Annotated in this window: 54 protein-coding genes and 1 tRNA gene (1 of these 55 running past the window's edge); 34 read left to right on the plus strand and 21 right to left on the minus strand. The window is 62.6% G+C overall.

Going from position 1 to position 49218, the window contains the following annotated elements:
• Positions 1 to 593 carry the 5' portion of a porphobilinogen synthase gene (hemB, locus tag NKH99_RS08190; RefSeq protein ID WP_352766906.1) on the minus strand. The gene continues 439 nt to the left of window position 1, outside the view, so only the first 593 of its 1032 coding nucleotides appear in the window; it begins with the start codon at positions 591 to 593; its stop codon lies beyond the left edge, outside the window.
• A gap of 86 nt (positions 594 to 679) precedes the next feature.
• Complete coding sequence (locus NKH99_RS08195) at positions 680 to 1504, minus strand: DUF8605 domain-containing protein (protein ID WP_352472018.1); 825 nt, start codon at positions 1502 to 1504, stop codon at positions 680 to 682.
• Between the two features lie 145 nt (positions 1505 to 1649).
• Here NKH99_RS08195 and NKH99_RS08200 point away from each other — a divergent pair, with 145 nt between their 5' ends.
• From NKH99_RS08200 to NKH99_RS08280, 17 genes are all read left to right on the plus strand, one after another.
• On the plus strand, positions 1650 to 2693 hold the full coding sequence (locus tag NKH99_RS08200; RefSeq protein ID WP_353013517.1) for an enoyl-CoA hydratase/isomerase family protein: 1044 nt from the start codon (positions 1650 to 1652) through the stop codon (positions 2691 to 2693).
• Positions 2690 to 3112, plus strand: coding sequence for a DUF6163 family protein (locus tag NKH99_RS08205; RefSeq protein ID WP_023674485.1), 423 nt, complete (start codon positions 2690 to 2692; stop codon positions 3110 to 3112). The genes NKH99_RS08200 and NKH99_RS08205 overlap by 4 nt, the downstream gene beginning before the upstream one ends.
• A gap of 202 nt (positions 3113 to 3314) precedes the next feature.
• On the plus strand, positions 3315 to 3830 hold the full coding sequence (gene ldtR / locus NKH99_RS08210) for a transcriptional regulator LdtR (RefSeq protein ID WP_023674486.1): 516 nt from the start codon (positions 3315 to 3317) through the stop codon (positions 3828 to 3830).
• A gap of 338 nt (positions 3831 to 4168) precedes the next feature.
• Positions 4169 to 5422, plus strand: coding sequence for a L,D-transpeptidase family protein (locus NKH99_RS08215; RefSeq protein ID WP_023674488.1), 1254 nt, complete (start codon positions 4169 to 4171; stop codon positions 5420 to 5422).
• A 125-nt stretch (positions 5423 to 5547) separates the two neighbouring features.
• Complete coding sequence (locus NKH99_RS08220) at positions 5548 to 7194, plus strand: Na+/H+ antiporter (protein WP_352766903.1); 1647 nt, start codon at positions 5548 to 5550, stop codon at positions 7192 to 7194.
• Positions 7195 to 7310: 116 nt separating this feature from the next.
• Positions 7311 to 8624 carry a serine hydroxymethyltransferase gene (gene glyA / locus NKH99_RS08225; protein ID WP_352766901.1) on the plus strand — a complete coding sequence of 438 codons (1314 nt, stop codon included), beginning with the start codon at positions 7311 to 7313 and terminating at the stop codon, positions 8622 to 8624.
• Between the two features lie 69 nt (positions 8625 to 8693).
• Positions 8694 to 9278 carry an invasion associated locus B family protein gene (locus NKH99_RS08230; RefSeq protein ID WP_352472055.1) on the plus strand — a complete coding sequence of 195 codons (585 nt, stop codon included), beginning with the start codon at positions 8694 to 8696 and terminating at the stop codon, positions 9276 to 9278.
• A 153-nt stretch (positions 9279 to 9431) separates the two neighbouring features.
• Positions 9432 to 9941, plus strand: a complete 510-nt coding sequence (gene nrdR, locus NKH99_RS08235; protein WP_023674492.1) for a transcriptional regulator NrdR — start codon at positions 9432 to 9434, stop codon at positions 9939 to 9941.
• A 2-nt stretch (positions 9942 to 9943) separates the two neighbouring features.
• Complete coding sequence (ribD, locus tag NKH99_RS08240) at positions 9944 to 11074, plus strand: bifunctional diaminohydroxyphosphoribosylaminopyrimidine deaminase/5-amino-6-(5-phosphoribosylamino)uracil reductase RibD (RefSeq protein WP_352766899.1); 1131 nt, start codon at positions 9944 to 9946, stop codon at positions 11072 to 11074.
• A gap of 30 nt (positions 11075 to 11104) precedes the next feature.
• The gene (locus NKH99_RS08245; RefSeq protein ID WP_352766897.1) at positions 11105 to 11722 is read left to right on the plus strand and encodes a riboflavin synthase; all 618 of its coding nucleotides are present in this window, start codon (positions 11105 to 11107) and stop codon (positions 11720 to 11722) included.
• Positions 11723 to 11852: 130 nt separating this feature from the next.
• On the plus strand, positions 11853 to 12347 hold the full coding sequence (gene ribH / locus NKH99_RS08250; RefSeq protein ID WP_023674495.1) for a 6,7-dimethyl-8-ribityllumazine synthase: 495 nt from the start codon (positions 11853 to 11855) through the stop codon (positions 12345 to 12347).
• On the plus strand, positions 12344 to 12844 hold the full coding sequence (gene nusB / locus NKH99_RS08255; RefSeq protein ID WP_023674496.1) for a transcription antitermination factor NusB: 501 nt from the start codon (positions 12344 to 12346) through the stop codon (positions 12842 to 12844). The genes ribH and nusB overlap by 4 nt, the downstream gene beginning before the upstream one ends.
• Entirely contained in the window at positions 12841 to 14058 is a 1218-nt protein-coding gene (locus tag NKH99_RS08260; RefSeq protein ID WP_353013519.1) for an MFS transporter, read from the plus strand. The genes nusB and NKH99_RS08260 overlap by 4 nt, the downstream gene beginning before the upstream one ends.
• A gap of 159 nt (positions 14059 to 14217) precedes the next feature.
• Entirely contained in the window at positions 14218 to 15129 is a 912-nt protein-coding gene (osmF, locus tag NKH99_RS08265) for a glycine betaine ABC transporter substrate-binding protein OsmF (RefSeq protein WP_352542407.1), read from the plus strand.
• Between the two features lie 43 nt (positions 15130 to 15172).
• The gene (locus tag NKH99_RS08270; protein ID WP_352472008.1) at positions 15173 to 16348 is read left to right on the plus strand and encodes an ABC transporter permease; all 1176 of its coding nucleotides are present in this window, start codon (positions 15173 to 15175) and stop codon (positions 16346 to 16348) included.
• Positions 16345 to 17283, plus strand: a complete 939-nt coding sequence (locus NKH99_RS08275) for an ABC transporter ATP-binding protein (RefSeq protein ID WP_352542408.1) — start codon at positions 16345 to 16347, stop codon at positions 17281 to 17283. The genes NKH99_RS08270 and NKH99_RS08275 overlap by 4 nt, the downstream gene beginning before the upstream one ends.
• Positions 17280 to 18029 carry an ABC transporter permease gene (locus tag NKH99_RS08280; protein WP_352542409.1) on the plus strand — a complete coding sequence of 250 codons (750 nt, stop codon included), beginning with the start codon at positions 17280 to 17282 and terminating at the stop codon, positions 18027 to 18029. The genes NKH99_RS08275 and NKH99_RS08280 overlap by 4 nt, the downstream gene beginning before the upstream one ends.
• Before the next feature lie 27 nt (positions 18030 to 18056).
• On the opposite strand, the gene NKH99_RS08285 is transcribed toward NKH99_RS08280, so the two are convergent.
• The gene (locus NKH99_RS08285) at positions 18057 to 18290 is read right to left on the minus strand and encodes a hypothetical protein (RefSeq protein ID WP_352542410.1); all 234 of its coding nucleotides are present in this window, start codon (positions 18288 to 18290) and stop codon (positions 18057 to 18059) included.
• Positions 18291 to 18369: 79 nt separating this feature from the next.
• Between NKH99_RS08285 and NKH99_RS08290 the strand changes: the two genes are divergently transcribed.
• On the plus strand, positions 18370 to 18870 hold the full coding sequence (locus NKH99_RS08290; protein ID WP_352472005.1) for a DUF2165 family protein: 501 nt from the start codon (positions 18370 to 18372) through the stop codon (positions 18868 to 18870).
• A gap of 251 nt (positions 18871 to 19121) precedes the next feature.
• Positions 19122 to 21263 carry a sodium-translocating pyrophosphatase gene (locus tag NKH99_RS08295; protein ID WP_352501522.1) on the plus strand — a complete coding sequence of 714 codons (2142 nt, stop codon included), beginning with the start codon at positions 19122 to 19124 and terminating at the stop codon, positions 21261 to 21263.
• 123 nt (positions 21264 to 21386) lie between these two features.
• Here NKH99_RS08295 and NKH99_RS08300 read toward each other — a convergent pair whose 3' ends face one another.
• On the minus strand, positions 21387 to 21920 hold the full coding sequence (locus NKH99_RS08300; RefSeq protein WP_352472003.1) for an outer membrane protein assembly factor BamE: 534 nt from the start codon (positions 21918 to 21920) through the stop codon (positions 21387 to 21389).
• Positions 21921 to 22034: 114 nt separating this feature from the next.
• On the opposite strand from NKH99_RS08300, the gene NKH99_RS08305 reads away from it, so the two are divergent.
• From NKH99_RS08305 to NKH99_RS08335, 7 genes are all read left to right on the plus strand, one after another.
• Positions 22035 to 22574: a ubiquinol-cytochrome C chaperone family protein gene (locus NKH99_RS08305; protein ID WP_353013523.1), complete on the plus strand. Its 540-nt coding sequence runs from the start codon at positions 22035 to 22037 to the stop codon at positions 22572 to 22574.
• A 40-nt stretch (positions 22575 to 22614) separates the two neighbouring features.
• Positions 22615 to 23163, plus strand: a complete 549-nt coding sequence (locus NKH99_RS08310) for a YceD family protein (RefSeq protein WP_352501524.1) — start codon at positions 22615 to 22617, stop codon at positions 23161 to 23163.
• 123 nt (positions 23164 to 23286) lie between these two features.
• Positions 23287 to 24357, plus strand: coding sequence for a phosphate acyltransferase PlsX (gene plsX / locus NKH99_RS08315; protein WP_352472001.1), 1071 nt, complete (start codon positions 23287 to 23289; stop codon positions 24355 to 24357).
• Between the two features lie 9 nt (positions 24358 to 24366).
• A complete protein-coding gene (locus tag NKH99_RS08320; RefSeq protein WP_023674509.1) occupies positions 24367 to 25338 on the plus strand; it encodes a beta-ketoacyl-ACP synthase III in 972 nt (323 codons plus the stop codon).
• 104 nt (positions 25339 to 25442) lie between these two features.
• The gene (locus NKH99_RS08325) at positions 25443 to 25766 is read left to right on the plus strand and encodes an integration host factor subunit alpha (protein WP_023717292.1); all 324 of its coding nucleotides are present in this window, start codon (positions 25443 to 25445) and stop codon (positions 25764 to 25766) included.
• Between the two features lie 244 nt (positions 25767 to 26010).
• Positions 26011 to 26553 (plus strand): MerR family transcriptional regulator, encoded by a 543-nt coding sequence (locus NKH99_RS08330; protein WP_352682035.1) that lies wholly within the window; start codon positions 26011 to 26013, stop codon positions 26551 to 26553.
• Positions 26554 to 26627: 74 nt separating this feature from the next.
• Positions 26628 to 26969, plus strand: a complete 342-nt coding sequence (locus tag NKH99_RS08335) for a hypothetical protein (RefSeq protein WP_352501526.1) — start codon at positions 26628 to 26630, stop codon at positions 26967 to 26969.
• A 126-nt stretch (positions 26970 to 27095) separates the two neighbouring features.
• Here the strand turns inward: NKH99_RS08335 and NKH99_RS08340 are convergent, their stop codons facing one another.
• Entirely contained in the window at positions 27096 to 27287 is a 192-nt protein-coding gene (locus tag NKH99_RS08340) for a hypothetical protein (RefSeq protein WP_352977926.1), read from the minus strand.
• 317 nt (positions 27288 to 27604) lie between these two features.
• Here NKH99_RS08340 and NKH99_RS08345 point away from each other — a divergent pair, with 317 nt between their 5' ends.
• Positions 27605 to 27883 carry a helix-turn-helix domain-containing protein gene (locus NKH99_RS08345; RefSeq protein WP_352471998.1) on the plus strand — a complete coding sequence of 93 codons (279 nt, stop codon included), beginning with the start codon at positions 27605 to 27607 and terminating at the stop codon, positions 27881 to 27883.
• 119 nt (positions 27884 to 28002) lie between these two features.
• Positions 28003 to 28461 (plus strand): YbaK/EbsC family protein, encoded by a 459-nt coding sequence (locus NKH99_RS08350; protein WP_352471997.1) that lies wholly within the window; start codon positions 28003 to 28005, stop codon positions 28459 to 28461.
• A gap of 38 nt (positions 28462 to 28499) precedes the next feature.
• Here the strand turns inward: NKH99_RS08350 and NKH99_RS08355 are convergent, their stop codons facing one another.
• The 7 genes from NKH99_RS08355 to NKH99_RS08385 form a co-directional block, all read right to left on the minus strand.
• Positions 28500 to 28694 (minus strand): hypothetical protein, encoded by a 195-nt coding sequence (locus NKH99_RS08355; protein WP_023674517.1) that lies wholly within the window; start codon positions 28692 to 28694, stop codon positions 28500 to 28502.
• A 147-nt stretch (positions 28695 to 28841) separates the two neighbouring features.
• On the minus strand, positions 28842 to 29075 hold the full coding sequence (locus NKH99_RS08360; RefSeq protein ID WP_352471996.1) for a hypothetical protein: 234 nt from the start codon (positions 29073 to 29075) through the stop codon (positions 28842 to 28844).
• Positions 29076 to 29843: 768 nt separating this feature from the next.
• Positions 29844 to 29920, minus strand: a tRNA-Pro gene (locus NKH99_RS08365).
• Positions 29921 to 29956: 36 nt separating this feature from the next.
• Positions 29957 to 31246 (minus strand): O-antigen ligase family protein, encoded by a 1290-nt coding sequence (locus NKH99_RS08370; protein ID WP_353013525.1) that lies wholly within the window; start codon positions 31244 to 31246, stop codon positions 29957 to 29959.
• A complete protein-coding gene (locus tag NKH99_RS08375) occupies positions 31243 to 32778 on the minus strand; it encodes an undecaprenyl-phosphate glucose phosphotransferase (protein ID WP_353013527.1) in 1536 nt (511 codons plus the stop codon). The genes NKH99_RS08370 and NKH99_RS08375 overlap by 4 nt, the downstream gene beginning before the upstream one ends.
• 116 nt (positions 32779 to 32894) lie before the next feature.
• Entirely contained in the window at positions 32895 to 34019 is a 1125-nt protein-coding gene (locus NKH99_RS08380; protein ID WP_352491881.1) for a glycosyltransferase family 4 protein, read from the minus strand.
• Between the two features lie 12 nt (positions 34020 to 34031).
• Positions 34032 to 34595, minus strand: a complete 564-nt coding sequence (locus NKH99_RS08385) for a polysaccharide biosynthesis/export family protein (RefSeq protein ID WP_023674625.1) — start codon at positions 34593 to 34595, stop codon at positions 34032 to 34034.
• A gap of 255 nt (positions 34596 to 34850) precedes the next feature.
• On the opposite strand from NKH99_RS08385, the gene NKH99_RS08390 reads away from it, so the two are divergent.
• The gene (locus NKH99_RS08390; protein WP_353013530.1) at positions 34851 to 37100 is read left to right on the plus strand and encodes a GumC family protein; all 2250 of its coding nucleotides are present in this window, start codon (positions 34851 to 34853) and stop codon (positions 37098 to 37100) included.
• Positions 37101 to 37123: 23 nt separating this feature from the next.
• Here NKH99_RS08390 and NKH99_RS08395 read toward each other — a convergent pair whose 3' ends face one another.
• Positions 37124 to 38353 (minus strand): GNAT family N-acetyltransferase, encoded by a 1230-nt coding sequence (locus NKH99_RS08395; RefSeq protein ID WP_353013532.1) that lies wholly within the window; start codon positions 38351 to 38353, stop codon positions 37124 to 37126.
• An 89-nt stretch (positions 38354 to 38442) separates the two neighbouring features.
• Here NKH99_RS08395 and NKH99_RS08400 point away from each other — a divergent pair, with 89 nt between their 5' ends.
• Complete coding sequence (locus NKH99_RS08400; RefSeq protein ID WP_353013534.1) at positions 38443 to 39147, plus strand: polysaccharide deacetylase family protein; 705 nt, start codon at positions 38443 to 38445, stop codon at positions 39145 to 39147.
• Entirely contained in the window at positions 39086 to 39502 is a 417-nt protein-coding gene (locus tag NKH99_RS08405; protein WP_353013536.1) for a polysaccharide deacetylase family protein, read from the plus strand. The genes NKH99_RS08400 and NKH99_RS08405 overlap by 62 nt, the downstream gene beginning before the upstream one ends.
• On the opposite strand, the gene NKH99_RS08410 is transcribed toward NKH99_RS08405, so the two are convergent.
• Positions 39499 to 39726, minus strand: coding sequence for a DUF2842 domain-containing protein (locus NKH99_RS08410; protein ID WP_023674629.1), 228 nt, complete (start codon positions 39724 to 39726; stop codon positions 39499 to 39501). The genes NKH99_RS08405 and NKH99_RS08410 overlap by 4 nt on opposite strands.
• 151 nt (positions 39727 to 39877) lie before the next feature.
• Between NKH99_RS08410 and NKH99_RS08415 the strand changes: the two genes are divergently transcribed.
• Positions 39878 to 40972: a COX15/CtaA family protein gene (locus NKH99_RS08415; protein WP_353013537.1), complete on the plus strand. Its 1095-nt coding sequence runs from the start codon at positions 39878 to 39880 to the stop codon at positions 40970 to 40972.
• On the opposite strand, the gene NKH99_RS08420 is transcribed toward NKH99_RS08415, so the two are convergent.
• The 3 genes from NKH99_RS08420 to speB are packed head-to-tail and all read right to left on the minus strand — an operon-like array spanning position 40962 to position 43765.
• Positions 40962 to 41801: an aminoglycoside phosphotransferase family protein gene (locus NKH99_RS08420; protein ID WP_353013539.1), complete on the minus strand. Its 840-nt coding sequence runs from the start codon at positions 41799 to 41801 to the stop codon at positions 40962 to 40964. The genes NKH99_RS08415 and NKH99_RS08420 overlap by 11 nt on opposite strands.
• Entirely contained in the window at positions 41802 to 42728 is a 927-nt protein-coding gene (gene argC / locus NKH99_RS08425) for an N-acetyl-gamma-glutamyl-phosphate reductase (RefSeq protein ID WP_353013541.1), read from the minus strand. It abuts the gene before it with no gap.
• A 29-nt stretch (positions 42729 to 42757) separates the two neighbouring features.
• Complete coding sequence (gene speB / locus NKH99_RS08430; protein WP_352471982.1) at positions 42758 to 43765, minus strand: agmatinase; 1008 nt, start codon at positions 43763 to 43765, stop codon at positions 42758 to 42760.
• A gap of 305 nt (positions 43766 to 44070) precedes the next feature.
• Here speB and NKH99_RS08435 point away from each other — a divergent pair, with 305 nt between their 5' ends.
• Positions 44071 to 45129 (plus strand): glycerophosphodiester phosphodiesterase family protein, encoded by a 1059-nt coding sequence (locus NKH99_RS08435; protein WP_353013543.1) that lies wholly within the window; start codon positions 44071 to 44073, stop codon positions 45127 to 45129.
• Positions 45130 to 45482: 353 nt separating this feature from the next.
• Here the strand turns inward: NKH99_RS08435 and NKH99_RS08440 are convergent, their stop codons facing one another.
• Positions 45483 to 46361, minus strand: a complete 879-nt coding sequence (locus tag NKH99_RS08440; protein ID WP_353013545.1) for an aldo/keto reductase family oxidoreductase — start codon at positions 46359 to 46361, stop codon at positions 45483 to 45485.
• A 94-nt stretch (positions 46362 to 46455) separates the two neighbouring features.
• Between NKH99_RS08440 and NKH99_RS08445 the strand changes: the two genes are divergently transcribed.
• Positions 46456 to 47358: a LysR family transcriptional regulator gene (locus tag NKH99_RS08445; protein WP_352682017.1), complete on the plus strand. Its 903-nt coding sequence runs from the start codon at positions 46456 to 46458 to the stop codon at positions 47356 to 47358.
• Between the two features lie 111 nt (positions 47359 to 47469).
• Here NKH99_RS08445 and rpsI read toward each other — a convergent pair whose 3' ends face one another.
• The 3 genes from rpsI to NKH99_RS08460 all read right to left on the minus strand — a co-directional run bounded on the left by rpsI (position 47470) and on the right by NKH99_RS08460 (position 49097).
• Positions 47470 to 47952, minus strand: coding sequence for a 30S ribosomal protein S9 (gene rpsI / locus NKH99_RS08450; protein ID WP_023674644.1), 483 nt, complete (start codon positions 47950 to 47952; stop codon positions 47470 to 47472).
• A gap of 1 nt (position 47953) precedes the next feature.
• On the minus strand, positions 47954 to 48418 hold the full coding sequence (rplM, locus tag NKH99_RS08455; protein ID WP_023674645.1) for a 50S ribosomal protein L13: 465 nt from the start codon (positions 48416 to 48418) through the stop codon (positions 47954 to 47956).
• A gap of 214 nt (positions 48419 to 48632) precedes the next feature.
• Positions 48633 to 49097 carry a PaaI family thioesterase gene (locus tag NKH99_RS08460; protein ID WP_353013547.1) on the minus strand — a complete coding sequence of 155 codons (465 nt, stop codon included), beginning with the start codon at positions 49095 to 49097 and terminating at the stop codon, positions 48633 to 48635.
• Between the last annotated feature and the right edge of the window lie 121 nt (positions 49098 to 49218).

Below are 49218 nucleotides of genomic sequence, written 5' to 3' on the forward strand. Positions count from 1 at the left end.
TCGAGCGCATCGCGGATGGCACCGATCCGGCCGTCCATCATGTCCGAGGGGGCAATGATGTCGGCCCCCGCCGCCGCCTGGATGACGGCCGCCGCCGTCACTTGCTCCACCGTTTCATCATTGACGATAATGCCCTCGCGCAAGATGCCGTCATGGCCATGCGAGGTGAACGGGTCAAGCGCCGCGTCGGTGATGATGCCGATCTCCGGCACCGCCCGCTTGATGGCGCGGGTGGCGCGGTTGATGATGTTTTCCGGATCGAGGATGTGCGAACCGGTCTGATCGCGCAGGCCGAGCTCCACATTGGGGAAAGTGGCGATCGCCGGAATGCCAAGCTTGGCCGCGCGCTCAGCCTCCTTGACGGCGAGGTCGAGCGACAGGCGGAACACGCCGGGCATGGCGGCGATCGGTTCGCGCACTTGTCTGCCGTCGACGACGAAGATCGGCCATATCAGATCGTCGACCGACAGCCGGTTCTCCTGGACAAGGCGGCGCGACCAGTCGGCCTTGCGCATGCGCCGCAGCCGCCGGCTGCCGGTGATCTCGTCGACGCTGCGCGCGCCGGCAGGCTTTGCAGGGGTGAATCTGTTCATCGCAAAAACTCCGGATCGGGCGGCTTTTACCACGAGCCTCCGCTGCTGACCAATGCGACACGATTGTGCCAGGGTCCTGTCGGGCGCTATTCTGGTTGGCCATTGCCCGACAGGATCTGCGCAGCACCCCGCATGGCGACGCGGAATGCCTCGTCGAAGCTGACGCCGCGCACTTGCCAATTGTAGCTCTTGCCATTCAAGGCAAGCCGCCAGTCGGCTATCCAGCCCAGTTCCTTGTCGCTCCAGACGATACTGCCGGCGAGCGCCTGGTCGGCTCCGGCCTTCCTGGCAAGCTGGTCCAGCGTCGTGATATCGGCATGGCGCAGGGCCTGGTCGTCAAGCTTCGAGGCCGACAGCAGTGACGCTTCGGGAAACACAATCGGCATGACCAGCGGACCGGTGGCATTGACGAAGGATTCGCGCATCGCCGCCCCGCGCTCATCGTCGGCGGTCAGCACGAACTGCCTTGTGCCTTGCTCCGCCGCCAGGAAAATTGCCAGGCGTGGCCGCTCGCCAAGCCATGGTTTGCTGCCAAGCGCGGCAAGCACCGGATCGATAACGTCAGGCCTGTACAGACAAGTGAGATCATGCGGCCGGTCATGGGTGCCTTGTTCGTCATGGATTGGAATGCCTTCGAGACGGTCGCGATAGCGGAATTCGGCAACGAAGCTGCCGGCCTTGTCGCGCAGCGCCGCCATCTCAGTTCTCTTCGGCAGCCGCTGATCGCCGGACACACGAACCAGCACCGCATCGAGGCAGGCCTTGAAGCCGATCTGCCTGTTGACCTCGCCCTGGCCGGTGACGATGGTCTGCGATTGATAGAGCTCGTCGACGGTTTCGGCCGATACGGGAGGAGTGTTCGCAGCGATCAGGCCGACCACCATAACAGCAAGGCGCGGCAACCAAGGCATGGTTCAACCTTCCGGTTCAAAGCGCCAGCATTAGCACTGGGTGACGCCGACGACCATGCAGCGGATTGGCCGCCGCCATTGACGCGGCCATGCGCCACGCTTTAGCACTTCACTCCCGGCGGGCGCGGGGAGGGATTCTCTGGCGATGGATTTTGGCGGAGGCGACGAGATTCGCTTCGAAAGATTGGGCAGGGCTGGCGTCGTCACGCTGACGCGGCCGCAGGCGCTCAATGCCGTAACCCACCGCATGGTCAAGGCGCTGGACAAGGCGCTGCGCAGTTGGGAGCGCGACGACGTCGTCGACGTTGTCGTCGTCAAGGCCGAGGGCAGGGCATTTTCGGCGGGCGGCGACATCCTCCACATCTACGAAGCCGGCCGCGCAGGAAGGCCTCCGGTCGATTTCTTCGCCGATGAATACCGGCTGAACGCCCGCATCGCCCGCTTCAAGAAACCCTATGTCGCGGTGATCGACGGCATCGTCATGGGCGGCGGCGTAGGTATCTCCTTCCATGGTTCGCAGCGAGTGCTGACCGAAAACGCCCAGTTTGCCATGCCCGAGGTCGGCATCGGCTTTTTCCCGGATGTCGGCGCCAGCCATCTGTTGCCGGATCTCGGCGGCAGCTTCGGCATGTATCTGGCGCTGACCGGCAACCGCATCCGCTATGGCGATGCTTTGTGCTCGGGCCTCGCCACCCATACGATCAAGGCGGAGGACCAGGCCGGCTTCCTCGACCGTCTGGCGGAAAGCGGCGACCCGGAATCGGTGCTGCGCGGCTGCTTCGTCCCGGCCAGGCGCGAGACCGACAGGCCGACGCTGGAAGCCATCGCCCGGCATTTCGCGCAGCCGTCGCTGGCCGATATCGTCGCCAGTCTGGAGCGGGCAGCCGCTGCCGACGAGTTCGCGGCAAAGACGCTGGCCACCATCCGCACACGTTCACCGACCAGCCTGCATGTTGCATGGCGCCAGATTAGCGCCGGGCAGACGTTGTCGATGGACGAGTGCATGAAAATGGAGTTCCGTATCCTCAACCGCATGCTTGCCGGGCACGACTTCTATGAAGGTATCCGCGCCGCCATCATCGATAAAGGCTCGACGCCGCAATGGCGGCCGGCAGGTATCGATGACGTCAGCGCCGCCAACGTCGACGCCTATTTCGCATCGCTCGGCGAACGGGAACTGAAGCTGTGAGCGAGGTCGCCTCGAGACGCGTGGTGCTGCAGCCCTCGACGATCGAGGTCATCTTCGCCTGGTTCCAGCGCGTCATCGCCGGCTACTGTCTGCTGTTCGGCATCTTGTACTGGATCCGGCTGATCGGCTTTTACCCCGGCCCGTTGTGGCGCTTCGACCTGATGCCGGTACACTGGCAGGTGGCGGCGGTGGTGCTGGCGGTGTTTTTTCCGTTCGCTGCCGCCGGCCTGTGGATGCTGGCGTCCTGGGGGCCGGTGATCTGGTTCATCTGCGCGGTGACCGAGTGCGTCATGTATGCTGGCTTCCCCGAGTTGTTCGGCCACCGGCCGCTGATCGTCGCCTCGCACCTTGCGGTGGCGCTGCTCTACATTGTGTTCCGCGTGGTGATCTGGATCCAGAAGCGGCAACCCCGGCGATAGCAATTCCGGCCAGGATCGTTGGCTAAATCTTTAGGTTAATTATCCTTGCTCGGGTGACCGTCCGTTAAGCCTCTTTCGAAACCCCTTACCGGTAAGCTCTTGTTAGCCTTGGCGTTTAAGTCGAATTTTATGAGTATTCGATAGTGTCGCGGTCAAGGTGAAGAACAAAAAATCACCGGGCGACAAACGAGAGGCAAAGACAATGATCAATTCGCGTCCGGCGGCGAAGACCGCCAACGTATCCGATGACCGCCGCGAGGCGATCCGTTCGCTGTACATGGAATCGCTGCAGCTGGTCGAGCGGCTGCATCGCCGTCTGCTTGATGTGATCAAGGACGAATTCGACCGCAACGGTCGCTCCGACATCAACGCCATCCAGGCGCTGCTCCTGTTCAACATCGGCAATTCGGAGCTGACCGCCGGCGAACTGCGCTCGCGTGGCTACTATCTCGGCTCGAACGTCTCCTACAATCTGAAGAAGCTGGTCGATCTCGGCTTCATCAACCACCAGCGCTCGCGCATCGACCGCCGTTCGGTGCGGGTTTCGCTGACGCCGAAGGGCAATGAGGTGGCGGAAGTCGTCGCCGGCCTCTACGAGCGCCATGTCGGTTCGATCGAGCAGGTTGGCGGCATCAACACGGAGGAGTTCAAGCAGATGAACCGCGCCCTGCAGCGCCTGGATCGGTTCTGGAACGATACCATCGCCTACCGGATGTAATCGCATCCGCCGCATCTAGATTTGAAGCTGGACTACGGAAGTGCTGCCGCGGAGTGGACCAAAGGCCGGTGCCGAAAAGCACCGGTCTTGCCGTTTCGTCAGGCCGGCCGATCCAAATTCGAGCAACAGCCACGTTGCCGCCATATTCCAATGGAACCGAAGATGCGGGTGATGCTGGGGCCAAAGCCGTGCATTTGTCCTGTGCTCAAGTCACTTCCCATGTGGTTTTACACCGAAGTGATGCGGGCCATGGTTGGCTAATTGTTAAGAAGCCAACTCTAGAGTGCGGGCGAGACCGCCCGGTGGGTTGAATTGTAGCAAGAATGTCTGGAACGTCCATGAGAACCAGCCGCCGTTTCTTCCTTTCAGGAGCCTCCGCGCTCGCAGCCGCAATGGTCGCCGGCCGCGCCAGTGCACAGGATGTGATCGGGGATATCCTGAAATCCTCGGCGCGCGGCAATTGGGACGACCAATTCGATGCGCGTGCCAGCGAAGGCGGCAAGGTTGCCTCGACGCTGCCGATCTTCAGCCTGCAGACGGTGTCCTTCACCGAGCAGGCGATCATGCAGTATCAGAATATCGTCGCGCAAGGCGGCTGGGAACAGGTTCCAGACACCAAGAAGCTGCAGCTTGGCGTCGAGGATCCCGATGTGGTGCCGCTGCGCAGGCGCTTGATGATATCGGGCGATCTGGCGCAGAGCGCCGGGCTCTCGGAAGCGTTCGATTCGTACGTCGACTCGGCGCTCAAGCGCTTCCAGTTGCGTCACGGCTTGCCGGCCGACGGAACCACGGGCAAATATACTTTCGCGGCAATGAACGTGTCGGCGCCGGTTCGGCTTGGTCAGCTCCAGACCAATCTGCAACGGCTGCGTGAGCGGGCCGGCACGCTTGGCAACCGCTATGTTCTGGTCGACATCCCGGCGGCGCAGATCGAGGCTGTCGAGAACGACCGCGTTGTGCTGCGCCACACCGCAATCGTCGGCAAGATCGATCGCCAGACGCCGATCGTCAATTCCAAGATCAACGAAATCATCGTCAATCCGTACTGGAACGCGCCGGTCTCGATCGTGCGCAAGGATATCATTCCGCTGATGCGGAAGGACCCCAACTATCTCAAGGACAGCCATATCCGCCTGTTTGCGCCGGACGGCAGCGAGGTCGACCCAATGACGGTCGACTGGTCGACCGATGATGCCGCCAAATACCGCTTCCGCCAGGATCCCGGTTCCGGCAACGCGATGGCCTCAGTCAAGATCAATTTTCCCAGCCCGGACGGCGTCTACATGCACGACACGCCGCAGCAGAGCCTGTTCGGCAAGCTGATGCGCTTCGATTCCTCTGGCTGCGTGCGGGTTCAGAACGTGCGCGACCTCGTCACCTGGATTCTGCGCGACACACCGGGCTGGGATCGCCAGCATTTCGAGGCGGCGATCAAGACCGGGGAGAACACGCCGGTGCAGGTCACCAATCCGGTGCCGGTTTATTTTCTCTACGTCTCGGCCTGGTCGACAGGGCCGGGCGTGGTCCAGTTCCGTGACGACATTTACGGCCTCGACGGAGCCAACGAGCTGCAGATCACATCCGCGCTCTAAGCAGCTGAGTTCATTTGCAAAAGGCCGCCGGAAGGCGGCCTTTTTCGTTGCCGAGTCTTTCGCGGAAAGCTTTGCTGGGCCGATTGCCGGAAAAAGGACGCGGCGCTGTAGTCGGAAATCGCATCATGCATGTCGCAATGTTCATTCTGGTCGTGCTCATCTTCGTCGCCGTTTCGGGCGCGCTGGTCCGGCTGGTGCGGGTGCCGCTGCCGGTACTGCAGATCGCCATCGGTGCAGCGCTCGCCTGGCCGGTGCGCGGCATGCATGTCGAGATCGATCCCGAGCTGTTCCTGCTAACGTTCATCCCACCGCTGCTGTTCAGCGACGCCTATGGTGCGCCCAAGCGCGAACTGATCGCGCTGCGCGGGCCGATCCTCGACCTCGCCATCGGGCTGGTCTTCTTCACCATTGTCGGCTTCGGCTACGCTTTGCACTGGCTTGTCCCGAGCATCCCGCTCGTCGTCGCTTTCGCACTTGCTGCGGTGCTGTCGCCCACCGATGCGGTGGCCGTCTCCTCGATCGTCGACAAGAGCCTGGTCCCGGCCCGGCTGATGCACATCCTGGAGGGCGAGGCGCTGCTCAACGATGCGTCGGGCCTCGTGATGTTCCGCTTTGCGGTGGCAGCTGCCTTGACCGGCAGCTTCTCCTTCGTCGCGGCGTCCGTGACTTTCCTCTATGCCGTCGCTGCCGGCATCCTGGCCGGCGTGGCTGCCTTGTTCGTCGCCGCCAAGGTGCTGCAATTGCTGAACCGTATCGGCGGCGTGCCGGCCGAGGCGCAGGTGCTGGTCATGGTCCTGCTGCCGTTCATCGCCTATCTCGGCGCCGAGAATGTCGGCGCCTCGGGCATTCTGGGGGCGGTCACGGCCGGAGTGCTCACCGGCGGCTCCGGGATTTTCCGCTTTCTCGGCGTCTCGGCGCGCATACAGACCGTATCGCTGTGGACGACGCTATCCTTCGTCTTCAACGGCGCGCTGTTCATCCTGCTCGGGTTGCAGCTTCCCGAAATCATCGGCAACGTGCCGCCTGAGCTCGGCAGCCGCTATCCGGTCATCCAGCCAATCGCCACGGTGGTCGCGCTGACACTATGCCTGATCGGGCTGCGCTTCCTGTGGATCTGGGTCGGCGACATCGCGACGCGCGTCTCAGCGCGATTACGCGAGCAGAAGGCCGAGCCGTTCGGGCTGCGCGTCCGGATCGCCGGCTCTGTTGCCGGCGTGCGCGGCGCCATCACGCTGGCCGGCATCCTGTCGCTGCCGCTCACCATGCCGAATGGTTCGCCCTTTCCGGCGCGCGACGTGGTGATCTTCCTCGCCGCAGGCGTCATCATCTGCTCATTGCTCATAGCCAGCCTTGCCTTGCCCAAGGTGGCACGGGGGCTGGTCGAGCCGGGCGAGGATCCTGGCGCTGCCGAGGAGCGTCTTGCGCGCGTGGGCGCGGCCAAGGCCGCCATCGTCCGCATCGAGAGCATGGCCGGCGCGACCGACGGCGATGAAGGGGAAATACCCGGCGCCCGGCTTGCCGCCGCCGACAGCATCGTCGCCGGTTACCGTCGCCGCATCGCTGCCTCCGACGAGGCCGACGAGGCGCGCGCCGAGGCCCGCGAGGCCGGACGGCTGGAGCTCGAATTGAGGCTGGCGGGCATTGAGGCCGAACGCGCAGCGGTTCGCGCAATGTTTCGCAGCGGCCAGATTAACGACCATACGATGCAGGCGCTGTTCACCGAGATCACACTCACCGAGGCCCTGCTGAAGGGCCGGCAGGCAAGGAAATAGAGGCTGCCAGTCTCTCTGGCGCAATCCGGCCAGCAAATTTCGCGCTGCAAACGTGGCGGGCCGAAAGCAACTGTGTTAATGGCGCGACAGACCCCGAACCTTGAGGATTTCAGCCCATGGCAACAGCAGCGGCAGTGTCGAACAAATTCGAATCCTTTTTCGAAACCACGCTTGCCGATGCCGACCCCGAGATTTTCGGCGCAATCCGCAACGAACTCGGCCGCCAGCGCCACGAAATCGAGCTGATTGCCTCGGAAAATATCGTCTCGCGTGCCGTGCTCGAGGCACAGGGGTCGATCATGACCAACAAATATGCCGAGGGCTATCCGGGCAAGCGCTACTATGGCGGCTGCCAATTCGTCGATGTCGCCGAGGAACTGGCCATCGAACGCGCGAAAAAGCTGTTCGGCTGCAGCTTCGCCAACGTCCAGCCGAATTCCGGTAGCCAGATGAACCAGGCGGTGTTCCTGGCGTTGCTGCAGCCCGGCGACACCTTCATGGGCCTCGACCTCAATTCCGGCGGACACCTGACACATGGCTCGCCGGTCAATATGAGCGGCAAATGGTTCAAGGTCGTCTCCTATGGCGTACGCCGGGACGATCATCTGCTCGACATGGATGCGATCGAGAAGACCGCCCATGAGACCAGGCCGAAATTGATCCTGGCCGGCGGCACAGCCTATTCACGTGTCTGGGACTGGAAGCGTTTTCGCGAGATCGCCGATTCGATCGGTGCCTATCTGATGGTCGACATGGCCCACATCGCCGGCCTGGTCGCCGGCGGCATGCATCCGTCGCCGCTGCCGCATGCCCATGTGGTCACCACCACGACGCACAAATCGCTGCGCGGGCCGCGCGGCGGCATGATCCTTTGCAACGACGAGGATATTGCCAAGAAGATGAATTCGGCCGTCTTCCCCGGCCTGCAGGGTGGACCGCTGATGCATGTGATCGCCGCCAAGGCGGTGGCTCTGGGCGAGGCGCTGAAGCCGAGCTTCAAGATCTATGCGGAGAGCGTCGTCGCCAATGCCAAGGCGCTGGCCTCCAGTCTGCAGGAAACCGGTCTCGACATCGTCTCCGGCGGCACCGACAACCATCTGATGTTGGTCGACCTGCGTCCCAAGAACGCAACCGGCAAGCGCGCCGAGGCTGCCCTTGGCCGCGCCAACATCACCTGCAACAAGAACGGCATCCCCTTCGATCCGGAAAAGCCTTTCGTGACATCGGGCGTTCGGCTCGGCACGCCGGCCGGCACCACGCGCGGCTTCGGTCAGGCCGAGTTCCGCGAGATCGGCAAGCTGATCGCCGAAGTGCTGGATGGACTGAAGGTCGCCAATTCCGACGAAGGCAACGCGGCCGTCGAGGCAACCGTGAAGGCCAAGGTGGCGGCATTGACGGATCGTTTTCCGCTTTACCCGTATCTTGGTTGACGCAGGGCGTCAGCCCCCAACTGTGACGGCGCCGATCAACTGGCCACGGCTGCATCTCGGAGACGTTTGATGATGATGCGAATTTTCCGTTTCACCAGTGTTGGCGCTGCCTTGCTCACCTTAGCGACCTCTCAGCTACTCGGCGCGGCCTTGGCGCAGACCGAGCCGACGCCGGCAGCACCCAAGACAGAGACTTTTGGCAGGTGGTCCACCACGGTGGACGAGGTCAACACCGGTGAGGACGTGCGCAAGACCTGCGCCGCCTCGACGGTCTTTTTCGACGCTAACGGCACCAGTGGCACCCTCACGCTGGCCATCTCGAATGGCGACGTACTGCCACCCGAGGGCTATCCGAGCCTCATCATCGCCGTGAGAAACAGTGACTTGCCCAAGGGGGACAACATCCCGGCGGTGTTCCGCGACGTCAACGACAAGATCAAGGCTGGCTTTCATATTATCGCCGACGGACAGTGGATGATGGACAACAAACCCGAGACCACGGTTGCCATACTGCGTGCCATGCGCCGTACCAGCGCCCTCGATGTCAGCTTCGCCGACAAGCCGGTCGCGACGATATCGATGGACGGCTTCACCAAGGCCTATCGCTATCTCGGCACGTCCTGCGGCTTCCCGACCGGCGACGTCGCTCCCTGATTGGCGTATTGCCGTCCAACTAATTGCCGCTCTCGCAATTTTCCTCGTGCCTCGCTATCTCTGAGACGCGATCGGTCATCGGCCATACTTTGCCATCGTGGCAAAAACCTCTAAGCCGTTCGCACTACGAGAATCGCGAACCGAAGGCTCTCCATGCGCTGTCCCTACTGTCAGTCCGAAGATACGCAGGTGAAGGATTCGCGCCCTGCCGAAGACGGTGCAGCGATCCGCAGGCGGCGCGTCTGCCCGGATTGCGGCGGCCGCTTCACCACTTTCGAGCGCGTCCAATTGCGCGATCTCGTCGTGGTGAAGAAGTCTGGACGCAAGGTGCCGTTCGACCGCGACAAGTTGCTGCGCTCTGTCGAGATCGCGGTACGCAAGCGCAATGTCGACCCGGAACGTATCGACCGGGCGGTGACCGGCATCGTGCGCCAGCTCGAAAGCTCGGGCGAGACCGAGGTGGCCTCGGGGGAAGTCGGCCGGCTGGTCATGGAGGCGCTTAAGTCGCTCGATGATGTCGCCTATGTGCGCTTTGCCTCCGTCTACCGCAATTTCCGCGAGGCCAAGGATTTCCACGACGTGTTGGGCGAACTCAAAGGCGACGAGCTCAAAACCGACGAGCCCAGGGGCGAAGAGCTGAAGAGCGAAGAGGACGCCAGCTGAGCATGGCAGGGTCCGAACGCAGCACGGCTGAGCAAGAGGTCCTCGATCGCCGCTATATGGCGGCAGCCCTCAGGCTGTCGCGCAAGAATGCCGGGCGGACCTCGACCAACCCTTCCGTCGGCACGCTGATCGTGCGCGATGACGGCGACGGGCCGATGATCGTCGGCAGTGGCGTCACCGCCGTCGGCGGCCGGCCGCATGCCGAGACCGAGGCTTTGGCAGAGGCCGGCGAACTGGCGCGCGGCGCCACCGCCTATGCAACGCTGGAGCCCTGCGCCCATCACGGCCGCACGCCGCCTTGCGCCAATGCGCTGGTCAGTGCCGGCGTGGCGCGTGTGGTCGGCGCTGCCAGCGATCCTGACCCGCGTGTTTCCGGCAAGGGCTATGCAATCTTGCGTGCCGCCGGCGTCGAAGTGGTGGAAAAAGTGTTGGCGGCCGAGGCTGCGGAGCAGATGGCCGGCTATTTAATTCGATCTCTGAAAAAACGCCCGGAAGTGATCCTGAAACTTGCGCTTTCGAGCGACAACAAGATCGGCGTGAAAGGCGAGGGACAGGTCTCCATCACCGGCGATATCGCCCGACGCGAAGTCTATCTGATGCGCGCCGAAGCCGATGGCATATTGATCGGCATCGGCACGGCACTGGAGGACGATCCGGCGCTGACGGTTCGGCTTCCGGGACTGGAGAGCCGTTCGCCAGCGCGCATCGTACTCGACCGTCAGATCAGGTTACCCGAGACTTCGAAACTGGTCGCCGGCGTCGACCGTGTGCCGCTCTATGTCGCTGCCTGCGCCGAGGCCGATCCGCACCGGCGCGCCACGCTCGAACGCGCCGGCGTGCGCTTCATCGGCACTGAGACGTATGAAGGCGATATTGCGCTGCCGGAACTGCTCGAGGATCTGGCGGCACTCGGCATGGCCAGCGTGCTGATCGAGGGCGGCGCCAAGATCGCCAAGGCCTTCCTCGCCGAACAAGTGGTCGATCGTATCGTGCTGTTTCAGGGGCCGGACGCGATCGGCGAGGGCGGCATTGTATCGCCGATCGATGCCAACAATATCCCGCCGGGATTTCGCAAATTGCGCAACATGCGTTTCGGCGAAGATACATATGCGGAATGGATAAGAGACATCTAGGACCGAACTGATGTTCACAGGGCCAAACTAATGTTCACTGGAATCGTCACCGATGTCGGCACCGTCGCTGCCGTGAAGCCGCTCAGGGAAGGCGTCGGTTTGCGTATCGACACCGCTTACGATCCGCAGACCATTGCCATCGGCGCCTCGATTTCCTGCGGCGGCGTCTGCCTGACGGTGACGGGATTGCCGGAAGACGGCGCCAACGCACGCTGGTTCGAGGTCGAGGCCTGGGAAGAAGCACTCAGGCTGACGACCGCGATGGGCTGGAAATCCGGCACGCGCATCAACCTGGAGCGGGCGCTGAAGATCGGCGACGAGCTTGGCGGCCATCTAGTGTCCGGCCATGTCGACGACATGGCCGAGATCGTGGCGCGCAAGGAGGAGGGCGACGCCGTTCGCTTCACCCTGGAAGCACCGCGCGACCTGGCAAAATTCATCGCCCCCAAGGGCTCCGTCGCGCTCGACGGCACTTCGCTGACCGTCAACAAGGTCGAAGGCAGCCGCTTCGACGTGCTGTTGATCCACCACTCACTGACGGTCACCACCTGGGGCGAACGCCAGGTCGGCGATCGCGTCAATCTCGAGATCGACACCATGGCCCGCTATGCGGCGCGACTGGTGGAGGCGGCTAAAGAGGGGCTTTGAGGCGCTCGTCCATAAAGCCCATTCCCTGGTGCGACCGCCGCCGAGTTGGCCTTGAAAGTTCCTTCGGCAATCTTCCGCTTGCGATCAAACCGGCTTCGGCCTAAGTCACCGGCGATCCCCGGAGACATCTATGGCAGGCACATCCCAACACGGCAAAGCGTTCATCCGTCCGAAGAAGAAGGCCCACCTTCTTGTCATCGAGGCGCGCTTTCACGACGACCTTGCCGACGCGTTGCTCGAAGGCGCGACAAAGGCCCTCGAGGAAGCGGGCGCGACATACGATGTCGTCACCGTTCCGGGCTCGCTCGAAATCCCGGCGGTGATTTCCTTCGCGCTCGACGGTGCCTCCGAAGGCGGGACGAACTATGACGGCTTCGTCGCCCTCGGCACGGTGGTCCGCGGCGACACCTATCATTTCGATATCGTCGCCAATGAATCCAGCCGTGCCCTGATGGACCTGTCCGTGCAGGATGCGGTCTGCATCGGCAACGGCATCCTGACCACCGAAAACGACGAACAGGCCTGGACACGCGCCAGGCGTTCGGAAGGCGACAAGGGCGGCTTTGCGGCGCGTGCGGCGCTGACCATGATCGCTCTAAAGGAACAGCTGGGAGCGCCCTCGTGAGCGAACCCGCTTCGCCCGGCCAGCCCACGGTGCGCCACGCCAACAAGCGCGGTGCTGCCCGTCTGGCCGCTGTGCAGGCGCTCTACCAGATGGATGTCGCCGGCAGCGGCGTCTTCGAGATCACCGCCGAGTACGAGGCGTTCAGGCTCGGCAAGGAGGTCGATGGCGCGCTCTATCGCGAAGCCGATGCGCAATGGTTTCGCGCCATTCTTGCCGGCGTTGTCGAGCACCAGAAGACCATCGATCCAGTCATCCGACAGGCGCTGACCGAGGACTGGCCTCTGTCCAGGCTCGATTCCACATTGCGCGCCATATTGCGCGCCGGCGTCTACGAGCTGATGCAGCGCGAGGACGTGCCGGTGGCGGTTATCGTCTCCGAATATGTCGACATCGCCAAGGCATTTTACGAGGAAGACGAGCCGAAACTGGTCAATGCGGTGCTTGATCGCGTGTCGCGCCGGGTGCGTGGCGAGGGCCGCGGCAAGGACGCCTCATGACTGCTATCGTCGCCGTTGGGGCGGGCAAGGAAGCGCGTCGCACCGCCTTCATCCTCGCAGCCTCGCAGGCGATCATCGGCTCGGCCGCACCCATCGCCATTTCCATGGGCGGATTGGTGGGGCAGTACCTGCTCGATGCTGACAAGTCGCTGGCAACCGCGCCGATCACCGGTTTCAATGTCGGCGTGGCGCTCGGTTCCTTGCCGGCCGCGGCGATCATCCGCCGGCTCGGCCAGCGCGACGGCTTCATGACCGGCACAGCGGTCACGGCGCTTGGCGGGCTGGTCGCCACGCTGGCGCTGTTTCATGCCAGCTTCTGGCTATTCGCTTTCGGCTTGGCCGTGATCGGCATCGGGGGCGCCTTCGTCCAGCAGTTCCGGTTTGCCGCCGCCGACAATGCGCCGCCTGAATTCAAGGCGCGCGCCATCTCCTTTGTGCTGGCCGGCGGCATCGTCACCGCCATCCTTGGACCGCAGATCGTCATCTTCACCGGCGACCTGTTCTCGCCGGTGAAGTTTGCCGGCTCGTTTGCGTCCATCCTGGTGCTGGCGGCGGTCGGCGCCGCCATTCTCTCTTTGTTGCGCATCCCGGCCAAGGCAACCGACAAGGTGGAAATCGCCGACAGCGACGCCCGGCCGCTCTCGCAAATCGTCACCAGGCCGCGCTTCGTCGCAGCGCTGTTTTGCGCCGTCGGCAGCTACGCGCTGATGAGCTTCGTCATGACGGGCGCGCCGCTGGCCATGGTCGGCTGCGGCCTTTCGACCGACGACGCCACGCTAGGCATTTCCTGGCATGTGATGGCGATGTTCGCGCCGAGCTTCTTCACGGGGTCGCTGATCTATCGCTTCGGCGCTGAGCGGATCCTGGCCATCGGCCTGGTGCTGCTGATTGGCTGCGCCATAGTGGCGCTGTCAGGGTTGGCACTGTGGCAGTTCTGGACGGCGCTGATCCTGCTCGGCCTTGGCTGGAACTTCAGCTTCATCGGTGCCACCGCCATGGTGGCCGACAGCTACCAGTCATCCGAAAAAGGCAAGGTCCAGGGGTTTCACGATTTCGTCCTGTTCGGCTCCGTCGCCTTCGCCTCGCTGATGTCGGGGGCGGTCTACAATGCCTGGGGCTGGGAGATGTTGAACTGGATGATTTTCCCGGTCGTCGTGCTGTGCTTCGTGGCACTGGGCGTGTTGAAGATGACGGGCTTGCGCGCGGCCAGCTGACGTCACGCTGTCGGGACGAGGCAACGGCGGAGTCACTCGCATCCGAACAAAATTATTGCGCCCATCCCCTTTCTTATGAAACCGTGTACCCCGACGGGGCATCGAAGCCATGCTCATATGCGGCAGCCGTATTCCGGTTCACAGCAAGGGATTTGTGAGATGTTTTCAATCAAGGTTCTGGCCGGCGCTGTACTGGCGCTCGGAGTTGCGTTGGCCTCGGCGAGTGCCCAGGTGGTGGTGTCGTCGAAGATCGACACCGAGGGCGGCGTGCTCGGCAATATCATCCAACTGGTGCTGAACGCCAACAATATCCAGACCACCGACCGCATCCAACTCGGCGGCACACCTGTGGTGCGCAAGGCGATTACAGCCGGCGAGATAGACATCTATCCGGAATACACCGGCAACGCCGCCTTCTTCTTCGAGAAGGCCGACGATCCGGTGTGGAAAGACGCCGCCAAGGCCTACGAGACTGCCAAGAAGCTCGACTACGACGCCAACAAGATCGTCTGGCTGTCACCGTCACCGGCGAACAATACTTGGGCGATCGCCCTGCGCAAGGAGGTCGCCGATACCAATAAGCTCGTCACCCTTTCCGACTTCGGCAAGTATGTCTCGGGCGGCGGCAAGGTGGTGCTGGCGGCCTCCGCCGAGTTCGTCAATTCGGCGGCCGCGCTGCCCGCTTTCCAGAAGACCTATGGCTTCACGCTGAAGCCGGACCAGTTGATCACGCTGTCGGGCGGCGACACGGCGGCGACAATTGCCGCCGCAGCCAACCAGACCAACGGCGCCAACGCCGCCATGGTCTATGGCACCGACGGCGGTATCGCGCCCTCCGGCCTCGTCGTGCTTGAGGACGACAAGGGTGTGCAGCCGGTCTACCAGCCGGCGCCGATCATCCGCGAGGCGGTGCTGAAGGAGCATCCCGAAATCGAGACGCTGCTGAAGCCGGTGTTCGCCAAGCTCGATCTCGTCACGTTGCAGGAGTTGAATGGTCGCGTGCAGGTTGGCGGCGAGCCGGTCAAGGGCGTCGCCGAGGACTTTTTGAAAAAGAACGGCTTCCTGAAGTAAGGCGATTCCGGCGCTCCGCTTTCCAGGTGCGCCGGATCGGCCGATGGGGGAGGGCGTGCGCATCCGGTTCGACAAGCTCGGCGTGGTCATCGCGGCGATATCGGCCTATGCGGCTTTTGCGGCGCCATTCGCCACCTTCCGCGCCAATCGCATCGTACCCGGCGAGGCGCGCTCGATCCTCGAATCTTTGCCTGCGACGGTCGGTCCGCTGTTGATGGCGATTGTCGTCGCAGCGGCGCTCATTGCGCTGCTGAAAACGCCGCTTGCTCTGCGCCTCGCCGCCAGTGTGGTTGCGCTTGCAGCGCTGGCGCTGCTGATCGGCGTCGCCGGCAGTTTCCTGACACCCGCCGGCAACACCTTCGCCCGTATCTCGCCGGCTTCGGGCTTTTGGCTGCTTATCTTCGCCTTCACGCTTCTGCTCGCCGACGTGCTTACGCGGCTGAACCTGTCGCCGCAGGCACGCATCGGCGTGCTTGTTGTCGCCGCCGCGGCGATCGGGCTGCTGCTCGTCTCGGGAAGCTGGAACAGCCTGTCGATCCTCAAGGAATATTTCAATCGCGCCGAGAGTTTTTGGGCGGAAGGCTCCAAGCACGTGACGCTGGCGCTGGGTTCGCTGGCGGCTGCGGTAATTATCGGCCTGCCGCTCGGCATCCTCTGCCATCGCGTCGAGAAATTGCGGGCCGGCGTGCTCAACGTGCTGAACATCATCCAGACCATTCCTTCGATCGCGCTGTTCGGCCTCTTGATCGCACCACTCGGCTGGGTCGCTTCGCATGTTCCGGGTGCTGCCGCGCTCGGCATTCGCGGCATCGGTACAGCGCCGGCTTTCGTCGCTTTGTTCCTCTATTCACTGCTGCCGGTAGTGGCCAACACCGTGGTCGGCCTTGCCGGTGTGCCGCGTGCCGCCAACGACGCAGCGCGCGGCATGGGCATGACCGACCGCCAGCGGCTGTTCGGCGTCGAGTTTCCGCTGGCCTTCCCGGTGATCCTCACCGGCATCCGCATCGTGCTGGTGCAGAATATCGGCCTCGCCACGATTGCCGCGTTGATCGGCGGCGGCGGCTTTGGCGTGTTCGTATTCCAAGGGGTCGGCCAGACGGCGATGGACCTGGTGCTGCTCGGTGCTGTTCCGACGGTGGTGCTGGCCTTCGCCGCTGCCATCATCCTCGATGCAGTGATCGAAATGAGCGCCAGCAAGCGCAGGGTTGAAACGGCATGATCGAGATCGAAGGCGTCACCAAGCGCTTCGGCGAGACGACAGTCGTCGACGACGTGTCGATAGTAATCGAGCCGCGCAGCATCGCCGTCATCGTCGGCACCTCCGGCTCCGGCAAGACGACGCTGCTTCGCATGATAAACCGGCTGGTCGAGCCGACATCGGGCGTGATCAAGCTCGACGGCGTCGACAACCGCTCGGTCCCGGATTATGAGCTGCGCCGCAGCATCGGCTATGCCATCCAGGGCCACGGGCTGTTTCCGCATCGCACGGTGGCGCAGAACATCGCCACTGTGCCGGTATTGCTCGGCTGGGACGCCAACCGCATCAAGGCCCGCGTCGACGAGCTGATGACGCTATACCAGCTCGACCCGCAAGCCTACGGGCCACGCTATCCGCATGAGCTTTCCGGCGGTCAGCAGCAGCGCGTCGGCGTCGCCCGGGCGCTTGCCGCGGAACCCAACGTGCTGTTGATGGATGAGCCGTTCGGCGCGCTCGATCCGATCATCCGCAACAAGGCGCAGGAGGATCTGCTGGCGATCCAGAAACGCTTCGGCACCACCATCATCCTCGTCACCCATGACATGGAAGAGGCCGTTCACATGGGCGACAAGATCGCGGTGATGGATGGCGGCAAAGTAGTGCAATATGCCGCGCCGGCCGAGATACTGGCGAAACCGGCCAGCGCGTTTGTCGAGACCCTGGTTGGCGCCAGTGAAAAACCGTTCCGGCTGTTGTCGCTTGGCCGGGTGCGCGACGCGGTGGAAAAAGGCACGGCCGAAGGCGAGGCGATCCCCGGTGACGCCAGCCAACGCGACGCGCTCGCCGAACTCCTGTGGTCGGGCCGCCCGGCACTTCCGGTGAAAGATACCGACGGCAAGCCACTTGGCCGCGTCACTGTGGACGGGCTGGTTAAGCGAGCGGCGAGGCCGGCATGAAAGCCTGGCTTCCCTTGCTGCTCAGGCTTGCCCTGGTGGTGGTGCTTATTGCCTTCGTCACCAATCCCGGCTGGTTCGAACCGCTGCTGAAGCCGCTGACAGAGAACAACGCGCCGGTAATCTACAATCAGGGCAGCCTTTTGACGTTGACGCTGCTGCATCTGCGGACCGTGCTGATCGCGACCGTTGCCGCGACGGTCGTTGCGGTCGCGCTGGCCATTCTGGTCACCAGGCCAGCCGGCGCCGAATTCCTGCCGCTGTCGCGCAGCCTGGTCAATATCGGCCAGACCTTTCCGCCGGTGGCGGTGCTGGCGCTTGCCGTGCCGGCCGTCGGCTTCGGCGAAAAGCCGACGCTGATTGCGCTGTTTCTCTACGGACTGCTGCCGATCTTCGAGAATGCGCTGACCGGCCTGACGACGCTGCCGGCCAACGTAGTCGAGGCGGCGCGTGGCGCCGGCATGACCGGCTGGCAAAGACTGGTCAAGGTCGAGCTGCCGCTCAGCGCGCCGATCATTCTCGGTGGTATCCGGCTGTCGGTGGTGATCAGCCTCGCCACCGCGACCATCGGCTCGACGGTAGCGGCGAGGACACTGGGCGAGGTGATCATCGCAGGCCTGCTGTCGAACAACCTCGCCTTCATCCTGCAGGGTGGCCTGATCGTCGCCGCCCTTGCCGTGCTGATCTATGACGGGCTGTCGGCGGTCGAGCGCTACACCGCCCGGCGCACGGGACGCGAGCCCGAGTAGCGTCTCGGGGCGAAGTTCGCTCTTTTTTCAGTGGCCGGTCGACCGCGTCGGATGATCGAGCGTCAGTTCCAGCGTTGTGCCCGTCTCGCCGGTGATCCAGCGGCGGCGGATGATGGCGAAATCGTGCTGTGTGTCGGCTCTAACCACAGAGACCAAGTCGCCCACCGCGCAATCACTGTCGAGATCGAGGGCTTCGACAGTCTCGGCAATGTCTTGCTTGCCGACATAATGTCTCGCAATGGCTGTGAGCACGATGATCACTGGCCCACCCGTTGCGCGATCTTCGGGACTCGGCGATTGATGAGTGCGATGCCCCGATCTTTCAGCAGGAGTTCTTGCCATGACCGCGCGTTTCTCCAAGATCGTCATGTGTTTGTGTCTGGCGGCTTTCGCCTTCCTCGTCGCCTTCGGCAACATCACCGATTACGGCTCAAACTTCGCCTTTGTCCAGCATGTGCTGAGCATGGATACGACCTTTCCCGGCAATGCACTGATGTACCGCTCGATCACCAACCCGTCGCTGTGGACGGCTGGCTACTGGCTGATCATCATTGGCGAGGCGCTGACCTGCCTGCTTTACCTAATCGCCGCCTGGCAACTCTGGCAGGCGCGCAACGCCAGCGGACAGGCTTTCAACGATGCCAAGAAGTTCGCCATCATTGCCGCCACAATGGGCTTCCTCGTTTGGTATTTCGGCTTCATGGTCGTTGGCGGCGAGTGGTTCGCCATGTGGCAGTCTTCGACTTGGAATGGTCAGGAGGCGGCGTTCAAATTCTACATCACCATGCTGCTGGTGCTGGTCTTCGTCGTCCAGCCGGACGGCGACCCGCGTAAAGCCTGACCACTGTTCGCCGATTTCAACCGATCTAACCGGATGGCAGTGTCGACAGGCGCTGCCGTCCAGCCTTTTGGGCGAAACCCGGGATCTTTTGGGCGAAAGCCGGACAGGAACGGAACAATATCTTGACGTTCCGAGCCCTGTTTCGCATAAGCCGCTGCGAAGGGACGGATTCCGGTTGCGGAAAATTCGTCCCCTGTCTCAACGGCCCGGGGAGGGGTTCTTTTGGGCCACCAATCGAGGAAAATTCGGCAATGACCATAATTTCAGCTGTCATCGCCTGCGGTCTGCTTTCAGTCCTTTACGCCATCTGGGCGACACGTTCGGTCCTCGCGGCCGATCAGGGCAATGCACGCATGCAGGAAATTTCCGCGGCCATCCGCGAAGGCGCTCAGGCTTATCTGGCGCGCCAGTACACCACCATCGCCATCGTCGGCGTCGTGGTCCTGCTGCTTGCCTGGTGGCTGCTTTCGATCACCGCCGCCATCGGCTTCCTGATCGGCGCCGTTCTATCGGGTGCCGCTGGCTTCATCGGCATGCACGTCTCGGTGCGCGCTAATGTGCGTACCGCGCAGGCGGCTTCCAACAGCCTCGCTGCCGGCCTCGAGATCGCCTTCAAGTCGGGCGCCATCACTGGCATGCTGGTTGCTGGCCTGGCCCTGCTCGGCGTCTCGATCTACTACCTGATCCTGACCCAGTTCATGGGTCTGCAGCCAAACGATCGCGTCGTCATCGACTCGCTTGTTTCGCTCGGCTTCGGCGCCTCGCTGATCTCGATCTTCGCCCGTCTCGGCGGCGGCATCTTCACAAAAGGCGCCGACGTCGGCGGCGATCTTGTCGGCAAGGTTGAAGCCGGCATTCCCGAGGACGATCCACGCAATCCGGCCACCATTGCCGACAACGTCGGCGACAATGTCGGCGATTGCGCCGGCATGGCCGCCGACCTGTTCGAGACCTATGCGGTGACCGTGGTCGCCACCATGGTCCTCGCCGCCATCTTCTTCGGTGGCACCGACGTTCTCGGCGCGGCCATGCTCTATCCGCTGGCCATCTGCGGCGCCTGCATTCTCACCTCGATCGTCGGCACTTTCTTCGTCAAGCTCGGTTCCAGCGGCTCGATCATGGGCGCGCTCTACAAGGGCCTGATCGTCACCGGCCTGCTGTCAATTGTCGGCCTTGCCGTGGCCACCTCGGCATGCATCGGCTGGGGTGAGATCGGCACCGTCGCCGGCATGACCATCACCGGCACGAACCTGTTCATCTGCGGCCTTGTCGGCCTTGCGGTGACCGGCCTCATCGTGGTGATCACCGAATATTATACCGGCACCAACAAGCGTCCGGTGAACTCCATCGCCCAGGCCTCGGTCACCGGTCACGGCACCAATGTCATCCAGGGCCTCGCGGTCTCGCTGGAAGCGACGGCGTTGCCGGCGATCGTCATCGTCGGCGGCATCATCTCGACATACCAGCTCGCCGGCCTCTACGGCACGGCGATCGCGGTGACGACGATGCTTGGCCTCGCCGGCATGATCGTCGCGCTCGATGCCTTCGGCCCGGTCACCGACAATGCCGGCGGCATTGCCGAAATGGCCGGCCTACCCAAGGAAGTGCGCCAGTCAACCGACGCGCTCGACGCTGTCGGCAACACCACCAAGGCGGTAACCAAGGGCTACGCCATCGGTTCGGCCGGCCTCGGCGCGCTGGTGCTGTTCGCGGCCTACTCTAACGACCTGAAGTTCTTTGCCGCCAATGGCGACAAATACCCCTACTTCCAGGGTATGGGCGACGTCTCCTTCGACCTCTCCAATCCTTACGTCGTCGCCGGCCTGATCTTCGGTGGCCTGATCCCGTATCTGTTCGGCGGCATCGCCATGACCGCCGTCGGCCGCGCCGCGGGTGCTATCGTCCAGGAGGTGCGCAAGCAGTTCCGGGAGGATCCGGGCATCATGGCAGGCACCTCGAAGCCGAACTATGCGCGCGCCGTCGACCTTCTGACCAAGGCAGCGATCCGGGAGATGATCGTTCCGTCATTGCTGCCGGTGCTGGCGCCGCTGGTGGTCTATTTCGGCGTCCTCCTGATCTCCGGTTCGAAGGCATCCGCCTTTGCCGCGCTTGGCGCCTCGCTGCTCGGCGTCATCGTCAACGGCCTGTTCGTCGCCATCTCGATGACCTCCGGCGGCGGCGCCTGGGACAACGCCAAGAAGTCGTTCGAAGATGGTTTCGTCGACAAGGACGGCCTCAAGCACATCAAGGGCTCCGAAGCGCACAAGGCTTCGGTGACCGGCGACACGGTCGGCGATCCCTACAAGGATACTGCCGGCCCAGCGGTCAACCCGGCGATCAAGATCACCAACATCGTCGCGCTGCTGTTGCTGGCCGTTCTCGCGCACGGCTAAGCTCGGTCGCTATGGCCTTAAAACAAAACCCGCGGGATCGCTCCCGCGGGTTCTTCATTGCCTGAGATATGCCGCTTACAGGGAAGCGAAAGGAACGGAAGGAAGCCGACACCCTCGGGTGGATCAGCTGCCGCCGAGCGTGCTGCCGCCGCTGGCGCCGGGAATACCAGGCGCCAGCTTGCTGGCGCCACTGATGATCTGGCTGAGGAAGTTCTGGTCCTTGCCGCCGGTCGGCGTGGTGCGCGAGATGAAGTCGAACACCTTGCCGTCTTTCAAGCCGTAATTGGCGATCTGGGTGACGCGCCCGTCATCGCCAAAATAGACCGCCAGCACATGCTGGTCGACCAGCCGCGGCTTGTCGAAGGCGACATAGCGCTTGCGCGTCTGCGAAATGTAATAAAAGGCCTCGTTATCGAAGGTCGCCTTCGTCGAGGGAGTGCCGAGCGCCAGCAGCACCTGTTCGCGGCTTGAGCCGACCGGCACCAGGTCGATCGCCTGCTGGTCTATGACGTAGCCTTGCGTCAGCGTCTCGCTCGGATTGAGATCGCCGATCATCTTGGACGAATTGCAGGCGGAAAGTGCCGCAGCGATCACCAGCAGCGAAACCGCACCGCCGGGCTTGGGCAGGAAAGTCGACTTGAATTTCAGCGCGCGCAACTACAACTCCATAAGCTGGCCGCAACTTGCGCTGGGCCGCAAAACCGGTAAACCAGCTTGCTTGCCGATGCAACAAGGCCACTTCAACAAACGGTCCCGGGAGACCACCCTCAAATGTTCCAGCGCCTCTTTGGCCGCGAACGACATGCCAACCGCGCCATCACCGAGGCGCTTTACGCACAAATCGTGGCGGCGGCGCGGCAAACGGTGTTTTATTCCGCCTGGAACGTACCGGACACGCCGCTCGGCCGCTTCGAGATGCTGTCGTTGCACATGTTCCTGTTCCAGCACCGGTTGCGAGGCGAGGGCGGTGCTGCGGCAGAGGTTGCGCAGGTGCTGATCGACGAGTTCTTCATGGATGTCGAACATTCGTTGCGTGAATTGGGCATTGGCGACGTCGGCGTGCCGAAGCGAATGCGGAAACTGGCGAAAATGTTCTATGGCCGTACCGCCGCCTATGATGATGCGCTGCAAAGAAATGACCATGATGCACTCGCCGTCGCCCTTGCCCGAAATGTCAGGCCGGATGCCGGCGCCTGGCCGCAAGCGTCGCAACTGGCACTCTATGCCGCCGATGCATCAAGGCAACTCGCGGAACAGCCGTCCGAATCGATCGTTTCCGGAACGGTGTCATTTCCCGTGGCCAACGCTTGAGCGACGGCAGGCCGATGAAGGTGGCGAAGTGGAGGCGAAGATGAAATACCCTGATACCCACAGCCCAGTGTCATTCCTGGCAAATGTCGCCCGGCTGCCGCAAAAGGGGCTGCCGGTGGTGATCGATGCCGACGCTGGCCAGCGCGCCCTGCTGGCCGTCGAGCACGAGCTGCTTTCGGTCGAGAACTATCGCGCCGAACTCCTGGTCGAGCCCTGGAAACGCAACGGGGTGAAAGTCAGCGGCCATGTTGAGGCCGATATAACGCAGGCCTGCATCGTCACCCTCGACCCGGTCGAGGCGCATATCGACGAGCCGGTCGAAGCGCTGTTCCTGCCGGAGCAATCCAAGCTCGGGCGGCAAGGTTTCGACGGCGGCGGTGAGATCCTGCTCGACGCCGAAGGCCCGGACAGCCCGGAAACCTTTTCCGGCGATGCGATCGACGTCGGGGCGCTTGCCGAGCAGTTCTTTGGCTTGGCGATCGATCCATATCCGCGCAAGCCGGGTGTATCGCTGGAGGCCGCCGGCGATGCCGAGCCTGTGGAGAATGAATTCCAGCAAAAGCTCAGATCACTGTTGGGAAAATCCTGATGGCTGACCCAATTTGAGAAAAGTTGGTTGTGCGGCAGCCCAAAACCGTTATTTTCGCCGAACCTTCGCGAGCCCCGCACCTTGGCAAGCCCGCTGGCCAATCAACCGTGAGATGAACACCGCGTGATCAGGATTTCCATCGATGCCATGGGCGGCGATCACGGGCCAAGCGTGGTGATCCCGGCGCTCATGACTGTCGCCACCCGCCGTCCGGATATACGCTTCGTCATTTATGGGCGCGAAGAAGTGGTACGGCCCGAACTCGCCAAATTCCCTAAGCTGGCGGAAGTGAGTGAGTTCGTGCACTGCGAGATCGCAGTGCGGATGGACGACAAGCCGAGCCAGGCGCTGCGCCATGGCCGCTGGAAGTCATCGATGTGGAAGGCCGTCGAGGCGGTCAAGGCAGGCACTGCCGACGCCTGCATCTCGGCCGGCAATACCGGCGCGCTGATGGCAATGTCCAGATTCTGCCTTCGCACCATGGCGACCATCGATCGCCCGGCAATCGCGGCGCTCTGGCCGACATTGCGCGGCGAGAGCGTGGTGCTGGACGTCGGCGCCACCATTGGCGCGGATGCGCATCAACTGGTTGACTTTGCCATTCTGGGCACCGGCATGGCGCGCTCGGTTTTCGGCATCGAACGGCCGAGCGTCGGGCTGCTCAATGTCGGCGTCGAGGAGATCAAGGGTCAGGAAGAGGTCAAGGAGGCGGGTCGTATGTTGCGCGAGGCCAACATGGCCTCGATGAACTACCATGGCTTTGTCGAGGGTGACGACATCGGCAAGGGCAGTGTCGACGTCGTCGTTACCGAGGGATTTGCCGGCAACATCGCGCTGAAGACGGCGGAAGGCACCGTTAGGCAGATCGCCGGCTATCTGCGCGCGGCGATGAACCGGACGCTGATGGCCAGGATCGGCTATATCTTCGCCAAGACCGCCTTCGATCGCCTGCGCGAGAAGATGGATGTCGGCCGCTCCAATGGCGGCGTCTTCCTCGGATTGAACGGCATCGTGGTGAAGAGCCATGGCGGGGCTGATTCGGATGGCTTCGCGGCGGCGATCGAGCTTGGCTACGACATGGTGCGCAACAATCTGCTTGACCGCATCGAAGCCGATCTCGACCTGTTCCATGCCCGCAATCCGAATGCCCAGACAATCCGGAAATCCGACGTCGTCATCGACGCAAAGGAATAGGAAAGAGCATTGATCAGATCCGTCGTGCGCGGCACGGGCGCCGCGCTGCCCCGCCGCATTATGAAGAATGCCGATTTCGAAGGCATGGTCGAGACGTCGGACGAGTGGATCGTCCAGCGCACCGGCATTCGCCAGCGCCACATTGCGGCCGACGACGAGACGACGGCCTCGCTGGGCGAGGCGGCAGCGCGCGCGGCCCTCGACAGCGCCGGCCTGACGGCTGACGATATCGACCTGATCGTGCTGGCGACCTCGACGCCCAACAACACCTTTCCCGCGACCGCGGTCGAGATCCAGAACCGGCTCGGCATGCACCACGGTTTTGCCTTCGACCTGCAGGCGGTCTGTTCCGGCTTCGTCTATGCAGTGACGACCGCCGACCTCTATATCCGCGGCGGCTTGGCCAGACGGGTACTGGTGATCGGCTCGGAAACATTTTCGCGTATTCTCGACTGGAACGACCGCTCGACCTGCGTTTTGTTCGGCGACGGCGCCGGCGCGATGGTGCTGGAAGCAGGCACGGGGGCAGGCGGCATCGCCGACCGAGGCGTTCTGGCGGCCAGCCTGCGCTCCGACGGCATCCACAAGGACAAGCTTTTTGTCGACGGTGGGCCGTCGACCACCGGAACGGTCGGGCACCTCAGGATGGAAGGCCGCGAAGTGTTCAAGCATGCGGTCGGCATGATCACCGACGTCATCGAGGCGACGTTCGCACAGGCCGGCATCGGCGCCGCCGATCTCGACTGGTTCGTGCCGCATCAAGCCAATAAACGAATTATTGACGCTTCGGCCAAAAAGCTCGGGATAGAGGAGCGGAAGGTGGTGGTGACCGTCGATTTGCACGGTAATACCTCGGCGGCTTCCGTGCCGCTGGCACTGTCCGCAGCCGTCGCCGACGGTCGCATCAAAAAGGGTGACCTGGTACTGCTCGAGGCGATGGGCGGCGGCTTCACCTGGGGTGCCGTCCTGCTCCGCTGGTAAGTGCCGAACTATCGGGTTCGGGTCCTTGACCTTGACGGATCAATTACTTAGGTTCTGCCGTTGCTTGTATCGATTTATGTTTTTGAGCTGATGGGACGGTTCGTATGGGGGGAAAGACACTTACGCGCGCCGACCTCGCCGAAGCCGTTTACCGCAAGGTTGGGCTGTCACGTACTGAATCGGCCGAGCTTGTCGAGGCGGTGCTGAATGAGATCTGCGAGGCGATCGTTCGCGGCGAGACGGTGAAGCTGTCGTCCTTCGCGACCTTCCACGTCCGCTCCAAGAACGAGCGCATCGGGCGCAATCCCAAGACCGGTGAGGAAGTGCCGATCCTGCCGCGCCGGGTGATGACCTTCAAGTCGTCGAACGTACTGAAGAACCGTATCCTGCGCTCCCATCAAAACAGCAAAGCCAAGGGTAGCAAGTAGCCGCCCAATCCCCCTTTGCCAAGAATCATGCTCCAGGCTTCGGTTGAAAAATGAACCCGGCTTTTGCGCCGGGCTTGAATATTGTTTCATAAACCGCTGAAATAAGATGCGATTCGGTAGGCCGGATCGGTATTGGGTGTGATCCGTTCCGCCGGGACGGAAAGCTGCTCTCTTTGTTAAGCGTGATGTCGCCCGAACCCGGTTCCCGCCTTTCGCGATCATGCTCTAGCGTGAGGTTTCGTCCATGGACAAGAGCCCTGATGCTTTCCGCACCATCAGCGAGGTCGCGGAGGATCTGGATTTGCCGCAGCACGTGCTGCGTTTCTGGGAGACGCGTTTCAACCAGATCAAGCCGATGAAGCGCGGCGGCGGCCGCCGCTACTACCGTCCGCAGGACGTCGAACTGATCAAGGGTATTCGTCATATGCTCTACGACCAGGGCTATACGATCAAGGGCGTGCAGAAGCTGTTGCGCGAGAACGGCAACCAGTTTCTGATCGCCGTCGGCAGTGGCGACATGGCGGCGGTCGAGGCGATCTCGCAGCGCCGACAGGCCGACACGGTACCGCTGACGCAAGCGGCGCAGCCGCGCGGCCCGGACGACGAAATGCTGGTTGGCCAGCCGAGGGTGAAACCCAGCCGTCGTTTTTTCGGTATGGGCAAGACCGACGAGGAAGGTCCGGTTCCGCCGGACACGTCAAAACTTTCCCGTGACAATCGCGCGTTGCTGCAGGAGGCGCTGTTCGACCTCCTGGAATGCAAGCGCCTGCTCGATCAGGTTCGCTAGAGCCCGCCGGGTTGACCGGAACGGTCTTGAGGGTCATGCGTTAGGCTTCCTTCTGCAGATGAAGGAAGCACGTCATGGCATCGCTTTCGAGCATCTCCGACACCGATCTCAACAAGCAGGTCGCGGCCTTGGCCAGGGAACTGGCCACCTTGAAGAAAGCCGTGTTGAAGCAGGGCGGCGCCTTTTACGAAGACGGGCGCGATACCGCGTCGGATTACTATTCGGATATCACTGAGCGGCTCGGCAACGCCTTGCCGGCAATCAGAAGGCAAGGCCGGGCGATCGAGAAGACCGCCCGAGATCACCCGGCGACGGCGGCCGCTGTCGGGCTGGTTCTGGTCGGGCTCGTCGCCAGTCTGTTCCTCGGCGGCCGACAGCAAAACGCGCCGCGAGCGCGTTCAAGGTCGGCACGTTAAGAAAAGCAAATGGCGGTGGTCAGCGGACCGCCGCCATTTTTCGCCGACACGGCAAACCCGGCAAGCGCGCCGCCCTTGATCCAGGACCAGAACGGCTGACTGCGGGTTGTTCGCCCGAGGGTGTTTTCAGTACTTCTTCGCGACAACCTTCTTGTGATGGTGGCGGTAGTGGTGGACGCGGTGATGGTAGTGATGGCGGTGATGCTTCTTGACGATGGTGTGCATCGTCGTCGCATTCGCGCTGCTTGCGCCGATGATCGGCATCGAGAGGGCAAGTGCGATTGCAAGTCCAAGAGCGGAGAGAAGAGGCTTCTTCATGACATCGTTTCCTTTTTGCGCAGGCGGAATTTGAGCGTCACTGATTCAGGTCGGTGACTCGAGCGCTGCGGTTGGGACTATCGCCTTGGAGTTTTTCGGCAGTTTCTCCGGCCTGTAGAATTTTGTTTCCGAACTGTGTCTGCTGAGGATCCGGCCAGATGTCAGCTCGCCGGCATCCGCCATCCATTCCGGCGTCGGTTCACGATGCCGTGACGCTATCTTTGATGCTTGGCAAATCACCGGCGAGCGGGCATTCTCCCGATCGTCTCAGGCAACAACATGATTTGATCTAACTCTTTCATCCCACGGAGTTGCCAATGCCCCAAATAGCAAAACGCGAACCTTATTCCGAACTGGCGGCGAGCGCGGTTACGCCTGAACGCAGTGCCGTCCGAACCGCCCGGGAAGCCCGTGGATACAGCATCGAAGAGCTGTCCCTGGCGTGCGGGCTGGCAGCCTATGAGATTGCCGACGTTGAAAGCGGCAAGGATGCCGATCCCTCGAAACGTCGGCGTATTGCCTCCGCGCTTCAACTTCCGGAAAGCGCTCTGTTTGACGAAGCCGTGTTGCCTGCCAAAAGGCGATCCGTGTCGTAGCGACGTGTCATGCTTTTATTCCACGAGCTCGCCATGGGTCGCCCTGGCGGGCTTCGTTTTTTCGGCCACGTAGTGGACTTGCCGGCCGCCACGGCGACGCCAGACGGAAATTGCTGGAGATGAGCCTCGAATCCGTTCGCGCCTTCTTCGCCGCACACGCGGCCGACATTGACGTCATCGTCACGGAGGCAAGCTCGGCGACGGTGGCTCTGGCCGCCGAAGCGCATGGCGTAGCGCCGGCGCAGATTGCCAAGACGATCTGCTTGCGCGCCGGCGACCAGACGATGCTGATCGTGGCCAGCGGGATCTCCAGGCTGGACAATCGCAAATTCAAGGACCGGTTTGGTGGCAAGGCGCGAATGCTGGACGCCGACCAGGTGCTCGCCGCGACCAACCATCCCGTCGGTGGGGTGTGCCCGTTCGGCCTACCGGCGCCGCTCCCGGTCTACTGCGACATCTCGCTGCGCGCCTTTGACGAGGTCGTCCCGGCGGCAGGCGCGACGAATGCCGCCGTGCGGCTCAGCCCGCAACGCCTGGCCGAACTCGTCGACGCCGAGTGGGTGGATGTGTGCCAGTAGCGATTTATCCGGGTCGTGGAATCCGCTGAGCGTAACCGCTACTCGGTCTTCTGTGGCTCTTCTTTCTTGATCGTCTGAGCGTCCGTGACAGTCGACATATCGGCCTTCTCGACGCTTGCTGTCTTCGTCTGCGTGTCGACCGATGCCTGAACCTTGGAATGCGCGGGGCAATCCGCAGAGGCAGCTGATATGGACATGGTCAGTGCCGCGGCTATTGCGAGGAATGTCTTCATGATCATTCTCCTCTTTCGTTCGATGGGTAAAGTTAGCCCGTCTGGCACCGACCGCAAAATCACATTTGTTCACACGCGCTCCTGCGCACACGGAAGCCGACGCTGGGCCAGTGATTCAAATGGCTGCGCCGATAGCCGCTTGCCGTATCAAGGCCCACTGGCTCCGGCCGGAGGATTTTTGGCGTTAAAGATCTCGCCGCTCAGAGCCAGTCTCAAATCTTCGGCGCTGAGCTGACCACTTTCAAATAAATCCATCACTCTGCGGCCGAGCACTTCTCTGCCTGGATCTCCATCAGCGAGGCCTAGTTCACGGCATCGGGCATCAAGTGCCTTGGTCAACATGGTCAGCTCGGCAGGACAGGCAACTCCTTGAAGCGACATTGCATCTCTCCCGAAAAGGGCGAAAGCGCGTGGCATCTTCGTAGCGTCCGCTCGCCCTTACAACTGCGGACGACGGCAATTCAACTAGAGCCAACCTTTTTCGAACTCAACATTCAAACGTACCAAAACGCCGCGCGCTCCAATGCGAGGATCCTGCTACAATACGGTATGGCCGTCCGAATAGCGGTTGTCCTCGCGCTTCTTTTCGCCTTCGCCTACGGTTTCGCAAAACTCGCGGAACATTATCGCAGCGTTGGCGACAGGCCCTCTCCGTGTGAAGAATTGCCCTATCCTGATTGTCCTGACCAAAAAGCTGCTCCCCGGGAAGAAACTGAGCCTTGAGCGCGCGCCTGTTCAGGCCAGGCCAGCCGTCGGGATTGAATTAGTTCTTTCCAACCGACGGTTGGTGGACGCATTGCAGCTGATGCGCCTAGGGTTCAGTACGATCCGCGCGCACCGGGCATGCCCAACCCCCGAGTCACCCCTGCCTGATGCAAGGCGCCTGATCGAGTCCCGCCGTTCTGGCATGTGCGGCGGGACCTTTTCTCACGATAAAGGTTGGCGTACGCAGCAAAGCTTACCTAGCCATTACCGCGCGGTTTCTCGGTGGGCTTCTGGCTAGACGCCAGCCTCCGTGCCTCGCGCACGAGTGATGCGTGATCGATTCCTCGATGAGATCACGCGCCTGCGTATGTTGCGCTGGCTGCAGTGCGGCTATTGTCGGTACAGCCAGTTTGGGGGAAAACTGGCTAAGCCTTTGGATTTTAATGGTCGGAGTGGCCGGATTCGAACCGACGACCCCTTGACCCCCAGTCAAGTGCGCTACCGGGCTGCGCTACACTCCGGACCGGTCGCGATGTATCGTGATAGACCGGGTCCGGTCAACCGAATTCGGTTGCTGTCCTGCCTGAGGCAACCGCGACGGGGATTGCCGGTCGCTGCGTCGCCCGCAACTGCCACTGGTGACGGTATTCGAGCGCGATGGCACCCCAGATCAAGCCGAGCAGCAGGTAGACGTGGCGCCAGTGGTCGATGTCGATGAAGGTGCCGAGCCCGATATTGCCGATGAAGGCGACGTAGGCGCATAGAAGATAAGGCTGCCACGGCCGGTCGCGCAGCAGAATGCGGAAGCCGGCGGCGATCGTCCAGCACGTCAGCGTCAGGAACGACACGAAGCCGAGCCAGCCGTAATCCATCAGCATCTTCAGCCAGATGTCGTGCGTGTCCTCGCCGAACATCTTGCCGAAGACGAGCGGGCCGATGCCGAACGGATGCTCCAGTGCCATCTGAAAGCCGATCGTATAGCGGGCGAAGCGGCCGAGCCGGGCGGTGTCGTAGCTTTGTTCGAGCTGTGCGCGGTTCGAGAACATCTCGGCGACGCCTGGCAGTTGCAGGATGACGATCATTGCGATGACCAGCAGTCCGACGGCGGCGATGGTCATGACGACGACGCGCAGCCTGAACTTGCCGCTGGCGCTCTGCAGGAACAAGGCACCGGTCAAAAGGATCGCCGAAACGGCGAACATGCCCCAGGCGCCGCGCGAAAAGGAAAAGAAGATGCCGGCGGTGATGATCAGCAGCGGCATAGCCAATAGAGGCATGCGCGCGACCGAGCCGGTAAGCAGCAGATAGAGCAGGTAGATGCCCGGCAGCACCAGGAACGGACCGAACACGTTCGGGTCCTGGAAGGCGCCGGCGGCACGGTCGTATTTGGTGAAGATCTCGGCTCCTGGAAAGGCATGGAAATAGCCGGCTATGCCAACCAGCGAAGTCAGCACCGCCGACACCACATAGGCGACGAAGATCACCCGGTAGAGACTGGGCCGGACCGCCGTTACCGAAGCGAAAAAAACCGCGGTTAAGGCCAGGAACAGCGAGACGGCGAGATAGAGCGGCGTGCCGGCGAGGTCCGACATCTGCGTCATCGAGATCATGCCGCCGATGTTCATGATCACCAGCAGCACCAGCAGCGGCACCGCCGCGCGTTGTATGCGCAGGCCGAACAAGGGCCACACCACGATCAGCCCGACCATATAGAGGTCGTATGGCGCCGGTTCATCGATGACGAAGCCTGACAGGAAAACACCGAGGAAAACCGCCCCCGAAGCAATCAGTGCAATCAGCTTGGCGTTGACCGCCGCAGCCGGCAATTCATAGGCCGTCGCGCTCAATACGCGTTTTCCGTATTGAACAGGCGGATCGGCGTCAGGAACAGGATTCTGAGGTCGAACAAGAGCGACCAGTTCTCGATGTAATAGAGGTCGTATTCAGTCCGCATGCGAATCTTCTCGTTGGTGTCCATCTCGCCGCGCCAGCCATTGATCTGCGCCCAGCCGGTCACACCGGGTTTGACCTTGTGGCGAGCGAAATAGCCGTCGACCACTTCATTGTAGAGGAGGTTGTGCGACTGCGCGGCAATGGCGTGCGGGCGCGGCCCGACCAGCGACAGCGAACCGAACAGCGAATTGAAGAACTGCGGCAGTTCGTCGACCGAGGTCTTGCGGATGAAGCGGCCGACGCGGGTGACGCGCGGATCGTTCTTGGTCACGGTCTGTTTGGCCGTCGGGTCCGCCTTGTCGGTATACATCGAACGGAACTTGTAGACGTCGATGATCTCGTTGTTGAAGCCGTGCCGCTTCTGATGGAACAGCACCGGCCCCTTGCTGTCGAGTTTGATCGCGATTGCGGTCGCCAGCATCACCGGCGAGAACACGATGATGCCGATGATCGAAAAGACAATGTCGAAGGCGCGCTTGGCGACCGAATCCCAGTCGTTGATCGGCTTGTCGAAAATATCGAGCATCGGCACCGAGCCGATGTAGGAATAGGCGCGCGGCCTGAACTGCAGCGCGTTCGAATGCGCCGATAGCCGGATGTCGACCGGCAGCACCCACAGCTTCTTCAATAACTGCAGCACGCGCGACTCGGCGGTCAGCGGCAGCGATACGATCAGCATGTCGATGCGCGCGATGCGGGCAAATTCGATGAGTTCGGAAATTGTACCGAGCTTGGGATAACCGGCGACAACCGGCGGCGACCGCTTGTCGCCGCGGTCGTCGAAGATGCCGCAGATGCGGATGTCGTTGTAGGGCTGCCTTTCGACCGAGCGGATCAATACCTCCGCCGCCTTGCCGCCGCCGACGATGACGGCGCGGCGCTCCATCCGCCCGTCGCGCGCCCAGCGCCGGATCAGCTTCGACATCACCAGTCGGAGACCCAGGATCAGCACGAAACCGACGACGAACCATGTGCCGAAGAGCAGGCGCGAATAGTCTTCGGACATTTTCATGGTGAAGGCGGTGAGCGCCATCAAGGCGAATGTTCCGGCCCAGACCAGCAGGAGACGGCCGAAATTGGCGATCGGCCGCATCAGCGCGACGATCTGGTAGCGGTCGGTGACGTCGAACAGAACGACCGCGAGGAACGAGGTGGCGGCGATCGTCAGTGAGTATTGCCAGGCAAGATAGTTGAAAAAGCCGACATAATAGAAATAGACGGCAAGACCTGAGACCAACAGCAGCGCGAATTCCACCATGCGCAGGACGCCGCTCACCATGATCGGCGACATCGTATCGCGCCGGTATTGCGAGGCGACCTGGCGGGCAACATCGTTCATGCCGCCGGCCGTATTGTTCTCGGCAGGGGCGTCGAATTTGCGCACCGCGTCTAGCGAAAAACGGCGCGCTGGGTCGATTTCGTTCATGGGGCGTCCGCAGGTTTCCCTCAGGTGAATAGCAAAAGAGAGCTAAGAAACCCTTGAAACAACAGATGGCTTTGGAGACGCTTTCACCAGGAGCAGCCCGGTGGAAACCCGTTGTTCTATTTTTTGAGCGCGGCGAAATAGGCCTTTTCGATTTCGGCGGCCATTACATCGGCGCCGAAGCGTGCCTTGAGGTCGGCGAGGCCGGGCATCAGGCCTTTGTAGGTGTCGAGATCGGCCAATGCGGCGCTTATCTTGTCGCCAAGTTCGCGCGGGTCGGGCCGGATCAGGACAGGTGAGCCGGTGTCGAAGATTTCCGGTATGCCGCCGACCGCCGTCGCGATGATCGGCTTGCCGGCGGCGAGCGCTTCCAGAACTATATAGGGCATGGCTTCCGCGCGCGAGGGAACGACGACCAGTTCGGCCAGCGTGAAGGCGAGCCTGGCCGGCATCGGCGCCAGAAAGCTGACCTCGAGGCCGAGCTGATTCACCTGGGCGCGATAGCGCGCCAGGTCGTCGCCGTCGCCGACCATCAGCGCTTTCAATGGGCGGCCGAGCCGTGTCGCGGCTAGCCCCAGCGCATCGATGAAGATGTCCGGGCCTTTGAGGTCTCGCATCATGCCGATATAGAGGAGGTCAACCGCATTGTGCTCGGTCCGCACCGGCTCGAACTCGGCGGCGCGCAGGCCGTTGTGGACGAGAGCGTTCGGAATGGGCGGCTCGCCGACCTTCCTGCGATAAGTCCGCCGCTCATAATCGGAAACAAACAGCAGGCAATCGGTGAAGCGAGCCATGAAGCGCTCGAGCGCGAAGAACAGCTTCCCCATGGCGGTGGTCTCGTCATAGTGAAGCGAGCCGCCATGCGGCGAATAAAGGCGGGCTACGCGAGACCTGGATACCCGCAACAATGAGCCAAACAGACGGGCATAGGCGCCACCTTTGGCGCCATGCCCGTGCAGCACGTCCGGCCGCAATTCTTTTATGATCCTGTAGGTGCGCCGGGCCGAGGCGAGATCGCCTGGCCCGACATGACGCTGCATCGGGGTGCGGTGAATGCCGAGCGCCAGGCTGCCTTTCATCTGTTCGAACAGCCGTTCCTCGAAATCGCCGCCCGTCGTCGAATCGCAGACGATGCCGACGGCATGGCCGGCGGCGACCTGAGCCTCGGTCAGGTCGCGCACATGCCGGAAGATGCCTCCGACCGGTGAGCGAAAGCAGTGGACGATCCTGAGTGTGTCCGCCACTTTGTCAGCACATCAAAACAGGCGTTCGCGAACATAGACTGTATCGCCGGGCAGCAGCGGGTCGGAGGTCACCACGCGTCCGGTTATCACCTTGCCGTTGATGTCGCGGGTAATGTCGACGCTTTCCTGGTTGGCGCGTGGCGTGAACCCGCCGGCGATGGCGACGGCTTTCTGCACGGTCAGGCCTGGAACGTAGGAATACTGCCCCGCCGCACCCACTTCACCCATGACGAAGATCGGCCGGTAGCGATCGATTTCTACCGAAACATCGGGATCCCGCAAATAACCCTGGCGCAGTTTCTCGGCGATCTCGCTTTCAAGCTGTTGGGCGGTGTGGCCGCGCGCCGGCACGTTGCCGACGAGCGGCAGCGAGAGATAGCCGGACTGGTCGACGCTGTAGGTATTGGTCAGTCCTTCCTGCTCGAACACGGTTACGCGGACGCGGTCGCCGGCGCCGAGGCGATAGGGCTGGTCGAGAACTTCATGGAATGCGGCCGGCGTCGGCCGGTAGCTGGAGCAGCCCGAAAGCATCGATACGGCAAGCAGCGCGCGGAAAAGGGGAGCAGTGCTTTTCATGAGCGGACACGTACCTTTGAATAGCCGGCGACTCTGCGGCAAACCTTAACGATCGAGCTCGGTTATCATCCTGTTAGGGTTAATGGCCGGTAAAGGCGCGCGGCCGATGCGGGCCGGATCGACGAATGCAGATGGTTTTCAGCCTCTTGTTTGCGGCTTGTTAATAGAGCCTGACAGGTTCTTACCGCGATATTAACGGCTGAGTTACCATAGTTGTTTACGGTGCATGCTGACTCAGTACCGGAGCAGGGATGCATGTCCGTTCAATCCGCGGCCGCAGATGTCGACGTCGATCTCAGGCAGCTTTTCGCCGGCCTGGCGCGAAACTGGCTGCGCATCCTTGTCGTCGCACTGGTTGTAACCGGTCTGGCCTTTGCGCTCGCCTGGCTTGCAACGCCCGAATACAAGGCGGCAGCCAAGCTGGAGATCGGGCCTCGAGAATCGGAGTTCACGCGGCCAGCCGGGGCCAACGGCAACGAGCGGTCGATTCCCGACGGAGAGGCTGTGGCCACCGAGGTCCAGATCATCTCGTCCCCCGACATCCTCAAGCAGGTGGCGGCGAAGCTCAACCTGGCGAAATTGCCCGAATTCGACGAGGCGCTGAAGATGTCGGCGCTGAGCCGCGCCCTTGTCCTTGTTGGCTTGAAAAGCGATCCGTTCGAGATTCCGCTGGAAGAGCGCGTGCTGGACGCAATGCATGAGAAGCTCAACGTCTATGGCGTTGAAAAAACCCGCGCGATCGCAATCGAGTTCTCGTCAGAGGATCCAAAGCTTGCCGCCGCGATCCCGAACGCCATTGCAAACGCCTATATCGCCTCCAAGGGCAATGCCAAGCTCGAATCGAATTCCGCCGCCACCGACTTTCTGGCGCCGGAAATCGCGGATCTGCAGAACCGGGTGAAGGAGGCGGAAGCCAAGGTTGCCGCATTCCGTGCGCAGTCCGATCTTTTGATGGGCGGCAACAATTCGGTGCTTGCCACCCAGCAGCTGTCCGAATTGTCGAGCGAACTGTCACGCGTGCGCGCCAATCGCGCTTCGGCGGAAGCGACCGCTGACAGCGTGCGCAGGGCGTTGCGCAATGGCGGCTCGCTGGATGCCGTTCCGGAGGTGTTGTCTTCCGAACTGATCCAGCGCCTGCGCGAGCGGCAAGTCGAACTCAAGAACAACATCGCCGACCTTTCCACCACCTTGCTCGACAACCATCCGCGCATCCGCGCGCTGAAGTCGCAGCTCGCGGATCTCGACCGCCAGATCCGCAACGAAGCGGAAAAGATCATGAAAGGTCTGATGGCGCAGGCCGAGACGGCGAAGGCGCGAGAGGCTCAACTCGTGGCAGACGTCAACACGCTGAAGGCGGCGTCCGCCCGCGCCGGCGAAGAGCAGGTGGAACTCGATGCGCTGCAGCGTGATGCCGCGACCAAGCGTCAGCAGCTCGATCTCTATTCATCCAGCTATCTCCAGGCGGCCGCACGCAAGGATCGCAACTATCTGCCCGTCGACGCTCGCGTATTTTCGGAGGCCCAGGTGCCGGCCGAACCTTATTTCCCCAAGATTGGTCCGATTGTCAGTGCGGCCTTTGTCGGCTCGTTGCTCATCATGGCGATCGTCACGCTGCTGCAGGAACTGTTTTCCGGCCGCGCCATGCGTCCGGCCGCCGGTGCCCATTTCGAGCGCATCGAGCAGGTTGCGATGCCGGCTGTCCAGGCCGAACGCGTGATGGCCGAGCCCGACCCGTCGGTTGGCCGGTCCGAACCGGCAGTCGTTGAGATCGATGAGGCCGACGACGACAATATCATTGAAAGCAAAGTGGAGCCGGAACCCGTCGCGGTGGCGGAAGCGGCTGCCGAGAAAATCGAACCGGAGTACTCTGAAATGGCTGCTGGAGACATTGAACCGGCACGTTCTATCCTCGGCGAGGTCGACATCGACAAGGCCGCGGAAAAACTGATCGCCACCGGTGCCGCCCGGGCCATATTCGTGTCGCCGGAAGGCGACGAGGCGGCTGCCTCGGCAGTGCTGGTGGCGCGCGCAGTCTCCGACGCCGGGCTACGCGTGCTGCTGCTCGATCTCACCGCTTCGGGTGCTGCCTCGCGGCCGATGCTGGACAGCGGGCTGTTTCCGGGCATCACCGATCTGCTCGCCTCGCAAGCGCAGTTCAGCGATGTGATCCACCCCGATCTCTATTCGGACTGCCACGTTATTCCCGTCGGCACAGCCGATCCGGTCCGCGCCATGCGCGCCGCCGACCGGCTGCCGATCATCATGCAGTCGCTGACCACCGCCTATGATTTGGTCGTGGTCGAATGCGGACCGGCTGACGCGCAAGGCATCAGCCGCCTGGTGGGCGAGGGGACCGAGGTTTTGCTCTCCATGCTTGAACCGGACGACGAGGTGACGCAGGCCGCGGTCGCGCTCATCGAGAGTGGCTATCCCGACCTGACGCTGGTCACGCCCATCGGCCATGTGGCGCCGAGCCCAATGCCGGGACGGCGCTCGGCCGCCTGAGGCAGTTTTCTCTCAAATCGAAATCAGCTGTCGTCTTCGCCTGCGGCCGGTGCTGTCCGCCCCACGGCTTTGCGGCGCAGCAGCTTGGTCAGCTTCCAGACCATTGGGCTGTGCTTGATGAATGCCTTCAGGCTTGCGCCCTGCCTGAGCGCCAGCGCCAGCGCACGACCTTTCGGCGTCAGCGGAACCAGCACCTCGAAATGCTGCGTTTCGACATCGCACCACAATCGCTTGTAGGGTTCGTCGCCAACCGAGAAATCATAGATTTCGAAACCCGCCTCGCAGGCTTCCTGGATGTTCTCGAAGAACAGGAAGTCGCCCGGGCTGGTGTGTGCGAGGTCGTCCTCGGCGATCGCCCCGAATTCGCAGATCAGCCGCTTGCCCGAGCGGCTCGACCCGGTGACGGCACGAAGTTTGCCGGCGACTTCCAGCCCATGCAGGACGAAGGACGGATCTTCCTCTTGAAGCGCGTCGGCAAACAGCGAGCGGAAAAAAGCGCGCACCTCCGCCTCACCGAAAACATTGGCGATGCCCATCTTGCGGAAGCGGAATTCCTTCATCTCGAAAAAGGCATCGAGCAGCATGTTCACCTCGTCCGCAGTCCTTGCCTCGATGCGACGATAGCTGCCAACGGCCTCGAACTTGCGCGCCTGCGAGCGATGCTTCTTGCGCCTGCGCTTGCCGCTCACGCGGGTGAGCAGTGCGTCAAATCCTCCCACAAGACCGGCGGCCAGCGACAGATTGGGGCTCGAAAAATGCGGCAAGGCGGAGAGCGGGTTGGCAACGCCGTCGAGATCGGGCAGCAGCCGCTCCAGCGCGACAAGATCGATGTCGCGCCGCGCCTTGGCAATCGCCGCCAGCATAGAACGGATCGCCGCGCTATCGGCATTCGCCAGCCATTGCGGGTCGGCGGCGGCAAAATTGCCGTTTGCATGGCGGCCGCCCATGAACCGGGCGACGCGGAACGCTCCACTGCGAGTGACCTCCAGCGCCAGTGAGAAAACCGGCCTGTCCTCGGCGCGCAGCGTCGCAACGACAACGTCGGCGCCGGTATGTGCGGCCCAGTTCAGGATCCAGCCTGCGCTTTGCGCAGGGGCAAAAAGCGCCGAATGGCAGAATTCTGCGTACGCCGCCAACGCCGCACTATCGGCGACCGAGGTTGACAGGCCGGCTTTGCCGGCCGGCAAGGCACACGGCGACGCCTCGCTGCTTGCCAGCCGATTGCCGTCAAATGACGCGGTGGCGTCAACCATACCTCAATCCTTGGGGCGTATTCGTCGCGATTGGGGGTCCGCGCAGGCGCATTCCATGCTTAATGAGCTTAGGCGCAAAAGGTGAATGAATGATCGACGGGGGCGAGGCAATCCGCAAACTGGCGCTCAATCTCGCCCGCTATTCCGGTCTCGCGCCGCTGGCCAAGCCGTTTATCGGCGGCCTTGGCGCCATCCTGATGCTGCATCGGGTAACCGCGACACCGGAGAAGCCGAACGGCGTCAACCGCCATTTGAACATCGCGCCCGGGTTTCTCGACACCGTGATCGCCGACATGAAGGCGAACGGCTACAGTTTCGTCACGCTTGACGAGGCGATCGAGCGCATCAAGGCCGGCGACAAGGACGGCCAGTTTGCGACGATCACCGCCGACGACGCCTATCGAGACAACATGACCGAGGCGCTGCCGGTGCTGGAGAAGCACGGCGCGCCGATCACCATCTACGTCGCGCCGGGGCTGATCGACGGCGCTGCCGATTTGTGGTGGGACGTGGTCGAGGACATCGTCAATGCGCGCGATCGCCTGACGCTGACGACGCCGGATGGCCCCGGTGACAATCGACTGCTCGAGTCCGGGAAAAAAGGTCCAGGCCAATGCGCGCCTGCACGCTCATCTGACGCTGAAGGTGCGCGAGCAGGACCAGCGTGCGGTGTTGCGGGATCTGGCGCGCTCGAACGGCATCGAGTTGGGTGGTCCGCGCCCGAGCACGCTGATGAACTGGGACGAGATCCGCACCATGGCCGGGCACCCGCTGGTGGCGATCGGCGCACATAGCGTCAATCACTGCAATCTGAAGCGGCTTTCCGAGAGCGATGCGCGACATGAGATCGGCGACGTCAAGCGCATATTGCAGGCCAAACTCGGCGAGGAACCGCGCCATTTCGCCTATCCCTACGGTTATGCCAGTGCCGTCGGCCGCCGCGAAGTAGGCCTAGCCCGCGATGCCGGCTACGCCTCGGCGGTGACGACCCGCCACGGCATACTCCGCGCCGAGCATGCCGGCTTCCTGCACGCCCTGCCGCGCATTTCGGTCAATGGCCGCTATCAGAGCGTCGCCCACATCCGAACAATGTTGTCGGGCGTGACGACGCCGCTGGCCAATGCCGGCAAGACGGTGGTGACGATCTAACTGTTGCCTCGCCCCTTCGGCCGCGGCTCCAGGATCAGCCATTTGATGATGCCCATCGCCGGCAGCACCCACAAAAGCCCGCTGAGCAGGAAGAAGATGAAGTGCGCCAGCGGCCCGGACTGCGACAATTGGGCGACCGCCACGATCGAGGCGACCAGCGCATAGACAATGACCAGCACTACCAGCAGGAAGCTTCCGATCAGCTTTTTCAGGCGAATGGGCATGGCGCGATCTCGTTGATCGCTATCGCTTAGGCCGAACAGCCAATACGCGCAACCCGCCAGAAACGGCGCGACGGCGTGCCGCGCTGTCCGGTCTTGCAAGCCGGGTTGCGATGGTTCACCAATCCGCGACTTCAACTGCCGGGACAAATCCATGGCTGCTGCCATATCCGATGCCGCGCCTTTCGCCGCCCGCGATCGCGACCTTCGCAACCGCGCGCTGGTACGCGGTTGGCTCTATGTCGTGCTCCTGGTGCTGTTTGCGCTGGTACTGGTCGGCGGCGCTACAAGGCTCACCAATTCCGGCCTGTCGATCACCGAATGGCAGCCGATACACGGCGTCATCCCGCCGCTCAATGATGCCGAGTGGCAGGAGGAGTTCCTGCGCTACCAGCAGACCCCGCAATATGCCGAACTCAACAACGGCATGAGCATCGAGGCGTTCAAATCGATCTTCTGGTGGGAATGGGTGCACCGCATCCTGGCGCGTAGTGTCGGCGTGGTCTTCGCCCTGCCGCTGCTGTTCTTCTGGGCGACGCGCCGCATCGAGCGGGGCCTCGGCACGAAATTGTCGGGCATCCTCCTTCTCGGCGCTCTGCAGGGCGCGATAGGCTGGTGGATGGTGGCGTCCGGGTTGGTTGACCGGGTTTCGGTCAGCCAATATCGGCTGGCGACGCATCTGACGCTGGCGGCGCTGATCTTCACGGCGACGATGGTGGTCGCGCGCGGATTGGCCCCACACTCCGAACCGGCCGCCAACCGCTCGACACAGCGTCTGGCCGGCTTCCTGGTGCTGCTGGCGCTGGTCCAGATCTATCTCGGCGGGCTGGTCGCAGGGCTAGACGCCGGCTTGAGCTACAACACCTGGCCGCTGATGGACGGCAAGCTGGTCCCCGGCGACCTGCTGCTGCTGGAGCCGGCATGGCGCAATTTCTTCGAAAACCCGAAGACGGTGCAATTCGTCCACCGGGTCGGCGCCTACACGATCTTCGCGGTCGCGCTCTGGCACATGATTGCGACACGCCGGCGCCTGCCGGGCACGACGCATGCCCGACGCGCGACGCTGCTGTTCCTGGTTGTCGTGGTTCAGGCGTCGATCGGCATCGGCACGCTATTGATGCAGGTGCCTCTGCACTTGGCCCTGACGCATCAGGCATTCGCGCTGGTTCTGCTGGGCTTCGCCGCCGCGCATTGGCGCGGTACCAAGGGCGCTTACCCGCTGCCCCACGAGATCGCTCTCAGAGGCTGAGCCGCACCCGCCGGATTGCCGCGGCAATCGCCAGCTCGCGGTTTTCGTCGACCGCATTGCGATCTTCATGGTGCCATGCAGCCGACAGGCAGCCATAGGCGATGGCGTGGTCCAGTATCGCGGGCGGCGACTGGCCGAGCGTTGCGGCAAAGACATGCGCCATATGCGCGATCCGCCGCGGATCGATGCAAAGATCGTCTCGGTCGAGTGGGTTGTAGAACACATTGGCGGCATCGAAGCCGGGGTCGCCGAGAACGCCCTTCGGATCGATCGCCAGCCAGCCGCGCGGACCGTGCATGATGTTGTCGTGATGCAGGTCGCCGTGCAGCGGCCGTACGTCGTGCGGATTGGACAACAGCCGTTCGGCGATTTCGGCAGCTTCGACATACAGGCTCTTTTCGCCGGCGGCGCGATCGGCCTTCGCCTTTTTGAACAGGCTGGAAAACCGGGTCCGCAACGGCTGAAGGTCCGGCGGGGCAGGGTGCTTCGACGGCGAGAACAGCTTGGCCATTACCTCCGCCGCGATCGCGGTGGCGGCATTGTCGCCCTGATCCGCAATCATCTGTGACAGCGAGGTTTCGCCGGCATACTCGAGCAGCATCCGGTGGCCATCGCGACCCAGCAGCCGCACCGCGCCTTCGCCGCGTCGCCAGGCGAGGAAATGCTCGCCGCGCAACTCGTCCTCGACATCGTCGAAAGGCTTTAGATCCTTGACGATTGCCGGTGAGCCGTCTTCGCGATCAACCTTCCAGATGCGGCTGCTGAACGTTTCGGCGATGAGTTCGGGCGCGCCGACCTTCCAGCGCTTCGGAAATGCTGGCGCATCCATTCAGAGGCCGAGCATCAGATCCATGTTCTGCACGGCAGCGCCCGAGGCGCCCTTGCCGAGATTGTCGTAGACGGCAAGCAGCAGCGCCTGCGCCCTGTTATCATTGGCAAAGACATAGAGCTTCATCCGGTTGGTGCCGTTGTAGATCTCCGGATCGATGTCGGGCATGCGTTCCTGATGCAGATACGGCGCCACCTCGACCACGCCGCCATCGATGGAAGCGAAATGATCGGCGATCGCCGCGTGAAGCTCGGCGCCGGTCGGCACATGGTCGAGGCCGCCGAGTTGCAGCGGCACCACCGTGATCATGCCTTGCGCGAAATTGCCGACTGCCGGCTGCATGATCGGATCGTGCGAAAGCCTGGCATAGGTCCTGAGTTCCGGCACGTGCTTGTGCTGCAGCGTCAGTCCGTAGGGCAGGAATTCCGGCGCATCCTCGCCCTTGGCGACATAATCCTCGATCATCGGCCGGCCGCCGCCGGAATAGCCGGAAATGCCGTTGACGGTGACCGGAAAATCGGCCGGCAGCAGCCCCGCCGCAACCAGCGGCCGCAGCGTCGCGATTGGTCCTTGCGGCCAGCAGCCAGGATTGGCGACGCGCTTCGCCGAAGCGATCTTCTTCGCCTGGTCCTTGTCCATTTCGGCGAAACCATATTCCCACCCATCGGCGACACGATGCGCCGTCGAGGCGTCGATCACTTTGGTGGTGTCATTGGCGATCAGCGAAACGCTTTCCCTGGCGGCCGCGTCCGGCAGGCAGAGAATCGCGACATCGGCGGCATTGAGGAACTCGGCGCGCGCTGCCGTTTCCTTGCGGCGCTCGGTCGGGATGGAGATGATTTCCAGGTCGCCGCGCTCGGCAAGCAGCGCCCTTATCTGCAGACCGGTGGTGCCGTGCTCGCCGTCGATGAAGATTTTCGGTTTCATTGCGTGCCAAAATTCCTGTTATCTCAAAGCTATATGCCGCTCGCCTGATTCAATCCGGCAACGCTGTGATTGCCTTGGTTCATTTCCTCGAGCCGGGCCTTTCGTTCCGCCAGCAGCCCGAGATAGTGCATGGCCACCATCGAGCCGGCAATCGCCGTTATATCGGCGTGATCATAGGCTGGCGCAACCTCGACGACGTCGGCGCCGACGATATCGAGCTGGTTGATCTGGCGCAGCACCGACAGGATCTTTGCCGAAGACGGGCCTCCCGCGACCGGCGTTCCGGTGCCGGGCGCAAAAGCCGGGTCCAGGCAATCGATGTCGAAGGTGACATAGGTCTTCTTGCCGCCCGTACGGTCGACGATGGCATACGCGATATCGGACGCACGCATTTCCTCCACTTCATGGCCGTACAGGATCTTGATACCGAACGTGTCGGGCGCATGGGTGCGGATGCCGATCTGGATCGACCGGTCGGGGTCGATGATGCCCTCCTTGACTGCACGGCCGACGAAGGAGCCGTGATCGATGCGCTTGCCGTCGTCGGGCCAGGTGTCCTGGTGTGCGTCGAACTGCACCAGAGCCAGCGGGCCATGGATGGCGGCATGCGCCTTGAGCAGCGGCCAGGTGACGAAGTGATCGCCACCGAGTGATAGCAGAAAGGCGCCGGATTTCAGGATCTTGGCCGCTTCGCGTTCGATCGTGGCAGGCGTCTTCTGGTGATTGCCGCTGTCGAGCAGGCAGTCGCCATAATCGACCACGGCAAGCTGTTCGAACAGATCGCGCGAAAACGGATATTGCGGGTCGTTGTCGAGGATGGCCGAGGCGCGGCGGATTGCCTGCGGCCCGAAACGGGCGCCCGGCCGATTGGTGACCGCAGCGTCGAAGGGAATGCCCCACACCACCGCATCGGCGTCCTTCACGTCCTTCGAATATTTGCGCCGCATGAACGACAGGGCGCCGGCATAGGTCGGCTCGAACGACGCACCCGTCCTGGAGCGGGTGGTGAAGGCATGATCGATGGTCCTTGGCGGCATGAAGCGATCTCCTGTGCGTCGACGCGCAACCTTATTGGACATAATTCTCAGAATTGCGACCCCTGCGGAGGATCATGGCCATTCGATCCGGTCACAAATCCTTGCTCGCCAGGCGAACCCGGCATGGCTCGCCATGAGATTGCCTGGCAAGCAACCGAAAGTAGCCGCCGAAGACTGCTTCGGCCGGCGCTGACCTGATTTTCCGGCATTTTGCAAGCCGGCTTCGTTCACCTGCCTGTCACGGGCATCGCTTAACCGGGGTGCGATCCCGGTACGGAGCGATTCTCGTGCGAATGACCTGTCTCATGCGAACGATTTGGCTGAGCCTTCTACTTTCCGCGGCGCTGGCGCTCTCCCTTGGCCAGGCATCGGCAGGCGAAACGCGCGCCAGGCAGATTCTCGACCGCTTCGAGCACGCCAACCAATGGCGCGACCATGTGATAGTGGCCGCGCACCGCGCCGGCGGCATGCAATCCGGCAAGACGCTCTATCCCGAAAATTCGATCGCCGCCGTCGAGGCGTCGATCGCAATGGGCGCCGAAATCGTCGAGGTCGATATCAGGCGCTCGAAGGACGGACAGTTCGTCGTCATGCATGACAGTTGGCTCGACCGCACGACGAATTGCAAGGGTGAGGTGGTCAACCGCGCGATGGCCGAACTCAAGACGTGCCGGTTGGTGATCGAAGGCACCGGCGCCGTTACGGGCGAGACGGTCTCGACATTGCGCGAGATGTTGATGACGACCAGGGACAGGATCCTCATCAATCTCGACAACAAGCTCGATACCGAAAGCCTCGTCGGCATGGTCGCGGTTGCGCGCGACCTCGGCATGGCCGAACAGGTGATCGTCAAGGAGAACCTGTGGAATGCGGAGCGGATTGCCAGTGTCAAGGCCGCCATGGACGCGATCGGCAGCGGCTTCCAGTTCATGCCGATTATCGCCGATGACGCGGTTCGCGACGCCATGTTTGCCGAGAAAGTGAGCCGGGCCTTCCCGATGCGCGCGGTCGAGATGATCAACTGGCGCACGGGATCAGAGACACTGACCGAGACCGGCGGCCCGCTATTCAGCCCGCGCATGCGCGCGCTGGCGGTGAGGGGCGACTGGCACATCTGGGCCGACACCTATGCCATCGTCAACAAGCCGGGCGGCTTCCTCGCCGGCGGTCGCGGCGACGAGCTGGCGGTTGCGGCCAGCCTGCCGCGCGAGACTTATGGCTTCTGGGTCGAGCGCGGCGCCACCATCATCCAGACCGACGAACCGAAGGCCGCCATCAGTTGGCTGGCGGCGAACGGTTTTCGCGTGCCCTATGCCGGTGAGAAGCGCCCGGCCGAGCCGGCCAACACGGCCAGCATCAACTAGACCGGCGCGGCGAGAATTGGATCTCCCTCTCGTGGGGACGATGCCCGGCAGGGCAGAAGGGCGCTGTCCCGCCGACCCCAGGCCGGCAGCGCCAAACTTTCGAAGGAACCCAGAAACAGAAAACCCGCCTCTGTAGGCGGGTCGTTGGAGCCAATTAGCACCATACCCAGATTAGTAGCATAGCTGCCGGCACAAAGCAAGAACAAAATGTGGCGTAGTAGCAGAAAAATGCGACGATCCTTCAGCGCCTCGGCGGTTCCGCCTGCAAGGTCGCGCCTTCGCTGTCCTGCCGGCAATCTCCCCCGCAAGGGAACCCACTTGGGGGAGATTGGCTCATCACTGCCTTCGGCAATCTACCCGCAGGCCGCCATTGCCACACCATCCAGCTCCTTGATGACATCGTCCGACAGTTCGAGGTCGGCAGCGGCGAGGTTCTCTCTGAGATGCGCGACGGAAGACGTGCCGGGAATCAGAAGAATGTTGGGCGCGCGGCGAAGCAGCCAGGCGAGCGCGACCTGCATGGGCGTGGCGCCGAGGCGTGCGGCGACCTTGGACAAGGTCGACGACTGCAACGGGTTGAAGCCGCCAAGCGGGAAGAACGGCACATAGGCGATGCCGTCGTGGGCGAGATCGTTGATCAAGGCATCATCGCCCCGATGCGCCAGATTGTACTGGTTCTGCACGCAGACAATCCTGCACATCCGGCGGCCTTCGGCGATCTGTGCAGCGGTGACGTTGCTCAGCCCGATGTGGCGCACGAGGCCCTGTCGCTGGAGCTCGGCAAGCGTCGCAAGCGGCGCCTCGATCGACCCTTCGGCGGGGCCATGCGCGTCGAACATGACCCGAAGGTTGACCACCTCCAGCACGTCGAGTCCGAGATTGTGCAGATTGTCGTGCACCGCCTGTGTCAGCTCTTCCGCCGAGAAGGCCGGCAGCCATGAGCCATCCGTGCCGCGTCGGGCACCGATCTTGGTGACGATAACGAGGCCGTCGGGATAGGGTGCGAGCGCTTCGCGGATCAACAGGTTGGTCACGTGCGGGCCATAGAAGTCGCTGGTGTCGATGTGGTTGACGCCTTGTGCAACGGCTTCGCGCAGTACGGCCAATGCCGCGTCGTGGTCCTTTGGTGGGCCGAAGACGCCTGGCCCTGCGAGCTGCATGGCGCCGTAGCCGAGCCGTCTCACTGGGCGGTCGCCGAGGATGAATGTGCCGGACTGGTCGACGCTGGACATGGTCTTTCTCCTTCAGGAACGGTGCACAGATAGACGCTGTCCGATCTCATGATAATTGGGTACAATTCGCACGGGCTGTGCGGAACGACGAACAATGCAGATTGATCTCGGGGACCTGAACGCCTTCGTGGCCGTAGCGCGCGCCAAAGGTTTTCGGGATGCGGCACGCGCCAGCGGCGGCAGTGCGTCCGGCTTGAGCGAGGCGGTGCGGCGCCTGGAGACGCAGCTCGGTGTCAGGCTGCTCAACCGGACGACCCGCAGCGTTGTCCTGACGGAAGCCGGCGAAGGCCTGCTGGCGCGGCTCGGTCCTGCCTTGACCGAGGTGGAGTCGGCTCTCGACGTAGTGAACGGCTTTCGCGACAGGCCGGCAGGTACGTTGCGCCTCAATGTGCCGGTCAGCGCGGCGCGGCTGGTACTGCCCAGCATCGTTCCGCCTTTTCTCGCCGCCTATCCAGGCATCCGGTTGGAGGTGATCTCGGAGGAGAGCTTCGTCGATGTGCTGGCGGCGGGGTGCGACGCCGGCATTCGCTATGAGGAGCGGCTGGAGCAGGACATGATCGCTGTGCCGATCGGACCGCGCGTGCAGCGCTTCGCCACCGCCGCCAGCCCGGCCTACCTGGATCGTCATGGCCGGCCGCAACACCCGCGCGACCTGCTCGGCCACGCCTGCCTGCGCGGCCGCTTTGCCAGCCGTGCGATGCCGCCGTGGGAATTCGAGCGCGACGGCGAGGTGGTGCGGGTCGACCCGACGGGGCCGCTTCTCGTGACCCTGGGCGGGGCGACTGACCTCAAAGTCGATGCAGCCATCGCCGGCACCGGCATCATCAGCCTGTTCGAGGATTGGCTACGTCCTCACTTCGAGAGCGGAGCGCTCGAACCGCTGCTTGAACCCTGGTGGCAGAGCTTCTCCGGGCCGTTCCTTTACTATCCCGGACGGCGCCTCGTGCCGGCGCCGTTGCGGGCGTTCATTGACTTCATCAAGGACAGCCGGACCTGAGCTCTGCGCCAGGCATGAACCGCGCCGCAAGCGCGGGTGGGGTGATGCCCCTGTATGAAAAGAAAAGGCCGCCCGGAGGCGGCCTTTCGATAGCGTGTAATTGCGCAGCGCTTAGCGCTTGGAGAACTGGAAGCTCCGGCGGGCCTTCGCCTTGCCGTACTTCTTGCGCTCGACGACGCGGCTGTCGCGGGTCAGGAAGCCACCCTTCTTGAGCACGGCGCGCAGCGCCGGCTCGTAATAGGTCAGCGCCTTGGAGATGCCGTGGCGCACGGCACCAGCCTGGCCGGAAAGGCCGCCGCCGATGACGGTGGCAACGATGTCGTACTGGCCGGCGCGATTGGCGGCGATGATCGGCTGGTTGAGGATCATCTGCAGCACCGGACGCGCGAAATATTCGGCGAACACCTTGTCGTTGACGACGATCTTGCCGGAGCCGGGCTTCACCCAGACGCGGGCGATGGCGTTCTTGCGCTTGCCAGTGGCGTAAGCGCGGCCCGACTTATCGAGTTTCTGGACGTGGACGGGTGCGGCCGGCTGGGTGTTGGTATTGCCGGTGGCAGCTCCGAGTTCTGCGAGCGAGGAAAGCTCAGCCATCTTACGAAACCTTCTTGTTCTTGGCGTTCAGCTTGGCCACGTCGAGGACGACGGGCTGCTGGGCGACATGCGGATGTTCCGTGCCTGCATAGACGCGGAGGTTCTTCATCTGGCGACGGCCGAGCGGGCCACGCGGGATCATGCGTTCGACGGCCTTCTCGACGACACGTTCGGGGAAACGACCCTCGAGCAGCTGGCGCGCGGTGCGCTCCTTGACGCCGCCGGGGTGGCCGGTGTGCCAGTAATAGACCTTGTCGGTGAACTTCTTGCCGGTGAACACCACCTTGTCGGCATTGATGACGATGACGTTGTCGCCGTCGTCGACGTGCGGGGTGAAGGTGGGCTTGTGTTTGCCGCGAAGATGATTGGCGATGACAGTGGCAAGACGGCCGACGACGAGACCCTCGGCGTCGATCAGCACCCACTTCTTCACCACATCCGCAGGCTTCTGCGAAAAGGTTGCCATGGATTGTTGCTTTCGGTTCGGACCTTCAAAAGAAGGCGTTTCTTGTTGCTTGGATTGGCGAAAGGCGCTTGCCCGCCGCCAATAACAAAACGGCGGCCTTTGCGGGCCGCTGTTCCGTGAGGGCTTATAGGAGAGGACGGCGACTGCGTCAAGGCGCGTGAAATGTCGGCGAGCTATCAAAATCCAGCAAAAACAATGCCTTGGATGAAAGGTATTATTTTACCACACCGTCAATCCGCTTTGGCGGGATCGAATAGGTGCCCGTTGCGTGCGCTACCGTGTGTCCCTCCGGGCCGGCGACGATGTCGATATCGAACACCATCAGGCTCTTGCCGAGCTTGAGGATGCGGCAATGGCCGTCGATCGGCCCGGCCTCGGCCTTGCGGACGAAATTGATGTTGAGACTGGTGGTGACCGAAAGCGCATCCGGTCCGGCATGCGAGAGCACGCAGACATAACCGCCTATGTCGGCCAGCGTGAACAGCGCCGAACCCGACACGGTGCCGCCGGGACGCAAATGGCGCTCGTCGGCGTTGAGCCGCACGACACAGCCGCCTGGAAACACCTCCAACGCCTCGTAGAAGGTGAACTGGTCGTTGAGCTGCGGTAAAATGGTCGCCATCAGCGCGTTGATTTCGGCAGCCGTCAGCACCGGCTTGAGATTGCTGTGGGCGGGCATTTCAGTCTCCCGGTTTGCGCCCTGCTTGTATGAACGCGACGTGGCGTTTCTGGCAACAGCCATTCATTAGGGCAGTAGCGGACGAGGGAGTTGGACGAAGCGAGACGGCATACTAGATTAG

Source organism: Mesorhizobium sp. M0854, from assembly GCF_040319815.1.
In the GTDB taxonomy this organism is placed as follows: domain Bacteria; phylum Pseudomonadota; class Alphaproteobacteria; order Rhizobiales; family Rhizobiaceae; genus Mesorhizobium.

Bases quoted from the DNA above. Each gene is read 5' to 3' on its own strand.
- NKH99_RS08295 (WP_352501522.1), top strand. From the start codon at position 19,122: ATGACCATAATTTCAGCTGTCATCGCCTGCGGTCTGCTTTCAGTCCTT.
- NKH99_RS08415 (WP_353013537.1), top strand. From the start codon at position 39,878: ATGGCTGCTGCCATATCCGATGCCGCGCCTTTCGCCGCCCGCGATCGC.
- NKH99_RS08260 (WP_353013519.1), top strand. From the start codon at position 12,841: ATGACTGCTATCGTCGCCGTTGGGGCGGGCAAGGAAGCGCGTCGCACC.
- NKH99_RS08410 (WP_023674629.1), bottom strand. From the start codon at position 39,726: ATGCCCATTCGCCTGAAAAAGCTGATCGGAAGCTTCCTGCTGGTAGTG.
- argC (WP_353013541.1), bottom strand. From the start codon at position 42,728: ATGAAACCGAAAATCTTCATCGACGGCGAGCACGGCACCACCGGTCTG.
- speB (WP_352471982.1), bottom strand. From the start codon at position 43,765: ATGCCGCCAAGGACCATCGATCATGCCTTCACCACCCGCTCCAGGACG.
- NKH99_RS08220 (WP_352766903.1), top strand. From the start codon at position 5,548: ATGCATGTCGCAATGTTCATTCTGGTCGTGCTCATCTTCGTCGCCGTT.
- NKH99_RS08350 (WP_352471997.1), top strand. From the start codon at position 28,003: ATGAGCCTCGAATCCGTTCGCGCCTTCTTCGCCGCACACGCGGCCGAC.
- NKH99_RS08445 (WP_352682017.1), top strand. From the start codon at position 46,456: ATGCAGATTGATCTCGGGGACCTGAACGCCTTCGTGGCCGTAGCGCGC.
- NKH99_RS08405 (WP_353013536.1), top strand. From the start codon at position 39,086: ATGAACTGGGACGAGATCCGCACCATGGCCGGGCACCCGCTGGTGGCG.
- NKH99_RS08290 (WP_352472005.1), top strand. From the start codon at position 18,370: ATGACCGCGCGTTTCTCCAAGATCGTCATGTGTTTGTGTCTGGCGGCT.
- NKH99_RS08275 (WP_352542408.1), top strand. From the start codon at position 16,345: ATGATCGAGATCGAAGGCGTCACCAAGCGCTTCGGCGAGACGACAGTC.
- rpsI (WP_023674644.1), bottom strand. From the start codon at position 47,952: ATGGCTGAGCTTTCCTCGCTCGCAGAACTCGGAGCTGCCACCGGCAAT.
- NKH99_RS08215 (WP_023674488.1), top strand. From the start codon at position 4,169: ATGAGAACCAGCCGCCGTTTCTTCCTTTCAGGAGCCTCCGCGCTCGCA.
- NKH99_RS08420 (WP_353013539.1), bottom strand. From the start codon at position 41,801: ATGGATGCGCCAGCATTTCCGAAGCGCTGGAAGGTCGGCGCGCCCGAA.
- NKH99_RS08390 (WP_353013530.1), top strand. From the start codon at position 34,851: ATGTCCGTTCAATCCGCGGCCGCAGATGTCGACGTCGATCTCAGGCAG.
- ribD (WP_352766899.1), top strand. From the start codon at position 9,944: ATGGCAGGGTCCGAACGCAGCACGGCTGAGCAAGAGGTCCTCGATCGC.
- NKH99_RS08385 (WP_023674625.1), bottom strand. From the start codon at position 34,595: ATGAAAAGCACTGCTCCCCTTTTCCGCGCGCTGCTTGCCGTATCGATG.
- NKH99_RS08375 (WP_353013527.1), bottom strand. From the start codon at position 32,778: ATGAACGAAATCGACCCAGCGCGCCGTTTTTCGCTAGACGCGGTGCGC.
- nrdR (WP_023674492.1), top strand. From the start codon at position 9,432: ATGCGCTGTCCCTACTGTCAGTCCGAAGATACGCAGGTGAAGGATTCG.
- NKH99_RS08360 (WP_352471996.1), bottom strand. From the start codon at position 29,075: ATGTCGCTTCAAGGAGTTGCCTGTCCTGCCGAGCTGACCATGTTGACC.
- NKH99_RS08195 (WP_352472018.1), bottom strand. From the start codon at position 1,504: ATGCCTTGGTTGCCGCGCCTTGCTGTTATGGTGGTCGGCCTGATCGCT.
- NKH99_RS08345 (WP_352471998.1), top strand. From the start codon at position 27,605: ATGCCCCAAATAGCAAAACGCGAACCTTATTCCGAACTGGCGGCGAGC.
- NKH99_RS08330 (WP_352682035.1), top strand. From the start codon at position 26,011: ATGGACAAGAGCCCTGATGCTTTCCGCACCATCAGCGAGGTCGCGGAG.
- NKH99_RS08325 (WP_023717292.1), top strand. From the start codon at position 25,443: ATGGGGGGAAAGACACTTACGCGCGCCGACCTCGCCGAAGCCGTTTAC.
- NKH99_RS08200 (WP_353013517.1), top strand. From the start codon at position 1,650: ATGGATTTTGGCGGAGGCGACGAGATTCGCTTCGAAAGATTGGGCAGG.
- NKH99_RS08335 (WP_352501526.1), top strand. From the start codon at position 26,628: ATGGCATCGCTTTCGAGCATCTCCGACACCGATCTCAACAAGCAGGTC.
- NKH99_RS08460 (WP_353013547.1), bottom strand. From the start codon at position 49,097: ATGCCCGCCCACAGCAATCTCAAGCCGGTGCTGACGGCTGCCGAAATC.
- rplM (WP_023674645.1), bottom strand. From the start codon at position 48,418: ATGGCAACCTTTTCGCAGAAGCCTGCGGATGTGGTGAAGAAGTGGGTG.
- NKH99_RS08435 (WP_353013543.1), top strand. From the start codon at position 44,071: ATGCGAACGATTTGGCTGAGCCTTCTACTTTCCGCGGCGCTGGCGCTC.
- NKH99_RS08400 (WP_353013534.1), top strand. From the start codon at position 38,443: ATGATCGACGGGGGCGAGGCAATCCGCAAACTGGCGCTCAATCTCGCC.
- NKH99_RS08355 (WP_023674517.1), bottom strand. From the start codon at position 28,694: ATGAAGACATTCCTCGCAATAGCCGCGGCACTGACCATGTCCATATCA.
- NKH99_RS08310 (WP_352501524.1), top strand. From the start codon at position 22,615: ATGAAATACCCTGATACCCACAGCCCAGTGTCATTCCTGGCAAATGTC.
- ribH (WP_023674495.1), top strand. From the start codon at position 11,853: ATGGCAGGCACATCCCAACACGGCAAAGCGTTCATCCGTCCGAAGAAG.
- NKH99_RS08245 (WP_352766897.1), top strand. From the start codon at position 11,105: ATGTTCACTGGAATCGTCACCGATGTCGGCACCGTCGCTGCCGTGAAG.
- NKH99_RS08280 (WP_352542409.1), top strand. From the start codon at position 17,280: ATGAAAGCCTGGCTTCCCTTGCTGCTCAGGCTTGCCCTGGTGGTGGTG.
- ldtR (WP_023674486.1), top strand. From the start codon at position 3,315: ATGATCAATTCGCGTCCGGCGGCGAAGACCGCCAACGTATCCGATGAC.
- osmF (WP_352542407.1), top strand. From the start codon at position 14,218: ATGTTTTCAATCAAGGTTCTGGCCGGCGCTGTACTGGCGCTCGGAGTT.
- glyA (WP_352766901.1), top strand. From the start codon at position 7,311: ATGGCAACAGCAGCGGCAGTGTCGAACAAATTCGAATCCTTTTTCGAA.
- NKH99_RS08305 (WP_353013523.1), top strand. From the start codon at position 22,035: ATGTTCCAGCGCCTCTTTGGCCGCGAACGACATGCCAACCGCGCCATC.
- NKH99_RS08270 (WP_352472008.1), top strand. From the start codon at position 15,173: ATGGGGGAGGGCGTGCGCATCCGGTTCGACAAGCTCGGCGTGGTCATC.
- NKH99_RS08230 (WP_352472055.1), top strand. From the start codon at position 8,694: ATGATGATGCGAATTTTCCGTTTCACCAGTGTTGGCGCTGCCTTGCTC.
- NKH99_RS08440 (WP_353013545.1), bottom strand. From the start codon at position 46,361: ATGTCCAGCGTCGACCAGTCCGGCACATTCATCCTCGGCGACCGCCCA.
- NKH99_RS08395 (WP_353013532.1), bottom strand. From the start codon at position 38,353: ATGGTTGACGCCACCGCGTCATTTGACGGCAATCGGCTGGCAAGCAGC.
- NKH99_RS08340 (WP_352977926.1), bottom strand. From the start codon at position 27,287: ATGAAGAAGCCTCTTCTCTCCGCTCTTGGACTTGCAATCGCACTTGCC.